Origin of the sequence: Pseudoalteromonas 'SMAR' (assembly GCF_048515945.1) — a bacterium.
Taxonomy (GTDB): Bacteria; Pseudomonadota; Gammaproteobacteria; order Enterobacterales; family Alteromonadaceae; genus Pseudoalteromonas.
Genome location: NZ_JBLWMW010000027.1, coordinates 1 through 57,671, shown reverse-complemented (window position 1 = coordinate 57,671; position 57,671 = coordinate 1). Strand labels below are relative to the sequence as shown.

The following is a 57,671-nucleotide window of genomic DNA, read 5'->3' as shown; positions in this document are numbered from 1 at the left end:
ACCCAAAAACCCATGCTGCCTGAGTTGATTTTCTCTGATCCGGATTATGATTTCGATGGCCGCATTCTTTACTCGGCAAAAGATGGTCGCGCCATCGGCTTTAGCCACTCAAACTTAGATAATTCCAGAGTATATTGGGATGAAGATCACCAATTGCTGCAACGCTCTTTAAAAGCCGCACTGCCAGAGTATGATCTGGTGGTCATTGATATGAGCCGCGATGGTCAAAAATATATCGCTTACGGCGACTCTAATGCTGACTCAGGAACTTACTTACTCGGTGATCGTGAAAATAAATCATTAGTTGGTTTTGGCCGCTTATACCCTGACATCATCGGTGAAAAGCTGTTAGGTAAAACCAAGCTAAACTTCCAAGCGCGTGACGGCCTTGAAATTGAAGCCTATTTAACGCTACCAAGTGATTTTAATGCCGCCTCCCCGGCGATTATTCTTCCCCATGGTGGCCCTCATGCCAGAGATTACAGTGGCTTTGACTATTGGTCTGAGCTTTTTGCCAGCCGCGGCTATGTAGTATTGCAGCCTAATTTTCGCGGCTCTTTTGGTTATGGCTTTGACTTCCTTCGTGAAGGTGAAAGGGGTTGGGGAGGTAAAATGCAAGACGATTTACAAGATGCGGCAAGCTACCTAATTAAAAATGACTACGCCTTAGCAGATAAAATCTGTATTGCCGGCGGCAGTTATGGTGGCTACTCGGCGTTAATGGCCGTGGTTAAACACCCAGAGACTTTCCAGTGTGCAGCCAGTTTTGCCGGGGTCACCGATCTGGAAGACATTGTTCAGCGTGCTCGCTATTTTACCAATAAAGAGCTTATTCGTGATCAATTTGGAGAGGACTACGATAAGCTAGAACAGCAATCTCCGGTTAACTTTGCGAAAAAGATAACCCGTCCTGTACTTTTAGTGCATGGCGACGATGATAAGACAGTCGATGTTTCCCACAGTCGCAAAATGGCCGATGAGCTTGAAGATCACGACAAGTCTGTGACTTATATCGAACTGGAAGACGGTAATCACCATCTTAGTTATCAAGGTCATCGCATTGAAACCATGGAAGCGTTTTTAGCATTTTTTGAAAAGCACCTGATGTGATCAACTTGCCAACGGCTATAGTTAATACAGCCGTTGGCGTCACTATCATGTAAAACTCAGCTGCTAAAGTGGGCGCTATGTTATAAAAAGGTGGTCTTCTATGTTTATTGTGTTGTTGTTCTCTTTGTTGGGGCTTAGCTTTGCTACTCAGGCGCAGTCGTTTAGCTTTCTGGCTTATGGTGACATGCCCTACTTTGCTGCTGATAGCGCCTTACTGCAACAAGGTGGTAAATTACAGCAAGCAGCCAGCAACACAGAGCATCAGTTTGTGGTACACGTTGGCGACCTTAAATCGGGATCAGAACCCTGCACTAACGCCCTTTTACAACGCAATTACCGCTTGATTTCATCCTTAACCAAGCAGCCATTTATTTATACCCCTGGCGATAACGACTGGACCGACTGTGACCGCAAAAAACTGACTCCTCGCTATGATGAGTTAGAGCGCTTAGCTTATGTGCGCCAAAGCTTTGCCAGTAAACCAGTCGCGCTTAGCGACTTTGCCAGACAAGCTGAGCAGCCCGAGAATCAACGTTGGCTAGAGGGTAATACGCTGTTTTTAACGCTGCATATTGCTGGTACCAATAACGGCCGCCGTCAAATATTGCTTTCTGATAAGCAAACGGCACTGTCTGCTGCAACAGTTCGCGATCACAACAACCTAACTTGGTTAAGCCAAAACCTAAACGACAAGTTCCAGGCCGCAGTGATATTTTTTCAAGCCGATATTTACCAGCAAAGTAAACACACTAGTGCTTGCACGGCCAACACCACAAGTCAGTGCGACGGCTTTAAACATTATCGTGAGCAGTTTTCCCGGCTCGCCGAACAATCAGATTTTCCAATATTATTGGTCCATGGCGATACTGGGCCTTATTGCGTTAACTCACCAAGTAACAACCTATGGCGGTTAAATGCCCCTGGTGACTATCAGCATCTTGATATTGCCAAAATTACCGTGGACGTTACGGCTAACCAGCCATTCGCCATTGAAGGGTTACTAGCCAAACAGCCACCAGAGGTTTGCCAATAGCTCTATCTTGTTAGGGTGATAGCAATGTGGTTTTGCTGACGAGTTTGAATAACATTTTGTTGTGTTTTAAATCATGGTTTTGCCCTATTGGCCACACGCTATTGCTGTGGCCAATTTGCATACAGCAACAATTTAATTGTTTGCCATCAGCTCACGGCTAACATTATGACTGTCGAACTGCTCACTGGTAACGGTATCAACAAAGTGCCACTGACTATCCACTTTTTCTCGAGTAAAGTTCAGAGTTAAGTATCCGCGCTGATGGATATTGGCGTAATCTAGATCATCCACCAACACTTTCAGGGCTTCAGCAAATTGCATTGCTTGCTCATCAGGTAAGCCTAAGTACGATTCAAGACCAGGTGAGCTCACAGACGCGGTGGCGTATTCATAACCGCATACTTCACCATTGGCGCTGCACAACTTACCCGACCACGCATTGTGGGTATCTCCGGCCACTACCACGAGGTTTTTATTCATTGCTTTTGCCGTTTGCAAAATCACCTCACGCTCCACTGGGTAGCCATCCCACGCATCGAGATTATAAGGTGCAGTCATGGTAACCCGCGCCTTTTCTTGCTCGGTTAAGGTTTCATCCGCTGCTTGCATTCGCGCTTTAATGTTCGCCAATTCCGCCACTTGTGAAGACATTTCTGCGCTTGGTGCAGCGAGAGTTTGTAGCAGCTCTGCCGGAATATTCATCTTGGTCATTAGCACTTGCTGACCAAGTACCTGCCACTTGGCATTAGACGTTTTAATGTTATCTGTGAGCCAAGTTAACTGCTTAACACCAAGTAACTGTTGCGATGGCGCGGTTAAATCAGCTTGAAAGCGGTTGAAGTCAAGCATGCCTGACACTGGATCCATGTAATCTTGGTAAGCCAGTGGTTTAGCCCGGCTCTCATTGCGAGTGTCCAACATATACAAAGACAGCAAATCACCAAACTCAAACTTGCGATATAAACTTTCGAGCTTGTCTTTTACCAGCGGTCGAATGGGCATCCACTCGTAATATGCTTGCAGCGCTGCAAGCTTTCTTTGACTAAAGTCGCCTTCGCCTTGGTTATGGTTCTCAGCACCATCAACGTAACTGTCATTACATATTTCGTGGTCATCCCACACGGCGATAAATGGCGTATTGGCATGTAAGGCTTGTAGCCCAAGGTCGGTGCGATATTTAGCGTAACGTTTACGATAATCTTCTAGGGTAATGGTTTCTTGGTTATTGTCTGGGTCTAGCTCTCTGCCCATAGCGGTGGCTTGCTCTGTGGCATAACCGCCCATACCATACTCGTAAATGTAATCGCCTAAATGCAGTACCGCATCTAAGTCGCTGCGTTTAGCCGCTTCGGCATAGACATGAAAATGCCCAGCAGGATAGTTAGCACAGGACATAACCGCCAATTTAACTTGTGTTACGTCATTGGCTGGTAGCGTTTTGCAGCGACCAATACTGGAATGAGTGTCTTTGGTGACAAAACGATAATAATACTGGCTATTTGGGCTAAGGCCAGTTAAATCCACTTTGGCAGTGTAGTCATTTTTAGCCAACGCCGACACGGTTTGGCTTTGCAAGAGCACACCAAAGTCCTCGCTATCAGACACCTGTAAGGTAAGGTCAACACTCGAGGGACTGCCTTGTGGGGTTACCCGAGTCCACAAAATAACGCTGTCTTGCAGTGGATCGCCACTGGCCACACCATGGTTAAACGCCACAGCAAAGTCATTTTCTGCGACACTTTCTCCACTGCTACTACCACAACCTACGATGGAGACAGAAATGGTAGCGGCTCCCAACCCCATAATAGAACGTTTTATAAATTCGCGACGAGAGATAGATGACATTTTCTTATTCCTTAACGACAACATGCGCCCTCTTAGACGCATCTTAATTACTGCTTTAAGGAATTAGATTAGTGAGGGATTATGACAGCAATACTACTGGTCTAATCACTGTAATATAAAAATAACACAACTGTCACCTGCGCTATTGGCAGTCTGGATTAACTCGGTTTTTACCTTCTGCTTTTGCTCTTTGTAAACGGCTATCGGCACTATTAAGGATCTCCTCAATAGTTAAACCATCCACGCCCACTTCTGCCACACCAAAAGATGCCGTAATATCAACTTCCTGACCAACAATTGCCGCAAAAGAAGTCCGCTCAATGAGCTTACGCTCTCGCTCTGCCACAAACACAGCCCCTTCAAGATTGGTATTGGGTAAAATGAGCGCAAACTCATCGCCACTGAGTCTTGCAATAAGATCCGTATCACGTAGCTTGTCGGTCAACATCGCAGCGCAGTTCGCCAGCACTAAGTCAGCAATTTCATGGCCAAAATCGTTATTTAGGTTACGAAAGTTATCAAGCCCCATTAACACCATACTGGCAGGCTCTTTGTAGCGGTCATATAAGCGTATTTGCTGTTGTAGCTTTTCACTGAATAAGCGGCGGTTACCCACCCCCGTTAATGGATCGGTTTGGGTGATAAATTCAACCTCTTTAGTGAGGTGAGCAATTTCACTTTTGAGAGAGTTAAGTTCGGTAATGTTTTTACCACATACAAGGTATTCACCGGTAGAGAGCTGAACCGCATTGAGCTTAAAAAACTGCTCTTCTAATGAGTCGATAACAAAAGAATCCACATTCCCTGCGTGCTCCACTACCCCTAACAGCCATTGTGACAGCTCTTCTGGGTCTAGCCTGTCACCGTTGTAATCCTCTACAAAAAGCGAGTTAATGGTTTTACCCACTACTTCAGCTTTACTTTCTCCCAAAATGCTCGCCATGGCGTCATTGCAAAAAGTAAAGGTGGCCTTGGCGTCTAAAATAGCAATGGCATTTGAGGTTTTTTCAATGACCTCAAGCAATAAAGCGGTGTTGGGGCTGGTTTGCGTCATACTTCTAAGCACCTTTGGCAAAAATAGTTACCCTTCATTTATAGGGTAATTTATTAAAAAATAACACTTCTTTTTGTAAAAAGTCTGCTTAAGTATAACCCATGTTATTCACCTAGGCTTCAGGCAATGAGGTTAAATTTAACTATATTATTGAGCTTAATTTAGAGGGGCTTATGTTGCACACCATTAAATTGCTGACGTTATTCTTGTTACTCTCGTTGTCTGCCTGTAGCGAATTGCAACCGTCTGCTACTGACAATGCAGACTCAACGCAACATTACCTATGTGATAAAAACAAAACCCTGACGGTGACTCATAACTCAGCGAAAGAGGTAACCCTTGAATACCTTAACCAAGCTCACCGTTTAACTTTGATGAAAGCAGCAAGCGGCGAAAAGTATCAAAATGAGCAATACATCTGGTGGGCCAAAGGGCAAAAAGGATTACTTCTGTTGCAACAACCAAACCAAACTGATCGTATCGAGCTTAGGTGCAAAAGAGTTCAACAGAGTCACCAGTGAGTGAGTTAAATGGCTTGTTGTTGTAACTCTTCAAGATGGGCGTTAATGAATTGACAGGCAGAATCAACATCATCAAATAGAACGGACTCTAAAGGCTCTTCAAATCCCAGTTCCACTCGCATTTTCTCGATTTGCCGTTTAGCGATTGGGTTACCTAAAATATATGCCCCACAAGCGCAGCCACGTTCAATACAAAAGCGCGCAATATCTAAAAACTGTTGATAGGCGTCAGGCGTTGCCGCAATCGCTCCTTTAGAGTGGCTGATGTAACCCCAGTGGCCTTCAACTTGCTCTAAACAGTGTTCTAATGCTCGGCGAAAGTAGTTGGTGATGGATGCATTAATGTTGCCATCGAAGCTTGCGATAACAATATTTCCTCGCACTTCTAATGCGACCTTGCCAAAGTTACTCTGGTAACTGTAATTGCTCATATCACCACTCATGCTTTTGTGTTGCGTTATTATAACGCAATCTCACCTAGTGCTGGCAAGTTTTGTTATTCATATCGAAACAAATAAAACAGCATATCCTGCTACTGAGCGCGAATAAAGTAAGCTCATTCCTTACTGTGCATTTTAGGATGGGAGTTTAATTAAGAGTGGGCGAGAAAACAAAAAGCCCCATAAGGGGCTTTTTTAAATAGAGCAACTGCTTACCAAATGGTAATTAGTTTACTGTGTCTTTTAGGCCTTTACCGGCTTTGAACGTAGGAATGTTCGCCGCTGGGATTTGGATTTCCGCACCGGTTTGAGGGTTACGGCCAGTACGTGCAGAGCGCTCTTTTACAGAGAAAGTACCAAAACCAACTAAAGCAACTGAACCGCCGTCTTTAAGAGTATTTGTTACTGCGCCGGTGAATGCTTCTAAAGCGCGAGATGCCGCTGCTTTTGAAATTTCTGCGTCTGCCGCCATCTTTTCAACTAGTTGAGCTTTATTCATTATTAGATTCCTATAACTTTATAATTTGCCTAAGCAAAACCTATGTTTAAGCATTTTGCGTTGTTGTGCAACCCCCAAAACGCGAAATTAGACGAAATATTTATTATTTTCGTTCGATACGCCCCGTTGTTTGTGGGTTTGTAATTAAAAGCTACCAATTTGCATTGGCCTGTGCAAGCTTTGTACCCTTTAACGCATTATTGATTTTAACAATCAGTAAGAAGCCTGCACTCCATATGGCGCCAAAACTGAGCCAAAATTGCCACCAAGGCAATTGCAACTCAATTACGCCGACTTTAGCCGCCGCCAAATAACTCGGTGGTGCACAAAGCCAGAAGATAATAAACAACAGTAATGGTTTTAGGCTCAATAAGCGCGATAACGCTTGGTTTATGGTTAAGACCAAGGCCAACCACAATACGACCAACCACACGGGAATAATGTTTGCATCTTGATAACTATAGAGACCAGCTTGTATGGCTAAATATTCAGAGGCTATACCCACACCAGCGCCACTGATTGCCAATATCAGGTTTAAGCGCTTGTGGGTGTGACCGGCCAACATCAAAGCGCAGCCGAGTATCATCCAAGGCAACGCTTGATATTGATAAAAAAACGCTAAAAACCAAACGCTTTGAAAAGCGATGGCATTAGTAATCCAGTGTTTTAATACAATCACGAGATTGATACCTTGGTTTGCGAGCAACGAGGTGCACAGCACTGATGGCTCTGCGTTTAAACGCCCCTTCGCAATAACACAAATAAAATTGCCACAAACGATAAAATTGCTCATCAAAGCGTTTTGAGTCAAGGCTTGGCCAAGCTTGCTCAAATCGTACACGCCAGTCGTACAAAGTACGGGCATAATGTAGGCCAATGTCATGCAGCTCATGCACTACCATGTCGGTTGAGCGCAAAATCTGTTGTGTAATTTCAGACACCGAGGGCAAACACCCACCTGGGAAAATATACTGTTGAATAAAGTCGGATTGTTTTAAATAATGCGAGTAACGCTGGCAAGCAATGGTAATGGCCTGTATCAACATGGCACCATCTGGTTTAAGCAGCTCACTGCACTTTGTGAAAAAACCTGGTAGATAGTCGTGCCCCACCGCTTCAATCATCTCTATCGACACTAGTTTGTCGTACTGCCCGGTAAGATCGCGATAATCTTCCTTGAGCAAGGTGATTTTATCTTGCAGTGACTCTCGCTTAATCAGCTCAGCAACATGGGCGTGCTGCTCTTCAGAAATCGTCGTGGTGGTAACATGACAGCCATAGTGCTTAGCAGCATGAATCGCAAAAGCACCCCAGCCGGTGCCTATCTCCACTACTTGGTCTTGTGCTTTTAAATCTAAGCGCTGACAAATGGCTTCCAGCTTAGTGAACTGAGCTTGCTCTAAACTGGCGTCTTTACTTGGGTAAATGGCACTAGAGTAAAGCATTTCCTCGCTAAGGAAAGACTCATATAAGTCATTCCCTAAGTCGTAGTGGGCTGCAATATTACGCTTAGAGCCTTGTTTGGAATTGCGGTTATTAATATGTTTGAGTTTGTTTGCAATACCAGACAATATGGCAAACTTGTTTTCAAAGGCATCAAGCTGCGCTTGGTTTAGCACAAATATTTCAATTAAACCCGTTAAGTCACTGCAGCGCCAGTGTCCTAATATAAAGGATTCACCGGCACCCACACTGCCACCCAAAGCGAACAGTTTATACATTTGTGGGTCAACCACGGTTATCTCAACACTCAATTCGCTGCCAATGTCACCAAACTGATGTTTTTCATTACCTTCGATTAAGGTAATCTCACCGGACTCGAGCGAGTTAAGGGCTGCAAAAACCAGCTTGCGATACAGTTTGTCAAACCAAGATAATGAATTCGATGATGTATATGTTGTGGTATTTTCCATTTTAAACTCTTCCGGGATGTCCAACAAATGGGACTTTTTTTAGAAATAATTTCAGCGCCTGCCAATAAATACCTTTAGCAATGCTCCACGTCATTGCGGGAAATCGGCGCAATAACGCCGAGACATTGGCAGCACTTAACGCCTGCTGTTTCAGTGTCATGGTGGCATCAAAAAGCAACTCTTCACCACGACGGTTTTCGATATGCACCAGCGCACTACTGCCAGGTGGACGCACTTTCCAGTGGTAATGCATATCTAAATTCATAAATGGTGATACGTGAAATACTTTTTTAAGGTTCACTTCTTTATTCAGTTCTACTAAGTAATAATGACGCTCGTTCCACGGTGTGTTGCTCACTTCAGCCACCATATGACTAAAATGTGCCTCGCCCGGTTGACGATAAAAGTAAAAGTTAACTGGACTAAAATAGACGCCAAAACAGCGTAATTGCGCCATCATCATCACATTGGTATGCGGATCGAGCTCAAAACCCAACTCTGCACTTTTTGCCAGAGCGCGACTGTGCAAGTCACCGGGCAAACCTTTAATGTAATCGGACTGATTAAAAATGAGTGGTTTAATGCCCTCGGTACCGAGCCAAGGGGAAATGTCATTGAGCTTATCCAGTTCAGCTAAGTCAACCCACATCATGTACATGGGATAGCTAAACTGGTGAGAAGCATGGCTATAACGCCGATGCCTCACTTTGCCAACGAGCAAGGCGCTGTTCAAAACGCTACCCCGAGTTTTTCTGCCACATCCACAGCACTTTTAACCCCGTCTTCATGGAAACCATTAAACCAATAAGCGCCACAGAAATAGCTATTTTGCTCACCATCAAGCTCGTCTTTACGCTTTTGCGCGGCGATGCTGGTAGTATTGAATACGGGGTGATGATAAGTGAAGCGCTTAATTACTTTGTTCTCAGCTATCCCCTCATCGTGATTCAGAGTGACACAGTAATCATGTTTGGCGTTTAGGCCTTGCAAAATATTCATCTGATAGGTGACCACCGCTGCTTTATCGGTGGCCTCGTTAAGTAAATAATTCCAGCTCGCCCAAGCCAGCTTTCGTTTTGGCAATAAGCTGGTGTCAGTATGTAACACTACCGAGTTGGCGGTGTACGGGATGGCGCCTAGAATGTCTTGCTCTGCTTGAGAGGGCTCAGCTAACAGAGCTAAGGCTTGATCGCTATGACAAGCAAACACCACTTTATCAAAGCGTTGCTGCTCACCATTATCATGGCAAACCGTCACTCCGTCAGCATCACGGTTAACGTGTTTGATCTTGGCGTTGAGTACAATATTGTCTTTAAACTGTGCCACCAAAGGCGCAATGTACTCTCGCGAGCCCCCTGGGATCACATACCACTGCGGGCGATTGGTAACATCGAGCAAGCCATGATTATAAAAGAAGCGCACAAAGAACTTAGCTTCAAAGTCGCGCATCTCCTTAATACTGGTTGACCAAATTGCAGCTCCCATAGGCAAAATATAGTGCATCTTAAAGAAGTCATTAAATTGGTACTTATCCAGTAATGCACCTAGGGTTTCAACCCCTTGATAATCGTCGCTTTGATGTAACTCCTTGCAGACTTTGTTAAAGCGCACAATATCATTGAGCAAGCGCCAAAAGCGCGGACGAAATAGGTTACGCTTTTGCGCAAACAAAGTGCGTAACGAGTGGCCATTATATTCAAACTGAGTTGCGGTGTTGTGGACGCTGAAACTCATTTCTGTGGCTTGCCTATCGACACCGATTTCAGCCAATAGCTTTTCAAACTTAGGGTATGTTCTGTCGTTAAAGACAATAAAACCAGTATCAATGGCGAGTTGCTCACCTTGGTAATCAACGTCGATGGTGGCAGTATGACCGCCAATATAATCGTTTTTTTCAAAAACAGTGACTTGGTGTTTTTTACTTAATAAATAAGCAGCAGTCATGCCTGCAATGCCACTGCCAATAATTGCGATGTTAGCCACGTGCGATCCTTTTTGCGATAGGCGACCATAATGCAAATGGTAACAACCTAAATAGTTTTAAAATCCAAGTAAATCGTTTAGGAAAATGAACTTCTTTATCACGCTTTGCCACGCCATCAACAATGCGTTCTACGGCTTCATCGACAGACACTTTACATGGCATGGGAAAATCATTCTTGTCGGTTAGTGGGGTTTCAACAAAACCTGGGTGTACCACAGTGACGTCGATGTTTTTCAATGTCACAGACAAGGTTCTTGCTAAATAGCTTAACGCCGCTTTCGAGGCACCATAAGCTTCCGCCCTAGGTAAAGGTAAATAGGAGCTGCTAGAGCTGACAATGCAAAGTTGACCATGTGGTTTGATTTTCGGTAGCAATACCTCTAGGCAATGACCCACAGAGATAAGATTGATACGCATGATACGCTCGAATAATTTGCCATCAAATTCATTGGCATTATCAATGTATTCACAGCCTCCGGCGTTGAGGATAACGAGATCAAGCTCATCGACATCAGCGAAGTTACTTTTAATCGCTTCAGGGTCCGTTAAATCAAATGCCTTCGGGGTCATGGCAAAGTTACGTTGCAGATCAGACAAAATTTCTTGGTTTCGGCCACAAGCGATGACCTCATCACCGCTATTTGCATAATGCTTAGCCAGCCCTTCGCCAATGCCAGAGGTAGCGCCGGTGATCACAATTTTACTCATGCTGACATCCTTTTATCTAACAGTTTAATAAACCATCCTAGCACCGGGACCTGACGATATAGCATTTGTGCCGTGTCGAGGTAGTCTCTGTGATGGATGACCTTATCGCCCACAAAACTCAACCTGCTGTGACCGTCGACTAATGTTGGCTTACCCTTATTTAAACGGGGGTGAACAAAGGACATTTGCCAATATATAAAACTGACATCGCCTTTATCAAAGGACTTATTCACCTGAAACTCAATGTCTGAGACGTTTTCGTACAAGGTCTCAAAGTAACGAGTTAACGCCTTAAGCCCGGACAGTTCATGCATCGGATCTTTAAAATACACATCATCAGTATAGATTAGAGCCAGTTTTTCTAGGCTATCTTTATTTATCTCGTTGTAAATAGAGACAAACCTTTGCGTTCTCTGTTCCATATCACTTTATACCTTAAACGCGTCAAGTGCCCTCGCTCTTGCCGCTTTGTGCTCAACTAAAGGCGCCACATACTCACCGCCAAACGCTGCTAGGTAGTCATGAGGGAAGTGGATATGCTTCGCCGGAACATCTTTTAATTCAGGAACATATGTACGAATGAAAGTGCCGTCTGGATCAAACCTTTCACTTTGTGTTATGGGGTTAAATACGCGAAAATAAGGCTGAGCGTCGCAGCCAGTACTCGCCGCCCATTGCCAACCACCATTATTACTGGCCAAGTCGCCATCAATGAGCTTTGACATAAAGTAATGCTCACCTTTACGCCAATCGATCAGCAAGTGTTTGGTTAAAAAACTGGCCACAATCATGCGTAAACGGTTGTGCATCCAGCCAGTTTTATTCAGTTGTCGCATTGCCGCATCGACAATGGGGTAGCCCGTTTTACCCTGACACCACGCTTGAAACTGACTGTCGTCTTCTCGCCACGCCACAGCATCGTATTTGTCATTAAAGTTAAAACCCATACACAGCTTGGGGTAGGCGACAATAAGATGGCGATAAAACTCACGCCAAATAATTTCATTGACCCAACAAAACTCCGCTTTGCTAGGGTTTTCTAATACTTCTGGAAAGTGCAGCTGCACCTGAGCAAGCAATTGCTTGGCAGAGACAATTCCCAAAGCCAAATAAGGACTTAACCCTGAAGTGCCTTTGATAGCAGGAAAATCACGATATTCTTGGTAGTCTGCCAATTTGTCACTGATAAAGCGATTCACAACAGCAACAATGGCTTCATCATTCACCGGCCATTTATGCGATGACTCACTGATTGAGAAAAAATCAGGAGCAGTAAACGAGCGCGACTGCTGTTTATCTAAGGGCCACTGTTTAAAGGTAAAGTGTTGGTTACTATGTTGCTTTAGCCACGCCTTTTTAAACGGGGTAAACACCTTAAACATGTCACCAGAACCGGTTAATACGCTACCTGGTTTGGCAATTACGTCGCCATCAAATAATGTCAGCTGGAGACGTTCGCAACATGCAGCGTCGCGCTTGAGCTCATTGACTTCGTATTCTTTATTAGCAAACAATGCGCTGATATTGTGGTCGCTACAAAATTCGCTGAGTGTATCAGGAACTTGCTCAAAATCTTTGGCATCGATGATATGTAAGTTAATGCCAAATTCGCTTAGCATGGCACCTAACTCAACGACCCTGCGCTTTAACAGATCCAACTGGATTTCAGCGACACCATGTTGCTGCCATTGCTGCTCACAATACAAAAAAAGCGCATCACGTGCGCCTTGTTCAACGGCCGCTATCAGCGCCTCGTTACCGTAAACCCTAAGGTCTCGGCGAAACCAAAATGCTTTTTTCATACTAAATTCCAAATCTTAAGCGCAATTCATTGGGGTAAGGGTCAAAGTAGACTTGGCTTTGCAAATACTCTTTAGGGTGTACTTTTAAGTGGTGTTTTAACAGCGTTAACGGCACATACAAGGGCACAATGCCTTTGCGATACTCGTCAATGGCCTCACACATTTCTTGCTTTTCGACTTTGCTTAAGTCGTCTTTAAAATACCCCTGAAGGTGGGTCAAGGTGTTGGCTTGGTTCTTACGGTTAGCAGGCTTACTAAGCGCCGTCATTAAACCAGTAATGTATTTATCTTTGAGTTCATCAAGGGGGTACTGTTTACCATCACCAAGCAGACGACCTAGGTCTTTGTATGCTTGATAGTTATGACTCATTAATAAATATTTGTGCTTGGCATGAAAGGTGGTGAGCTCATGTAGGCCAACCTTGCTGCTGTGGTTAAGCTCTTGCCAGCTTTTGTAGACGTACACCCGCATGACGAAATTTTCGCGTAAATGAACATCGTTTAAGCGGCCATTTTCTTCGCAAGGAAGTAAAGGGTTATGCTTCATAATTTGCTCAGCAAACACACCAACGCCTTCCGATGTATTACCGGTGCCTGCTTCATTGTAGATTTTTACTCGTTCCATGCCACAACTTGGGCTTTTAGCACAAAACACAAACCCCGATAACGGCTCTGCATGTTGTGTGGCTATTTTTTCTCCGTATTCTTTGAGTTTAGGCGCAACGTCTTCCTCACCGTCAGGACGACTGACTTTAATGACATCGCCAACGCGAATTTGACGGATTGTTGGTCTAGGGATAGGAAGACCGATTGCAACCTCAGGACAATAACGAACGTATTCAACATGTTCGCTAAGTTCATCCATACAAAAATTTGAACGCTTGTGACCGGAGTCAAATCTAACTTTATCACCAGCCAAGCAAGCGCTAATGCCAATTTTTATTGGAGATGAAAAATTCATGTCCGATATAATTCCTTTAATATATTAAATTACCGATGGGATTCAATAATTTGCTGATACCTTTATTAAAGTGTAATGCACTACTAACAACTGTAAAGCACAAACAACCTGATTTTGTTCGAGGTGAATGATTATGTTGGCCATCTTGCCAAATAAAGTCGCCTGGCACGTACTCTCCAGCCTCATCTTCAAAGTCACCATCGAGTAATAAGGTAATTTCAAAACCGGTGTGGGTGTGTTCAGGGATCTCCCCTTCTGCTTCAATTTGCAACAAGCTTGAACGCAGTTCACCATCGTCTAAAAGTAAACGTGAACGCGACACCTTGCCAACCCCTGCAAAACCAGAGCGATCAACATTAGCAATTGCTCGAGGTAGCTGAACTTCTCTGTCTAGGTAGGTAAAACTTGGCTGAACGTATTCTTTCACCTCATCCACCGATGGATCCATAGTGATAAAATTCATCATCGCTTCTAAGTCAGAATCAACAATAACCTCTTCCTCTCCGCCAAGGTGAGTGTTGGCCTCTTGCGCCTCTAGTTTCTCAGTTTTCTGCTGGCAATGCGGACACATTTCAACGTGCGCTGCAACCGCTATGCTGATACTTGCAGGCAAATTACCCTCTACAAACTGAGATAATAGTGTGTCGTTAGGGTGATGCTTTATCATTCTCGCTCTCCCATTTCTGCGCGTAATTTCTGTAAAGCCAATCTCAATCGAGACTTAACCGTTCCCACCGGAATATCTAGATGATCCGCAAGCTGTTCTTGCGACATTTCCTGAAAGTAAACCCCTTTAACAATGTCCCGCTGGGCCGGTGGCAATTTATTAATGTACTTTTGGATTTGAGCTGTTTGTAGGTGGTCTTTATAAACCTCCTCCTCAGCTTGTGAGTCTTGGATAATAGGCCAAATGTCTTCACTGATGTGCTCTTCTTTATTGCTTTTCATTTTTCTCAAAGCATCAAAAGAAGCGTTTCTCATCACCGTGTAAATCCAAGTCGTTGCCGCCCCTTTATCGTTATGATAAAGGTGGGCCTTACGCCACACGGAGGTCATGGTGTCTTGCACTAACTCCATTGCTTGCGCGTCGTTGCCGAATTGCTTAACACCAAAACGACGGATCTTAGGCGCGAAATATTCAAACAAATAAGCAAATGCCTTTCTGTCTCTTTTTTCCGCCACTTTAATAAGCGCATCTGACAACGCTTGAGAAGGAGTTTCTTGCACTTTATTACGTGTTCCTGCTTGAACATGGCAATCATTTGACTGCTGTAGGCCTATCATAGCTCACCTTCCAATTTTCACTTATTACAGACATTACGTAATGGCGACGGCATCGGATCACTAATCTTCGTCCAATACAGTATGTAAGAAGTTTGCTACCTGTTCAAATGTTTGTGCTTGTTTTACCTTTTCTTTTTGCATCATAGGGATAGGTAGTAATTCCAACCATCGATATGCCACCCAAATAGGGTCAGAAAAATCTTTCTCACGATACAAGTCATCGAGCACTGGGTTGGCATAAAACACGTGCTCCAGTTTGTGCTGTAAGTTGTTATCAATCAGAGACAACCAGGCATCATGGCATTCCCAAGGCGGGCCATCGCGCTTTTCACACTCGCCGTAGCGTAATTGCTGGTTGTCGCAGTGAACGTCGTTGATGCTAACTCGAGACTCGCCAACCACATCAATTAATAACTGGCCATTAGGATCTTGGGAAAAGTCCACTATTTTCACTAATACCCCCTCATCGGGGACATTGTATTCAGCGTCTTCCACATAGTTGCAAAGCACAAAGCCTTGGCCCGTTTTACTGGCCTCTTTCACCATGTGTAAGTATCGTTGCTCGAATATCTTTAACCGCGTGTAGCCGCCAGGCAATAAAAATATTGGCAGTGGAAATAAAGCGAGTTTCATAATTCCCAGTTCATTGCTTAAAACTATCGATAATTACGACTTGCAAAAAAACTAAGATCAATTTATCGACACTTAATTCCACAGGTATTGCGATGGAATGAGGTTACGCGCAGAAAAAGTGACGCCTTCAGCCTCTAATTTTTGCTTCTGCTCAGCGAACTTTTGGCTTTCTTCAGGGAAAGAGATCCGTCGCTGACTGTTTACTACTCGATGCCATGGCAAGGTTGAGCCATCAGGAAGCTGGCGTAATAACTGCCCGACCTTTCGAGCATGGTTAGGGTAACCTGCTAAAGCAGCTATTTGACCATAAGAAGCCACTTTGCCATGGGGAATACTGCCGATTAGGGTATATACCCGTTCAGCGAGTTGTTGCATTGCGCTCATAGTGCTCACTTAATGTGGTTAATTGTTGCCAAAAGTAGCGTGCGACCGGCCCATGATGTGAAATGCGTAACCGGTATGCATGAATTTGGGCTTCAAATTCGTCTTTTCTATCCACCACCCGCACGCGTTGCAGCGCCCCTGACTGTAATTCTTCACGGCACAGATTGAGGCCAATTAAGCCATACCCGAGCCCTTGTAATAAGTAGCGCTTAATCGCCAAGGGATCATCCAACTTCATGACCTTGGTGCTATTTCGATAGGCTAAGCGTTCGCTGTCAAAATTAAACTTACTTTCCTTCATTGCTAATGACGGGTATTTGGCTAACTCATTAAAGTTCATCTCACTGGGCATATAACCGGCTTTCGCCACTAGGCCTAATTTCACTTTACCGATTGGCATGGACTCTAAGTCTCCGGTGGAATGAAATAAATCAAACCAAGGGCCTATCCCTAAATTCGCCAAACCTTGCGTCACTTGCTCAAGAGCAAAGAAACGCTTACCGCTGGAAATATTCATTTCCGTGGCAGGGAAATGGCTAAAACCATCGGCCAGTATCTGATCAATTTGGCTTTGATACACAATGGGTTCATAGCAAATATTAAAGCTTGGCTCATTCCCCGCGGCAAACTCATTGGCCAGCGACGACAAATCACGATGATGGTTAAGTAGCTTTTCTGCTTCAAAATAAAAGCGTCGTCCTTGTTCGGTTAACACATTACGATATTTTTCACGCTCAAACAGGGCAAAGCCAAGGGATTGTTCTAATCTCTTAATAGATTGTGACACAGCAGGTTGGGTTTTATGCAGTTGCTGAGCAGCATCCGTTAAGCTTGGTGCTTCAGCAACGGTGCAAAAGACCATAAGGTCAGAAATCTTCATAAATATTTTTTATAATGTAGAGAACTTTTTATAATTTTTATTTTATATCTATTTCCTATATTCTGCACGCAGAAAAATCGACGTTTTCATGGAGAACAAAATGCTAAGAGTGTTTTCTGGACTTGTACTGGCGCTCATATTAACTGGCTGCCAAGACCAAGCAGAGCAAGGTAAAAAAGAGTCACCTAATCGCCCGGTAAAAATCCACACAGTGTCTGATCCCAACAGCAACACCTTACGCAGCTTTCCTGCAGAAGTCGTTGCCAATCAGGGGTCTTATTTGGCATTTCGAGTCAACGGTGAACTTACCGAATTTCCGGTAAGAGCGGGTCAAGAAGTGCAAAAAGGCCAGCTTTTAGCAAAGTTAGACCCTGAAGACTTCAATCTGCAATACGAGCAGCGCAAAGCCCAGTTTGAATTAGCCAAAGCTCAGCTGTCACGGATAGAACCTCTGTATGATAAGGGCATTGCCACCAAAGCCGAATTCGATAAGGCCTTGGCCGATAAGCAAGTGGCGGAGTCCGCGTTCAAGATAGCCAAAACCAACCTTGAATACAGTGAACTGAGAGCCCCTTTCAGTGGCACAGTGGCCAAGGTATTTGTTAAAAACTATGAAAACATCCAAGCCAAACAAAATATTCTGCGTTTAGAAACGCGCGATAGAATGGACGTGGTGATTCAAGTGCCTGAAAAAATCGTCGCTCGTGTAGACAGAGACACAGACTATCAACCCACCGTTGTGTTTGACGGCTACCCCAGTAAGTCTTATCCGCTCACCATAAAAGAGTGGGATACTCAGGCAGACCCTGCCACACTCACTTATAAAGTGGTGTTTAGCTTACCTATCCCTGAAGATTTTAACTTATTCGCCGGGATGTCTGGGCATGTCTATATTGATCCCAGTAAAATCACCAGTCAGAAAAACACCGCCATTATTGTGCCGAATCAGGCGGTGTTCTCTGACAAGACGCAAACCCCAAGCAACAACAGTTACGTCTGGGTGTACGATGAAAGCAGCCAAACCGTGACTAAGCGTGAAGTCAGTGTTGGCCAATTAAACCACACAGGTATTGAAGTGCAGGCTGGGTTAAACCCTGGGGAAAAAATCGTCGCAGCGGGTGTGCACTATCTTAGTGAAGGCGCAAAAGTGAGACCATGGACGAAAGAAAGAGGCCTGTAATATGAGTTTAGCGAAATGGTCGATTGAAAATAAAGTCATAAGCTGGATGTTTGCCCTGCTGCTACTCATCGCCGGTGTGGTGTCGTATTTTGGCTTAGGACAACTGGAAGACCCTGAGTTTACTCTGAAAAAAGCCATGGTCGTGACCATGTACCCTGGCGCCTCGCCACAGCAGGTCGAAGAGGAAGTCACTTTTCCAATTGAAAACGCGATTCAATCCTTGCCCTACGTGGATTACGTCACCTCTATCTCGTCACCAGGCAAGTCACAAATTACGGTGGAGATGAAAAGCAGCTACCGTAAAAACGATTTAAAGCAGATTTGGGATGAGCTGCGTCGTAAAGTCAACGATTTGTCGCCAAAGCTACCACCGGGCGTGATGGCGCCGAGCGTTATTGATGACTTTGCCGATGTCTATGGCGAACTCTATGCCATTACTGGTGAGGGCTATTCTTACGACGAGCTAAAAGATTATGTCGACTTCCTCAAGCGTGAACTGGTGTTGGTGGATGGCGTTAGTAAAGTCACCGTTGCCGGAGAACAGCAGGCGCAAGTTATCGTTGAGATTTCAACACAAAAACTGTCGCAACTGGGCATTTCCCCAGACTATATTTTCTCTTTATTGCAATCGCAAAATACCGTTTCCAATGCTGGTAAAATTCGCGTTGGGGATGAGTCCATTCGACTCCACCCCACGGGTGAATTCAACGATGTCGCAGAGCTTGAAGGGCTTTTAATTTCACAACCAGGTGCCAATGAATTAATCTACTTAGGCGATGTTGCCACTGTCTCACGAGAATACGCCGAAGTACCTAAGCACATCACCCGCTATGACCAACAACGGGCATTATTAGTCGGGGTTTCATTTACCTCTGGCGTTAATGTAGTAGAGGTTGGCCAGCGTATTTCCGCCCATTTAGAGCAGCTTGAATATCAACGCCCGTATGGCATGACCATTAATACGGTGTATAACCAACCCAATGAAGTAGAAACCTCAGTGGATGGTTTTATCATTAGTCTACTTGAGGCCGTTGCCATTGTTATTGTGGTGCTGCTAATTTTTATGGGCGTGAAAAGCGGTATTTTAATTGGCGGGATCTTGCTGTTAACGGTGCTGGGCACCTTTATCTTTATGAAGATATTCGCCATCGATTTACAACGTATTTCTCTTGGCGCGTTGATCATCGCCCTAGGTATGCTCGTGGACAATGCCATCGTGGTCACCGAGGGCATTTTAATCAACATTAAGCGCGGGCAAACCAAGCTCAAAGCTGCCGTCAATATCGTCGAACAAACCAAATGGCCTCTGCTCGGTGCCACGATTATTGGTATCACTGCTTTTGCCCCCATTGGCTTAAGCTCAGATGCCAGTGGTGAATTTGCCGGCTCGTTATTCTGGGTATTGTTGATTTCGCTACTACTGAGTTGGGTTACGGCGATCACCTTAACGCCATTTTTTGCTCATCTGATGTTCCGTGAGACAAAAAGCAGTCAAGAGCAAAACGCATCACAGCAACAAGACCAAGATCCTTATCAAGGAGCAATTTTTACTGTTTATAAGTCGTTGTTATCGTTTTGCTTAAAGCACCGTGTGATGACGCTGATTTTTATGGCGCTATTATTGGTGGCCGCTGTGGTTGGCTTTAAGCAAGTGAAGCAGTCTTTCTTCCCCGCTTCTAATACGCCGATGTTTTATGTTGATTATTGGCATTATCAAGGGGCCGATATTCGCAGCACCGCACATAATATTGAAAAACTCGAAGCCTTCTTACTTGAAGACCCTTTAGTCAACGAAGTGACCACCACCATCGGTCAAGGTGCACCACGCTTTATGCTGACCTATTCACCGGAAAAACAATACGATGCCTATGGTCAGCTAATCGTTCGAGTGAAAGACCGTGAAGCGGTGGTTAACATGATTGCGAAGTTACGCGATTATGAGCGCAACAACGAGCTCGATGGTCAATTGAAAATTAAACGAATGGAAATTGGACCTTCCACCGATGCCAAAATCGAAGCGCGTTTCTCAGGCCCAGATCCAGTAGAGCTGCGGCGCCTGGCTGAGCAAGCAAAAGCCATCATTGCCAAGGATGACAAAGCCTTTAATATTCGCGATAACTGGCGTCAACGCACTAAAGTGATACGACCGCAGTTTAATGAACTTAAAGCGCGCCGCCTTGGGATCAGTAAGTCCGATCTTGACCAATTGCTGTTGACCTCGGTAAGTGGCAAAAAGGTAGGGTTATATCGCGATGGTACGCAATTGTTGCCTATCATTGCCCGTTCCCCTGAAGAAGAGCGCCTTAACGTCGAGAACTTAGGCGACCTACAGATATTTAGCCCAGTGCTTAATGTCTACGTACCAGTGTCGCAAATTGTCGATAATTTTACTGTCACTTGGGAAGACAGTTTGATCATGCGTCGCGACCGTAAACGCACCATTACCGTGATGGCAGACCATGATGTGATTGGTGACGAAACCCCAGCCAAGCTATTTAACCGCATTCGCGCTGACATTGAAGCCATAGAGCTCCCACAAGGCTATGAAATGCAGTGGGGTGGCGAGTATGAATCCTCAACTAAAGCCCAAAAAGCCATTTTTGGCTCATTGCCACTGGGTTATCTGGCGATGTTTATGATCACCGTATTGTTATTTAATTCAGTAAAAAAACCACTGGTAATTTGGTCTACGGTGCCACTGGCGATTATTGGTGTCACGGCTGGGTTAGTGCTCTTACAAGCGCCATTTAGCTTCATGGCGCTGCTGGGGTTATTGAGTCTGTCGGGGATGTTGATTAAAAATGGCATCGTATTGATGGATCAAATAAACATTGAGGCCGCTTCCGGTAAAACTCCCTATCAGGCAGTGTTTGATTCCGGTGTCAGTCGTGTACGACCAGTCTCTATGGCGGCGATCACCACCATTTTAGGCATGATCCCCTTATTATTTGATGTCTTCTTCCAGTCCATGGCGGTAACCATCATGTTTGGCTTAGGCTTTGCCACCATTTTGACCTTAATTGTTTTGCCGGTCTTACACTGTGTGTATTTTGGCATTAAACAACCGCAAGACTAGCAAACTTTGGCCCCTAGTATCTATTAGGGGCCATTCACTCGTCAGATAGAGTGTTACTTTTTAAGTGACAGCGTCCCTTTTACGCGCTTCGGCTTGTTATGCTTAGCGTTTGTTGTCGGTTTAGCATGACGGCCTCTGCCGCTATTATTTCTCGGCTTGGCATTGCGTTCGGATACGGCTTTTGCGGCTGATACAGCCTTAGCATCACTTTTAGGACTGCCTGCACCTGCGGATGCCTCTTGCGTTTTACTCGACGCTTCAGTGGCCTGATTAATCGCCCGCATTTCTTTATCTGATAGATGACGCCATTGCCCGGCAGCCAAGCCAGACAAATCAACGTTCATTATTCTAACTCGTTTTAGCTTGGTCACTTCATAACCAAAGTACTCACACATACGACGAATTTGGCGATTTAGACCCTGAGTTAACACTATGGTAAATGATTTCGCGCCGCGCTTTGTGACTTTACAGGGCTTAGTTACCGTGCCAAGAATTGGCACGCCAGCTGCCATACGCTTTACAAAGCGTTCATCAATGGGTTTATCCACCACCACTTCATATTCTTTTTCGTGATTATTGCCAGCACGAAGAATTTTATTCACCATATCGCCCTGATTGGTAAGAAAGATTAAGCCTTCTGAGGGACGGTCTAAGCGACCAATGGGGAAAATCCGCTCGGGGTAGTTGATAGCACTGACAATGTTGCTTTTAATTTTGCGCTCAGTAGTACAGGTAACGCCAACGGGTTTGTTGTAAGCAATAAATACCGCCTTGGGTTTGGCTTTTAATGGCTTATTATCAATAGCAACGGTGTCCGCATCTGACACTTTAAGTCCCATCTCGGCGACTTCGCCATTGACTTTAACGCGCCCTGAAGAGATTAAGGTATCTGCTTCACGACGGCTACAGAACCCAGTTTCGCTGATGTATTTATTTAGGCGCTTTTGCTCAGTCACGATACAACCACTTTGTGTAAAAAACCGCTATTGTAAAGCTTCTCGAGCCATTAGACTAATGAATTCAGTACTTTCATAAAGCAAAGTTACTGCCCAGCCTTTACTGATGGGATAGAGTTGGCCGCAAGCCATGCTAAAGAAAACTGATACGTCTGCTGCGGCTGAGTGACTAAGCTCATACTGGTATAATCAAGCCTTTGCCAAGTCACCTCGTCAGCAATCCATTGATATTGCGTAATGTTGTCTTTGGTAACCACGCTTAAATCAAAGGCTATTTCATCATGCTCCGACCAAAATGGATGGCCATGAAAGTGATCGTACGCGCTGATTAATGCCCACGCCCCCATCATAAAATGACCGCCAACGGAGGCGTTAAGTTTGCCACGATGAATTAATGCAAAACTATCTGAAAGCCAATCAAACCCATCTACCACCACCTGTTCTCTCAGGTTTGGCGCTGCAATCGCGCCCATGGCCATTAAATCTGATGCGCTCCAAATCAGGTTAGTGTCAGGGTAACGCTTAAGTAACTTAGTGGCTTTATCCATCGCCTGCTTTTTTGACCAGCCAGCATAAACCACTTGTTGGATAGCAATGTTTTGCTGCTTAAAAAAACGCTCAGCCCCCGCTTGGCGTAATTCTGACTCAGCGCCATAGTGGCCATTAATCAAAATTGGGTAAATCTGATTATGCCCTTTGTTTTTTGCCTGCTGATATAAAGCCTTGGCTAAATCAAATCCAGCTTGTTCATTATTATGATGAATTTCACCTAACCAGTATGGGAAACGCTGTTTTGGCTTACCCACAGCCTGTAATTCGGGGCCAGACAGAGTACGCTCCAATGTAATATGTTTGACCTTGTATTTGTCTAGTAAGGTGAGGGTTTGCTCAGCGCCACTGGGGTAATTAATAATACATAATCTGGTGTAGCGCGGTAAGCTAAGTACTTTTCTAACTGTTGTAGCTGGATAATGCGATTGCCTTCACCGTAAATGACCTCAAGCTCAACGCCAAGTTCCGTCGCAGCTGCTCGGGTAATGGCTTCAACCCGTTGCCAAAATGGTTCACCTGGCAGTGAAGGGTTAACAAACAGCATACTAATAGGCTGCTTAGCCAAAACTGGCTGTGAACATAGCAGAAACACAAAGGTGAGCAGCAGTCTAGTCATTTATTTTAGCACTTTTGATAATGGCTTTTTGCAGTAAGTATTCAAACGGCCCTTGCTGGAAAACACGGAAATAAGCCAGTGACAGTAATACCTGAATTATAGCTGCCACGACAAAAATGGCGAAATAGTCGATGCGATTGTAATAACTTACCGCCTCAGGCTGAATAAACATAAAAAAGCTGACAAAAACAATGGAGTGCAACAAATACCAGGTTAACGCCATACGGCCAACGTATTGTAGACCTTCAAGTTGGCTAATACCCCCTCGAATTAAAGACTTGATAACGACCAAATAAAACAAAGAAACCGGCACCGCACACAGCCAGTTTAATCCCGCAAAAAAGTCACTGGCGACTTTTTTCTCAATCACAAAACCAAGCAGTGCAACAATCAACGCGGTAATGGTGAGCAACATTATTTTGTGGATAGGCTCTTGCCGCTCCAGCGATAACCAGCCACGACGATAGATAATCATGCCAAGCAGCATAAGGCCTGCTGTGTACCAAAGCGTAATGATGGGTAACAGCAGGCTCATAATGGCAAAATAAAAAGCATTCTTTTGTACTAAAGACGAGTAATTATTGGGAAGGTTTTGTAACCAGTGAGCAAACTGTATGGACTGTCTATTAATCGCTACATGCGGCTCTACCATCGACAATAAACTCAATAACACCGCGGGTAGTATAATGAACGCACTAGCATAGCGCTTAAGTGTGCTGATATTACTGTGGGCTAATCTCAATGCAACCAAGCCGGATAACGCATAATTTAAGAGAATATCACCAGGCCATATCATCACACCATGGCATAGACCAATGACCATCAACCAGCGTAATCGCAATACGGTGCGGTGCTGATCAGGGTATTTTTTTAGTTGGATTAATAATGCGGCGCCAAATAACATGGCAAATAAAGAACGAAAACGGCCATCAAAAAATAGCGCGTTCACGGTAGCAAACAAGGGATCGAGAATGTGCTTTGGTGCATCGGCGACATAGCCATACTCGAAATTAGCCATATGCACTAGGTTCATGGATAAAAGACCAAGCACTGCTAGGCCTCGAAGAGCATCCATGAGAGTATTTCTATTCATTAATATACGCGGTTCTTATACATATCGGCCCAATTAATGGCGGCGGCATGAAAGTCTGGCAAATTCTCATCTTGATAGTTTAGAAAGCTACACGCTTCTTGTAATTGCCACCAGCTACCCGACTCATAGGCCTTAACAATATTTAGAATATAAAACAAAGTATTGGGTTTGCCAATCAAGGCATCGTGAAGTTGTTCTGGGAAAGGCAGCTTGTTGACCACCTGCTCCATCGGCCGGTCTAAAATGGCGTCAAGCAGAGAAAATAACCCCGTCATAAAGCTCATATTGATAAGACCAGGTGCGATTTGTTGGGCGATAAGCTCACAAAAGCGCGACCGCACAATAGATAAACGGGTTAATTCCGTTGGCTTTCCTTCGGCCACATGAGCGGTCATGATTAGATTAACAAACTTTTTCACCCGCTCGTTGCCAAGATACACCAAGGCTTGTTTCAGCGATTCGATCCGGCTTTTAATTGGGAAAACGCCGGAATTAATCAGTCTTAAAAGCTTGTACGCCAAGGCAGTATCCTGAGCAAATAGCTCCGCGATGCGATTAATGCTCATGTTCGGTTTCAGCGCTTCTTCATAAATGAGCATCACAATGACATAGTTAATTTCGATGTCTTTTTGTGAAATCATTTTTGGTTTCGCGAAGAAATAACCTTGGAAGAATTGAAACCCCATTTTTTTGGCTTGCTCAAACTCTTCTTCGGTCTCAACTTTTTCGGCTAAAAACTTGATGTTTTTTCGTGCCTTCATCATCTCGACCACTGGTCCTAGGGTATCGAGCGGGTTCTGCATCACATCAAATTTAATCAGTCGAATAAGCTTTAAAAAAGGGTCCCATTCTTTGGAATATTGAAAATCATCTAACGCGAGACGAAAGTTGCTGTGAAATAGCGTTCTTATTTTTTCGTAATTTTCTTTACTGGGAGGAATGGTTTCAAGCAGTTCTAAAATGACATCATTAGACGGCAAAAACTGACACAGGTCCTGATCGAGAGAATCCGGCCCTATATTGATTAATGCTTTTTTTCCTGATGTCAGATACCGCGTGCCTAGGTTTAATTGATTATTCATGATCAACTTGGCCGTGGCAGCATCGTCTGCAATGTTAGGAAAGCTATTTTTTACACCATCGCGAAACAACAACTCGTATGCAACAACTTGTTTTTTACGATTAAATATGGCTTGGCGAGCCACATAAACCTTCAAACAATAACTCCTTTATAGCCAAAACACCTAGATAAGACTTTTAGGTTAGCAATTTTCTTATTTTAACCCTTTGTGATGAGTAAGAAAATCAAACTAAGCTATTAAGAATTGAAATAACAGCCTAAAAGATAATGCAAATCCACAAAAAAGAAAGCCCAACCAGTGCAATTAGCACTTCTCAGATGTTAACTGCTGAAGTTTTGTTCTTTATACAGAATAAAGTAGTATGCTTAACCCCTAGTTATTGATACAGCTTTTGCAGGTACTGCTGTGCCGAGCTATGCCAATCAAAACGTTGATTGCGAGCGGCATCACTGAGGCGCTGATACTCTTCATTATTATTGCATAAATCATTAAGCGCCCCTTGAAATGTTACAATTAATTCACTTCCCTGCTCAGCCAAGCTCTCGCCACTAAAACAATAACCAGTTTGCTTGTCCTTAACGGTATCTGCCAAGCCGCCTACCTGATGCACAATACATGGCTGCCCTTCGCGCATCGCGAGCATTTGACTGATACCACAAGGCTCAAATGAACTGGGCATCAAAAACAGATCGCCTAGTTGATACAATTGCTCGCCAAGTGCCTGCCCATAACCATTTAGAAACAATAGGTTGTCATGGCGCGACATCACTTCGGTAAAAAGCTGCTCCAATTGTTCATCACCAGAACCCACTAAGATCAATCTAGCTTGCTTTTCTGCCGCCAACATAGCTAGGTCATCAAGTACTACACCCGTTTTTGTCGGTTGTCGTAAAATCAAGGCTTTTTGCTCAGTTAAACGACCCACGCTGGTAATTAAGTGGCCAGTAAACGGTTGTTGTTGCCAGGCCAAAATGCGACGGTGGGCAATATAAAACTTTGACAACAGCTGTTTTGATTTCGCCATCCACTGCAAAACATGCTGCTCTGCCAGGTTTAAATAGTCAGTGAAGCTTGGTTTTACTGTTGGGGTGTCATCACTTGGATAAACACAGCCATTGAGAATACCCACTAATCGCCCCTCATGGGCGGCGTGTTGCATATCCGATTCTAATCCTTCGCCACCAAAGAAGCCCAATTCCGGGTGGCTGGTCATCATCACTTCCTTAGCGTAATTCGGCGACACCACATGGACCTTGTCGCTTAAATTGACCGCCGCACGCATCGGATTAAAACAATGGGGGTGATGGGGATCGCAAATAGGTAAACCGTCGTAGGTTAAGGTTGGGAACCAGGCTTCGAGGCTGGAGTGGTCGCCTTTAAATGGTCTAACCCCTTGCAAGGCTAGGTTGTGCACAGTGTAAACCGTTCTCATTGTTTTCAGGCGCTTAAAACGCGGACTAAAGCGTCGTAATACACTTATCACCGCGGCATGCCAATCATGCAAATGAACCACATCTATATCAGCAATCACTTGGTGCTCAATCACCTCAGCCACTGCTGCTGCAAAAAATGCAAAACGACTAGCGTCGGTTGCAAAAGGCTGATGCTGGTCGTTACAGTAAATTGCACCGCCATGTTCACTAAACAAAGAATGCGACAGCACATATTGCGTCACCGCTGGTGATTGCCCTACCCGCCATAAGGTTGCCGTTTCTAAATGCTGTCGAAATGGCACAGCAATATCCGCAATGAATTCTCGCTCTAATGCCGCTTGGCCATAATCAGGGGTGATCACCGACACCCTTAAGCCTAGTTCAGCCAGTGCGTCAGGCACGTCACGAATGACATCCGCCACGCCCCCGACTTTACAATTTGGCAGCGCGTCATTTTCCGCTGCCACTAACATTACATGCATACTTGCCCTATCAACCGAGTTATTAGCGTTCTTTTTTTGAGGTACCCGTGAGCATATCCCGAGTCACTAACACTATGCCTTTATTTGATACCCTAAAGCCATTTTGTTGGTCTTGTTCATGGTCGTAGCCAATGGTCATGCCCTCGGGAATAATACAACTTCTGTCGATGATTGCATTCTTAATTCGACAGTTACGGCCAATTTTAACCCCAGGCAATACCACCGCCCCCTCTATCTCGCAATAAGAGTGCACATGGACATTGGAAAACAGTAGTGACTTTTTCACTTTAGAGCCAGAAATAATACAGCCACCCGACACCGTTGAGTCAACCGCCATGCCGCGTCTGTCCTCATCATCAAAGATGAACTTAGCAGGTGGCAGTTGTTCTTGGTAGGTCCAAATAGGCCATTGGGGATCGTACAAATCAAGCTGTGGCTCAGGCGACACCAGCTCCATATTGGCTTCCCAAAACGAATCCAGGGTACCCACATCCCGCCAATAAGGTTGGCCAGTATGAGAAGGCTCACTGAATGGATAGGCAAACACATTATGCTCTTCGATAATGGCGGGAATAATGTCATGACCGAAGTCGCGGCCTGAACCTTCACGTTCAGCGTCTTTCTTTAATTGCTCAAACAAAAACTCGGTATTAAATACGTAATTGCCCATCGAGGCCAAACAAGTACCAGGCTTACTGGGAATGGAGGATGGATCCGCTGGTTTTTCGTCAAACCGACGCACCCGATTGCTTTCATCCACGGTCATAACCCCAAAGGTATTTGCCGCCTCTTCACAACCCACTTCAATACAGCACACCGTCATATCAGCGCCGTTTTCTAAGTGTTTTGCCAGCAAGCCACCATAGTCCATGCGATAAACATGATCTCCAGATAACACCATCACGTATTTTGGCAGCTCATGGCGGATAATATCCATATTTTGAAATACCGCATCGGCCGTACCACAATACCACTCATCGCCATAACGTTGCGAGGCGGGAAGGATCTCCACCGACTCGCCCAGTTCCTTTTTAAAATGTCCCCAGGCACGGTTTACATGGCGGATTAGTGAGTGTGACTTATATTGGGTCGCGATCCCAACCCGTCTGATGCCAGAATTAATGCAGTTAGACAGTGGGAAGTCGATAATGCGATGTTTACCCCCAAAATACACTGCCGGTTTTGCTCGCCAGTCGGTTAACTCATGTAAGCGTGAGCCACGACCACCAGCAAGGATCAGTGCATATGTTTCTCGCGTCAGGGTACTAATATAACGATTCGCATAATTAGGCATTATTTTTTCTCTCCATAACAAGGTTGCGCTGATCACTGCATTGGGCTGAGGCGCCAAATATCATCGCTGTAATTTTGTATTGTTCTATCACTTGAAAACTGACCACTGGCTGCGGTATTTAAAATACTCATACGCAGCCAATGTTGCTTATCTCGGTATGCTTGCGCCGCTTGCTCCTGAGCTTCGACATAAGATGGAAAATCCTGCGCCACCAACCACGGATCATTACTGCTTTTAATTGCAGCAATCACGTCATCAAAAATAGCCGGTTCGAACAGATTAAAATGACCGCTTTCTAACAGTGCTAATACTCGCTTTAAGTCATCGCAGCCGTCGATTATTTTCAACGGTTGATAGTGTTCACGCACTGCTTGTGCTTGTTCCGCGGTTACGCCGAATAAAAAGAAATTATCATCACCTACGCTGTCACGAATTTCGATATTGGCACCATCCAAGGTTCCAATGGTGATGGCGCCGTTCATCATAAATTTCATATTCCCCGTCCCCGATGCTTCCTTTCCGGCCGTGGATATTTGCTCTGATAAGTCCGTTGCGGGGCAAATGACTTCCATTTTAGAGACGTTGTAATTAGGCAAAAACGCCACTCGCAAGAACGGTGCAGCAGCACTGTCCTGGTTAATCACATTAGCGACGTTATTAATAAGCTTGATGATTTTTTTCGCCATGTAGTAACCAGGTGCAGCCTTGCCACCAAACAGCACGCAACGTGGGACCAGTCCCTCGGTATCGCCACGGCAAATGCGGTCGTATAAATGGATCACATGAAGCACGTTCAATAGCTGGCGTTTGTATTCATGGATCCGTTTAACTTGGACGTCAAACATCATGGTGGCATCAAACTCAACATCACACTCTTGTTGCACCAAACTTGCTAAGCGCTGTTTGTTGTTTTGTTTTACTTGCAACCAACGCTGCTGTAATTCATGGTTGTCGTAACAGCGACGAAGTTCAGCAATGTGAGCAAAATCACTTTGCCACTTGTCACCGACGTGTTCGCTGATCAGAGCTGCCAGCTCAGGATTGCAATGCATTAACCAGCGTCTTGGTGTCACGCCATTGGTTTTATTATTAAATTTTTGCGGTGACAGCTGATAAAAGTGATTGAATAACCCCGCTTTTAACAGTTCAGTATGCAACTTGGCCACGCCATTCACTGAGTAGCTGCCAACAATGGCCAAATACGCCATCCGTATTTGTGGTTCATCCGACTCCTCAATCAATGACATAGCACGCTGCTTGGCAACATCACCGGGCCACTTCAGCGCCACTTCACTCAAAAAGCGGGCATTGATTTCATAGATGATCTCTAGCAGGCGTGGTAATAGCCGTTGAAACAAGCTCACCGACCACTTTTCTAATGCTTCAGGTAACAGCGTATGATTGGTGTAGGCCATGGTGGACGTGGTTATCTGCCAAGCCTGATCCCACTCCAGTTCGTAGTCATCTAATAAAATTCGCATTAACTCAGCCACGGCAATGCTGGGGTGTGTGTCATTGAGCTGGAACACATGATAATCAGCAAAGTCAGAAAAGCTGGCGCCATGTTGCTCAACCCAAGTAGCAATCACGTCTTGCAAGCTGGCACTGGATAGAAAATATTGTTGCTTGAGCCTGAGCTCTTTGCCATTTTCGCTGGCGTCATTGGGGTAAAGCACCATGGTGATTTGCTCAGCGGCGTTTTTTCTTGCTACGGCTTCGGAGTAACTGCCTGCATTAAATTCGTTGAGGTCAAACTCATCGGTGGCCTCAGATTTCCACAGCCGTAACGTGTTCACCACGTCATTGTGGTAGCCGGGTACGGGGACATCATAAGGCACAGCTAAGACATCTTGAGTGTCGAGCCACTCACGATGTTGCCGCCCTTGTCTGTCGGTATGCACCTCAACATGACCATAAAACTTCACTCTTTTTGCTTGCTCAGGCGCCGCCAGTTCCCAAGGGTGTCCCTCTCGTAACCAATTATCTGGCTGCTCCACTTGATGACCTTGCTCACAGCTTTGATTAAACATGCCAAACTCATAACGCAGGCCATAGCCTACAACCGGTAACGCCAATGAAGCACAGCTATCGAGGAAACAAGCCGCTAACCGGCCTAAGCCGCCATTGCCTAACCCAGCATCATGTTCAGCCTGCGCCACCGTTTCCAGCTCGGTGCAGTAGTCTTTTAAAGCCGCTTCTACTTGTGGTTCAAGGTCAAGGTTAAGTACTGCATTGGACAGTGCCCGGCCCATTAAAAACTCTAAAGACAAGTAAGCCGCTTTGCGCGTTTTGTTTGCTCTCATGTGCTCTTTGGTGGCCCGACAACGGGCAACTAGGCGATCGCGAATGGTCAATGCCAGGGCATGATAAAGATAGAGTTGTGACTCTCCGACCTTATCTCGGCCTAAGGTGTAATAAAAGTGACGGGTTAAGTCATCACTTAATGTACTTTCGTCTATCTTAGGTGCATCTTGCCAATGTTTTGCCACGCAGACTGGCGCACTTTTATTAGCCATGCTTTTCGTCCCCTTTGATTGATGTGTAGACCCAAGCCGTTTTGGCCGGGACCTGAAGCTGTTCACTGTTGTGTTCGCTATTGACTGTGCTGGCGGTTGTTAGCGCCAACTGCCAATGCGAAGAAAAAGCACTACTTGGTAAGGTCATTGCAACAACACTGTCGCTGGCGTTAAAAATGATCAGTAAACTTTGCCCAAGTTGTTGATCGGTAATGGAGTAACTGAGCCATTTTCTTTTCGGCTCACGCCACTGCTGTGGTGACAGCGACTCCGCGTGCTCATCAAACCAGCTCACAGCAAAGCGACTATCGCGATCATGGACGTAAAAAGGGTGATTGAACGCCGCAAATTGCTTACGCAGTGACAGTACATCTTGAATAAAGAACGCCAAGGGATGGTGTTGCTGATGATTTTTCCACGCTAACCAGCTGGTGAAGTTGTCTTGGCAATACGCATTATTATTGCCGTTTTGACTGTGGGCCATTTCAGTGCCGGCACAAATCATCGGCACTCCTTTGGACAACAATAAAGTCAGTAACGCGTTTTTTTGCATCTGCAAACGCAATTGCGTTATTTCACTATCGCTTGTAAAACCTTCCACCCCACAATTGAAAGAATAGTTTTCACTGTGACCATCGCGATTGCCTTCACCATTGGCGAGGTTGTGTTTTTGCTCAAATGCGGTCCAGTCGAATAACGAAAAGCCATCATGACTGGTAATAAAGTTAATGGAGTGCAATGGGCCGCGCTGGTTGTGCTCAAATAAATCACTGGAGCCATGGATCCGCCTTGCCAGCTCGGGGAGCACCCCTAAGTCACCGCGCCAAAATCGTCTCACGGTATCGCGATAGCGGTCATTCCATTCCCGCCAAGGCGCAGGAAAACGCCCTAACTGATAGCCTCCGGGGCCTATATCCCAGGGCTCAGCAATGAGTTTTACTTGCTGTAACACTGGGTCTTGGTGCAGCGCTTGCAAAAACGTATGATGAGGCGAAAAGCCCTCAGCTTGGCGAGCTAAGATGGGCGCTAAATCAAATCGAAAGCCATCCACGCCCATGTACTCAACCCAATAACGCAAGCTGTCTAGTACCAACCGTAATGCTATTGGGTTCGAGATATTGAGGGTATTGCCGCAACCAGTATCGTTAATGTAGACACTGGGTTTGTTCGCAGGTGTGCTGTAGTAACTGAGATTATCAAACCCTTTAAAGCTGATACTTGGCCCATCTATGCCCCCTTCTGCGGTATGGTTAAACACCACATCTAAAATCACCTCAATACCAGCGTCATGGAAGCGCTCAACCATTTGCTTAAATTCATTGATATCGCCATTCACTAAATAGTCTTTGTGTGGGGTAAAAAAGCTTAGGGTGTTATAGCCCCAGTAATTTTGCAGCCCTTTGGTGGTGAGAAACTGCTCGCTGATAAAGGCATGCACTGGTAATAACTCAATCGCCGTGACCCCTAAGTGCTTTAAATGATCAATGAATACGGTTTCGGCAAGCCCTAAAAAAGTGCCTTTTAATTTATCAGGTATGTCGGGGTGTCTGGCGGTGGCGCCTTTAACATGACATTCATAAATTAAGGTTTTGTGCCACGGTGTATTGGGCTTTTTCCCTTGGTATTTGCTAACCTGAGTGACCTTACTTTTGGGCATATCACAGGCGTTGTCATTGCTATTGAGAAAGCCCACTGGCATATGACAAAAATGCCGTTCACTCCAGACAAACTCGCCGAAAAAATCTCGGCAATATGGGTCGAGCAACAGTTTATGTGGATTGTAAAGGTGGCCCTTATCCGGGTTATAGGTGCCATCCACTCTAAAGCCATATAAATCGTCTTGTTGCGCTCCATCTATAAATAGACTCCAATAACCGCCTTCGTGCTTAAACATCGCGAGACGCTTGACTTCCGTGTGGCCACTTTTATCAAATAAACACAAATACACCTGCTTCGCCGACCCTGCGAACACCGCAAAGTTAACGCCTTTGTCGGTCACCGTTGAGCCCAAAGGGTGAATAGAGCCGCGGTAGCTAGTTAACATGACACACCACATATCAATTGCATGTATACCGTACTGAGCGGTGGCACCGTGATTTCAATACTGTTTTCCATGCCATGACTGGGCTCGGTTTTACTTTCAATTAACTGCTGTGGATGGGCCACCACTTGCACTCCACTGCCCCAGTAATCATGGTCATCGCTATTGAATATCACCTCGTAGACCCCCTGCTCTGGCACCCCAAGGCGAAATTGATGATGACTCATTGGAGTAAAATTGGCCACCACCAGCAATGGCCGTTTGGCGTCTTTGCCATAGCGTACAAAGCTAAAAATACTTTGTTCGGCATTACCGCCATCTATCCAACGAAAACCGGCTGGAGAATTATCGCACTGATATAACTGAGGAATGTTTTGATAAGTATGATTGAGTGCTTTAAGGCATTGAAATACTCCTTGGTGCGCTTCGCTATCGAGTAATTGCCAATTGAGTTGGCCGTTGTGATCCCACTCTTCACGTGGTGCAAGCTCTGCGCCCATAAAGAGAAGCTTTTTTCCGGGGTGAGCATACATAAAGGCATAATAGGCTCTCAGGTTGGCGAATTGCTGCCAGTCATCACCAGGCATTTTGCTCAGCAGCGAGCCCTTACCGTGCACCACTTCGTCATGACTTAACGGTAAAATGTAATTCTCGGAATAGGCATAAACCATAGAAAAGGTCATGTCATGATGATGGTGACGGCGATGAATGGGGTCTTTAGTCATATAGTTAAGGGTGTCGTTCATCCAGCCCATATTCCACTTATAGCCAAAGCCAAGGCCATCGTGTTCAACGCTGCGCGTGACCCCAGGCCAAGCGGTTGACTCCTCAGCCACCATCATGATGCTGTCATCACTGCCATAACAGCGCGTGTTGACACTTTTTAAACAGTCAATTGCCCCGAGGTTTTCACGGCCACCATATTGATTGGCCACCCACTCACCTTGTTTTCTGCTGTAATCCAAATACAGCATCGACGCCACGGCATCCACTCTAAGGCCGTCAATGGCAAACTCCTTGATCCAATACATGGCATTAGAAAGCAAAAAGCTTTTTACTTCGGCGCGGTCGTAATTATAAATATAGGTATTCCAATCGGGGTGAAAGCCCTGACGACGGTCAGCATGTTCGAACAAGTGCGTGCCATCGAACTTATGTAGGCCATGGGGATCCGAGGGGAAATGCCCTGGTACCCAGTCAATCAGCAAGCCTATTTCAAGCTGCTGGCATTTCGCCACAAAGTAGGCGAAGTCTTCAACACCACCAAAACGACTGGTTGGCGCAAATAAGCCCACCGGTTGATAACCCCATGAGCCATCAAAGGGATATTCGCTGATGGGCATCAGTTGTATATGAGTGAAGCCCAGCGCTTTAACATAAGGAATAAGGTCATCCGCCAACTCACGATAGGTTAAATAGCGGTTGTCTTCTTGCTCACGGCGCTTCCACGAGCCTAAATGCACTTCGTATATGCTGATAGGGGCATCAATGCGGTTGCGCTTTTGCTTATGAGTATGCGCCTGTTGTGTCAGCGCTACTCCTGGCGGTTTTGCCTGAGTAATGCTGGCGGTGCCCGGCGCTTGTTCCATTTTAAAAGCAAATGGGTCGGCTTTTTCGATGCGCTCACCGTCAAATGTGGTGATGGCAAACTTATAGCAAGTATCCACTTCCACCGCGGGAATAAAAATCTCCCAAACCCCACTGCCTGGGTGTAATCGCATGGGGTGTTGCTGAGCCTGCCAACAATTGAACGGCGCAATCACCGACACTGCCAAGGCATTGGGCGCCCATACCGCAAAGCGAAAGCCCGCAACGCCATCTAATGCCATTTGATGAGCCCCCAAATGCAAATACGCTTGCGCTTGTGTGCCTTCATTAAACAAATATAACGCCTCATCCGCTAGGCTACTATTGAAAGAATAAATATCGCGCTGTGTAACTGTGGTGTCTTGGTAGGTCACGGCAACTAAGTAATCTGCAGGGCTGATGGGTTTATTCAACCAACACTGAAATAAGTCCGATTGTTGATAGCGCGTCATCGCCAATACCTCATCGCCAATAATCACATTGGCGGCGGTGGCTCCGGGTAAAAAGCAGCGCACCACCTGAGAGTGACCATCCACGGAATGTAGTCCTAAAAAGGCAAAAGGGTCACGACATTGCCCTGCAGCCAACGCGGATACCTGTTGTTGTAATTGTTGTTGGTTATTTACTGTCGTTTCTGAATTCATTTAGACTTTCCTGCTAGTCGCTGCAGCATCGAGAATGGCCGCTGAGCGCGCGATAATTTCTGTGCATGAGGCACTGAGCTTGCGACGCCAATTAGGGTATTCGGTGTCGGTGCCGGGGATATTCACCGGCAGGTGCTGGCAATCTAAATCGTCCAACTGCAGCGTGAATAGTTTTGCTTTAGAGCCAGCCAATGCCGTCACTAATGCTGTGTAGACATCCTCTGTAGGACTGTCCATGGTGACAGTTTGCTGGCTATGCCACTGTAACCACTGACACAACTTCTCACGCTCTTCGCACCGCGCTTGCTGTTGTTGCTGATACTGTTGTGGCGGCAATAACTGTAATCGCTGTTTCAACTCCAAATCGGCGTGTTGCCACCAGCCATAAAATGGCGGTACGTCATGATTGGCTATCATTAACAGCGCTTGCTGGCGATAATGCTCAGGTGCTAAAAACTGCCCTTGATGATCCTTTTCAAAGTAAAACAAAATATTACTGTAAATGTGCGATTCGGCCATGGCGGCCTTGACCTCAACCGGCACCACCCCTAAGTCTTCACCAATGACCATGACTTGGTTGAGTACCGACTCAATTTTTAAAATCGCTAACAGGTACTCAAACGGATAATAGACATAACAGCCACGCTGTTGCTGTTCGACCATAAAGCACCACCATAAGCGCCTTAGCCCCATAACGTGGTCGATACGAAGACCACCCACGCCACTAAAATTGGCCTGAATGAGCTGCTTAAAAAACGCAAACTGTTGCGCCTTTAGTTTCACCGGATCCAGCGCCGGTAAGCCCCAGTTTTGCCCGGTTTCCGCCCATGGGTCGGGTGGCGCGCCGACCTTAGCGGTTTGGCTATAAAGTGCTTTATTAGTGAGGTATTCGTTGGAGTCTTCGGCGCAGCCAACCGCTAAATCATTCACCAGTCCCACAGACATTCCTGCAGCTTTGGCACTGTGCTGACACTGCGCCAATTGTGCAAACGCTTGCCACTGCATAAAGCACTGAAATGGGTCGTCTTGCAGTGTTTGTAGCTGTTGCTGTTTCTCCTGACAAAAGCGCTGATAGTCACTTTGCCACAGCTCAGACTTTTGCTGCAGTTGCTGCCAAACCTCACGTAAGCGCGATAGTTTCTGCTCTATCGCCGCGGTCATATCAAGGTAATCACCATCTTGTTTTGGCGCTTCAGCAAAATCATACTCAAGGTCGTAACGCTCACAAATAAGCTCCACCGAAACGTATAAAGGGTGAAGTAAACGTCTGTCGTTGGGGCTGTAGGGGCTGGCTCTTTCGGGCTGTGATAAAAACAATAAATGCAGTGGGTTTAATAAGATGTAATCCACTTGCCGTGTCGCCGCGGCTTCAATGAGCTGCCGCAACTCGTAAAAATCGGCACAGGCTTTATTACCACTCGGTTGTAGGGTGTAGAGTTGCACAGACAACCCCAGCAAGCGGGCGTTTGGCTCGAGTGGATCAAAACACTGAGCGGGGCTTACCCACAACTCGGTACTATGGCTTTCACCTGCCGCGATAACCTCTGCTTGATAATAGCCAATAGGCAAATCCGCAATTGGAACGTCTAATTGCAGGTAGTCGCACCCTTCATAGTGGTAGTGACCAGTGATGGCGGCATCCTTGATTTGCCCTTGGTAATGGTACTGTAATGCCGCAACCTGCAACTCAATGTGTTGCAACCTTGAGTCAGCAGGTAAGCGAATGGTCAGGCAAGGCGAAATTTGAGAGACTATGGTTACGCTTTCAACTAGCTGCTGCCATTTGGCAATATCCAGTTGATAATTAAGCTCGGTTAAGACGTTTTCATCTTGCCAGTTAATCCCGCATTCGCTCAGCACCTGTTGGCGAGTTTGCTGCTCAAAGGTATGGTGGTGGCCATTGTAATCCTGAAACTCATAGCCCACTCCATATAGGTATAGCAATTGCGCCAGTTTATCCATTGCGTCAGTTACCCTCGCATGGTTGAAACAACACTGTTGTCTTCACCAAAGCCATTAGGTACGTAATCATCCGCTTGATGGTCATTATCCCAAATTTGACCATCTATTAAATAACGAAAGTGAAATTGTTTGTCTGTCTCAAGGCGGTGTTTCAGTTTAAACACACTGTCTTTTTTTACAAACTTCATGCTTTGCGGCTGCCAATCAGTAAAGTCGCCAACCAGCTCTACTTTCTTCGCCTTGGGATGAGAAAATGAAAAGGTTACTTCCGCTTCGTTTTTGGTTTTAAAAAATCGTTTGGTGAGCATAATAACTCCCGTCTACCCTATGTGGATCCAAGTTTCACAGTGCCATCCGCTAAACTGCAAACGTGGGCTACCTGTGCACGATTTTCGGTAACTGTTACTCTCGTCACAGACATTGCGTTCTGAGCGTTTTAGTCTGCGCTGAAAAAGTGAACACCACCTAGTACAACAAACAATTATTGAAATTGTATTACAGTGCTACTTTGGTGCATTGCTGCACTGCTTTGGCGCAAGAGAAATAGGAAAATCAGCCGTTTCAGCTTGCTATGTATTCCTTGCAATCACTGAGCCAATCAAATCAAAGAAGATAGGAAAAAAATTAGTTGAGAAGTGTTCTCATGTAAAGTGAATTTAACTAAAGATTGATCTAGTGCAGATTTTGGCTATCGAGGCCTAGAAATAGCCGCAATTTGATTGTTGCAAAGCACGCTAACAACCCTTGAAACCGAGCATTAACAGTTTTAGTGTGTTTGCTAGTATGCGGTTGCCAGATTTGATAACTACTATAAATCAAACCTGACAGGATAAGTTCTGGCATGGTCGCATTAAAGCCGGTTTATTTAATAAAGTAGCCCACCGGGTGCCAGCCATCGGGCTGTTTAGCCAGCGTTAGCATTTCGGTGGCATCTTGCTTATTTTTAAACTCAGTTTGATATTGAATAATAAGGTAATCGCCATCTGGCACACCGGGTAATTGAGAGTGCTTTTCAACACGGGTTTGCTGGCGTTTGATGGCTTCGCCTAAAGGCATACGCACACTGTTTAATGCTTGCTGCCATTGCGATTTACTCACTTGGGATTGAAACAAGGTGCCGCTTTGTTGCCAACTTTGGCCGTAATTACCCGCATCCACGACGCTCAACCATTGCTCAGCCACTTGCTCACCAGACTCATTCGCCGCGCTTGCCGTCAGGGCAACACACCATAGTAAAGAGGCTAATAACTTTTTCATTTTATCTCCCTGAGTATAGGTTGGCGCACAACATAATCACCAAGTTAACAGACAGTCTTACAGTATTGCTTAGCGCGCAAGTTAACAACAATGAAGTGCTGTTTTTTTAGCCTGCTTTGCCAGTATTAACGAATAGACATTCAGGGGCGAGCTGTTAACGCGTAAACTTGGTTTCCAAAATCACCGATGACTTAGTCCGTTCAATCCCCTCTAGGTTGCCAATTTCATCCAGCAGATGACTCAGTTGTTCGAGGTTTTGTGCCTCCACAATGGCAATGAGGTCATACTCGCCGCTAATGGCGTACAGCGCCGAAACATTGGGCAACTGTTGCAAGGCAATGTTGGCTTTGGCAGTGAGCTTTTGCTTCACCTTTATCGACACATGCGCAGAAACCAAGTTGTCCATATATTGCTCGGCAAACTCGACCCGGTAGCCTTTAATAATGCCATTTTGTTCCAGTTTGGTGATGCGGTTTTGTACCGTGGTTCGCGAAACATTGAGCTTTCTGGCCAGCTCAGAAATACTCTCACGGGCGTTATTACGTAGCAGCGCTATCAACTTTTCATCTTGAGAACTTAACACTTTGCACTTTTATTTAGTTAATTTGACATAAATACTAGCAAATATGTGAAATATTGCACTGCAAATTTACTTAAAACCACGCAATAATGGCTACATAATAAGTTGATTAAAGCGCGTAAAAGCAAGTCTTACTGTTTTGGTAAGGGCAATTGCGAGCTGAAAAAGAATTAGGAGATGCGTCATGCAAGTCAATCGCGAACTATTTAATGAAGTCATGGTTCCCAACTATAATCCATCTGCAGTGATCCCAGTGAAGGGTCAAGGCTCTCGAGTTTGGGATCAAAATGGTAAAGAGTTTATCGATTTTGCCGGTGGTATTGCCGTGAACTGTTTGGGTCATTGCCACCCTGCTCTCGTTGGCGCATTAAAAGAACAAGGTGAAAAGCTGTGGCACTTGTCGAACGTGATGACCAATGAGCCGGCGTTGCGTTTAGCAAAAAAATTAACTGACGCCACCTTTGCAGAGAAAGTCTATTTTGCTAACTCTGGTGCCGAAGCTAACGAAGCGGCACTAAAGCTAGCTCGTCGCTGGGCGCTGGATAAATTCGGGGCAGAAAAAACTGAAATCATTGCGTTTAACAAAGGCTTCCATGGTCGTACTTTCTTCACTGTAACCGTGGGCGGCCAAGCGGCGTACTCTGATGGTTTTGGTCCAAAACCTGCGGATGTTACTCACCTTGACTACAATGACTTAGCAGCATTTGAACAAGCCATTTCAGATAAAACCTGCGCGGTAATGATGGAACCACTGCAAGGTGAAGGCGGTATTATTTCACCACAAGGTGAGTTTGTTCAGGCCGTGCGCGAGCTGTGTGACAAACACAATGCCCTATTGATTTTTGATGAAGTACAAACCGGTGTTGGCCGTACAGGCGAGCTTTATGCTTATCAAGGTTTAGGTGTTACACCTGATATTATGACCAGTGCCAAAGCCCTAGGTGGCGGCTTCCCTATCGGCGCCATGCTGACTACCACAGAAATTGCACAACACCTAAAAGTGGGCACCCATGGTTCAACTTACGGTGGTAACCCACTGGCGTGTGCGGTAGCCGAAGCGGCTTTCGATACTGTTAACACTGAGTCAGTATTAGCGGGTGTAAAAGCCAAAGAGCAGTTATTCCGCGACGGCTTAAACGCCATCAACGACAAATACCAAGTCTTCGCAGAAGTGCGTGGTAAAGGCCTATTGCTAGGCGCAGTACTCAACGAAAAATTTGCCGGTCGTGCCCGCGACTTCTTGGTAGCCAGCACCGAACACGGCTTAATGTCGTTGGTAGCAGGTGCCGATGTAGTGCGCTTTACTCCGTCTTTGGTGATCACCGATGAAGAGATCCAAGAAGGCCTAGCACGCTTTGAAAAAGCAGTGGCTGCGGTAGTCAACGGTTAAGGAGTGAGGAGCTTGCTCCTCTCAAGCACATGCTAGTATTAAGACCAATTCAAGAAACTGATTTTGCAGCACTCAAAGCCATCGCCATTGAGTCAGGCCACGGCTTTACTTCATTGCCGGTTGACGATGAACTGTTGTCAAATAAAATCAGTCGCTCAGTAGACAGCTTCAATAAAGCGGTAAAGCAACCTTTTGACGAAGGCTATTTGTTTGTCCTTGAGGACAGCACCAGCGGAGAAATCGTTGGCACTACCGGCATTGAAGCAGCCGTCGGTATGTCGGTGCCACTGTACCACTACCATATGGGTAAAACAGTGCACCACTCAAGTACGCTTGGGGTATACAACACGGTCGATATTCTATCGATGTGTAATGATTACACCGGTTGCTCTGAAATCTGCACCTTGTTTTTACGTGAAGGACACCGCCAAGGCTTCGCTGGCCGCTTTTTATCACGCAGTCGTTTTTTATTTATGGCTGAGCATGCTGAACGCTTTAGTGAAACCGTGATTGCTGAAATGCGTGGCGTCAGTGACGAACACGGTCACTCGCCATTTTGGCAATGGTTGCAAGAGCACTTTTTCAGTATTGAGTTTCCGCAAGCAGATCACTTAGTTGGCCTCGGGGACAAAGTATTTATTTGTGAACTTATGCCCAAGTATCCCATCTATGCAAACTTACTAAGTCCTGAAGCACAAGCCGTAATTGGCCATGTGCACGAAAAAACTAAGCCTGCTTTGCGTTTATTGCAAAAAGAAGGGTTTGAACACCGCGGTTATGTCGATTTGTTCGATGCCGGCCCCACGGTGGAAGCCAGACTCGACAACATTCGCACCGTCCGAGAATCGTTCAAAGGCGAGGTGGAAATTGTCGATAGCGTACCTGAAGGTTTGCCAAGCCTAGCCATTTCCAATGGTCGGTTACAAGCGTTTCGAGCAACCTTTACCTCTCAGGCCTACCTGTGTGAGGCGGAAGAGAAAATTCAATTAACCACTGAGACCGCAGCCGCATTAGAAGTAGCTGCAGGCGATCTTATCAGTGCGTTTAAACTTTAAATTCAATGTCGTGCTAACATTTAACAAACTGTCGCCAAGACAACTAATTAGGAAACCATTATGCACAACAACGTAGATACACTATTTCAACACCTTTGGGACAACTATCTAGAGGTAACGCCGTCGGCGGTGAAAGTTCATGAGCTGTTAGGTTCAACGCAAAAAGACGATATCATTAACGACCATATCGCATTGCGTACTTTCAATATCGAAAAAGTGGGATTAGAGAAACTGGCTGCGCACTTTAAAGCCGTTGGCTATAAAGAGTGTGGAGAGTATCACTTTGAAGCCAAAAAACTCTACGCTAAGCACTTTGAGCACCAAGATCCAACTAAGCCTAAGGTATTTATTTCGGAATTATTGGTCGACCAATTCTCAGAAGAATTGCAAGCCATTGTCAAAGACATGGTGGATCAAATCGACGAGTCAGCCATCACTGCCGAAAACTTCTTGTATTCAGGTACTCACTGGCAAGTGTCTCATGAGACCTATAAAAAACTGCTTGCTGAAAGTGAGTATGCAGCTTGGATGTCGGCGTGGGGTTACCGTGCTAACCACTTCACAGTGAGCATCAATTACCTGAAAAAGTTCGAGACCATCGAAGCCGTTAACCAAGCATTAAAAGAGAATGGCTTTGAACTAAATAGTTCTGGTGGCGAAATCAAAGGCTCTCCAGAGGTGCTATTAGAGCAGTCTTCGACTCTTGCTGATCACCAAAAAGTGAACTTCACTGACGGTGAGTTTAGCATTCCAAGCTGTTTCTATGAGTTTGCATTACGCTATAACAAACCTGACGGTGAAGTGTACACCGGCTTTGTTGCAGCTTCTGCCGACAAGATTTTTGAAAGTACCAATGCCAGATAATGTATTGGCATTCCCCTTGTGCGTTATCTAATACCAATTCGCTTAATTAAGTGGTCTATTTGAGGCGAGAAAGTTCTGTCGATAACAAGGCAAAAATTTTGCTATTTAGTTGTTCTAAATAAGAAATTTTTAACGCAGTTAGCGTCGAATTTGCTCCCTCAAATTGAGCAAGTATTAATGTGGATTGGTATCAGCACTTTGCCCAAATTGTAAAGCAGCCTTAGGCTGCTTTTTTTATTCCGCCAAGTTGCTATTGCAGCCGGATCTGCTGACAAATTTCAGGCAATGTCTCGGCATTCAAACCGGGCATATAATGTTTTAGCTTAGCTAGGCTATGCGCTCTGGTTGTAGATTCCGCTGGGTTCATCACCTTATTAATCCAGGGCACAAAATAAGACACACGAGAATACACTTCACGGCTTTGATACTTTTCCGATGGCCCACCGCCATAGCGTGAGCTTACCCCTAACAGCCAAAAGTCATCATCGCGGGTAATAAACGCAGGGCCACCACTGTCACCGCCCCCGGAGATCCCCTCCAGTTCTAGCGCTTGATCGCCGCTATCAAAGCGAAACCAAAGCAGCGGCCCATCAGCTCGGTCGACCTGGTTTTGCGCCTTTCTAAGCACCCCTTTATTGGCATAGTTATCGGTGGTAATGCCGGTTTTACCATTGCCAGTGCCCCCTCTTCCGATAAGCGTGGCAATTAAGCCCGTTTCACTTTGTTCTTGGAAGAGCTTAGCGGGTTTTATATCGGTGATCGGGGACTGTAATTCAACTAAAGCAATATCGTGACTGACACCCGGCGTGTGTCCCGGATGAATATATAGCTGCTTCACCGCAACACGCTGCTCTCCTACGGCAATCCTAATTCCGGGTTCTAAACAAAAGGTAGTGTGAGCTGCCGTTAACAACCACCTTGGCGAAATTAACACACCATGGGCACCATCGACATAGAACGTCGCTAGCGCAGGAAATTCATCCAGGCTTGCAAGGTAACGCTCTGGTGCAACGTCGTGGCGGATTATAATGCCATGGCTGTTATGGCTAATTACCAGTAATAACAGCGCAACAAGTGATTTTAATTGCATGGTTTTAGTTAGCATTGCCAAGGCTTGAATGACTGACATAAGGCGTTTATTCCTTTGAATTTATTTCCTAGCTTATGAAGGAGCATTGAGGCGCTCCTCAGTAAATTGATATGATAGGTTTTTATCCTAAGATGGCAAACATTGATAATGCGCAAAACTGACAAAAAAACCGATAAACAACTGCGCCAAGCCCTGACTCAAGTGTGTGACATGGCACTTGAGCATGTGTCTGGTTTTCAATGGTTAACCCATCAAGTGACCTACCCACGGGTCGACGACACCTTAAAAGTAACCTGTGTGTTTGACACCAACGAACAGTTGCAAACCTACCTTAACTCAGAGCAAGCGAGTTTTCTAGCTAATGCAATACAGTTTGAACTGAGCAGCATTGGCGTGAAGATAAAGGCCAAGCACGGTATCCATTACGACAGTGAAGAAGAGTGCAACAAACACCACAATGGCAATTGGGCAAAACGCCTAAGCTAATTGCACCATCATTGCTTTGCTCGCAGACAAGGGTAATTTGCTGTGCTAGGTTAAAACAAATAAATAAAACTGACATATGGATGTCAAGGTTTAGCCCTAGAGTGTAGTTTGGGCTCACTCAAAAGCATTCAGCGTCTATGATTTGCTAGCGCGTTTAGTTTAGGCAAGCGCTCTAACGCCATTAAAGGAGTTATCATGACTGCTCACGTTTCACCTATTGCGCCATTACAACGGCAGTTAAGTGTTAAGCCACCCATGCAACACCCAGCCATGGACTCAAAAAAGCACTACAAGCAAGAACTAAAATATTGGCAAACTCAGCTGTTGCACACTCAGCAAGCCTACTACCATCAAGGCCGCAGAGCCATCATCGTATTTGAAGGCTGGGATGCCAGTGGTAAAGGCGGTGCCATTCGCCGCATGACGGAAAAACTCGACCCTCGAGGCTTTACCGTTTACCCCATTGCCGCCCCCGACCCTATAGAGCAAGGGCGCCACTACCTTTACCGCTTTCAAACCAAGCTACCCGCGCCTGGCACCATGACCATTTTCGACCGCTCATACTATGGCCGCGTCTTAGTTGAGCGTGTAGAAGGCTTTGCCAGCGAGAGCCAATGGCAACGAGCCTATCAAGAAATTAATGAGTTTGAGCGTTTGCTGGTGGATGACGATGTGAAAATCATCAAGCTGTTTATGCACATTTCCGATCAAGAGCAGCTAAAACGCTTTTCTGAACGATTGAATAACCCCTATAAGCGCTGGAAGCTCACCGAAGAAGATATACGTAACCGCGGCAAGCGAGAACAGTATGAGCAAGCTATTGATGATATGTTTGCGCAAACCGACACCCACCTTGCCCCATGGCACTTAGTGCTCGCTGAGCATAAATGGTATGCCCGAGTGGAGGTTTTGAAAACCGTGGTAAACGCGCTCAGCGAAGGGGTCAATACGGCCCCGCCGGCAATTGACCAAGATTTAGTGACACTTGCCAAGTCGCAACTTGGTATCGTTCATAAGGAGGACTAAGCAATGACCCGACAACAGCAGCTCGAGAACTATTTTAATGAACGCGAAGGCTTGGCTGCAGCAAGCCAAAGTACCAAGTTTGATAAAATGCGCCTCAGCCCTTTTCGGTTTTTCCGAGGCAGCGCCGCACTCATGTACCAAGACTTAGCTGATAACACCCTAGTGTTGCCTGAGCCACTTACCGAACTGCCACTCACCTACATTATGGGCGATTGCCACACGGGTAATTTTGGCTTTCATAGCGAAGAAGGAAGCCATGGCGACAGCCTCATTTTTGAGCCCAATGATTTTGATGATGCTTGTGTCGGTCACGCCGTGTGGGATTTATTTCGCTACTTGGTGAGCCTCCCTCTCACGCAACTTGAAGGGGCCAGACTGCAAGAATCCGCCACCGACGTTAAAGACAAAAGCAAGCCTTTGGTGAGCAAAGAGCAAGTGTCGCAAGCGCAGTTTGATTTTGTCAATCACTACCTCAGAGCTTGCCAACAATCACTAGACTACCAAGTCGACAGCAACACTGGATTATTAAGCTTTGATGATAACCATATTCTCCATAAGCGCTGGCAAAAAGGCTTGCAACGTATGGCTGGCGGCGCAGCTTTTACCATTAAAAGCACCTTGGCGAAAGAAATTGATTTAAGCCAAAAACCACTGCGCTTTCGTGAAGACAAATTAAAATTTAAGCGCCTTGACCCCGATGTGGAAGAAAACTTAATTCATCATTTTGCACCCTATGTTGATGATGCCATTTTAGATTGTGTCGAGCGCGTTGATCAGGGCACCGGATCGCTGCATCTAAACCGCTACTATCTGTTAGTGGGGCCTGCGCAACAAAAACCCACCAAGGATATTTTGCCGCTGTGTCATATCGTTGAGATCAAGCAACAACAGTTGGCTTCGCCGCTGGCGTTTTTTTCTGATCTTAGCCCCATTAATCGCCTCGACCCGGCTCACTTAACGGTGAACAGCCAACGCAAAATGCAGCGTCGTCCTGATCTGATCCTCGACAACGCCCTGTGGCAAGGTGCACATTGGTTGGTGCGTTCCCGTCATCATGCGCGCGTGGGCATAGATCCTGAGGACATTACCACGGGTAAACGAGCAGCGAAAAAATCTGGCTTTAGTCAATATGCTCAAGCTTGCGGTGAAGCCCTAGCGTTGTCACACATGCGCGCAGACAGGCGCTCGCTGCATTTTCAAGCGAGCTGTGTTGAAACCCTGCCAAATTTAACCGATGAGTTGGTCAAGCTTGCTCAGAGTTACAGTGACCAAGTGATTGCCGATTGGCAGTGGTTTTGTCAGCAGCAACCTGAGCAGCCAGCCTAGAGGATGAACTGAGCAGGGTTATGTTGCTGATCGCTGCTCATCTTCCTCGCTTTGTTTCACTTTCGCAATGTCATAAATGGCGCCATCTTCGGCAATTATTAACTCACCGCTGTAGTGACTTTTTGCTTCTGCAATTAAGGGTTGTAAGCTACCTGGGCCATGATAGCGAACACTGAAATGGGTTAACGCCAATCGCGGGATACGTGTGTGCTCGGCAAATTGCGCCACTCTTTTGGCATCACTGTGGCCGGTGTGAAAGCCCACCTGATGCAAGTCGGCGGTTGTGAAGGTGGCCTCATGGACCAGCAAGTCGATGTTATCAACGTGGTTGCTCAGCAGCGCTGGCTTTTCGTTGTCGCCACAAATAATCACCACTCGGGGGCGCCAGCTATAAAAAGTGTATTGCTGTGCATACAGCCGTTGACCTTGATACTCAACATCATGGCCTTTTTGCAACGCATTAAAGTGACTGCCACTGGCTATGCCTTGTTGTTTGAGCTTTGCAAGACGCAGCTTTCTGGGAATATTACGCTCGGTAAACTTAAAACCAACACTGGCCACACGGTGTTTCAGGACGATCATCTCTACTTTAGCAACGCTTAACTCAATGTCATCAGAGAGGTGTTCAAGGGCCTCTGTGATTAAATCAAAACCCAGTTTCACTTGCGTCAAACTAAAACAGTGCATGACAAACGCAATCACCGCTTGTGGTGCAATTAACCTCAGGGGCTGGGTTCTGCCGTTCATCGCCATCGACGACAACAGCCCAGGTAAACCATAGCAATGGTCGCCATGTAAGTGACTAATACAAATGGCTTCAAGGTGATGTAATGACAAATTACTGTGCAAAAGCGCATGTTGTGTGCCCTCGGCACAATCCACCAACAGCCAGGCTTTAGTGGTATCAAAGCTTACCGCCGTAGCCGACATGTTTCTTTGTTTGGATGGACTACCAGAAGAAGTGCCTAAGAAATGTACTTTCACTGCAAAACCATTTACATTCATATTATCTCACTGAATTGTAGCGAATAACGCCAATGTATGTGAACTACTCAATGCGCTATCTAGCGAATAGTATGGCCATCAAAGGAGCCGATGATGAATATTAAACAGTCCGAAAGCCAAGTATTAGTTGTCGATATTCAAGAAAAATTCCGACCCCATATTGCAGCGTTTCACGATGTTGAGGAGCGCGTTAAGATTTTACTTCAAGCGGCCACTACCCTTGCTATCCCCGCCGTGATATTTGAGCAGTATCCGCAAGGCTTAGGTCACACTGCCACCAGCCTGTTGTCTTTTGACTTGCCCGTGGTTGAAAAAACCGTATTTAGTGCCTATGAAAGTAGTGAGTGCCGCGAAGCAGTGCAACGCTCAGAGCGAGACACTGTGATAGTGGTAGGACTAGAAAGCCACATTTGTGTGCAGCAGACCGTGAACGATTTATTGGCAGATAATTTTAATGTAGTACTGGTAGCAGATGGCATTTGTGCTCGAAATTCAAAACACAGTGACTGGGCACTGTCGCAAATGCAAGCCGATGGCGCACGGGTGCTTAGTGTCGAGTCCATTTTATTTCAGTGGCTAAAATCCGCTAAGCATGAAGACTTTAAGGCGATTTCCGCATTGATTAAGTGATCCTGTGTTACTTGATTGGCGTAAAGCAATAACGAGGTGAACAATGAAAAACGAATTAGACAGCAAGTTTCTATTGGCCGTGTTCGAGCATATTCAAAACCATGGCGAAGTGACTGAAGAAGGCAAAATGTACCAAGGCGTAACGGCGTATGCCGACCCCGACGGTTACACCATTTATCTGCAAGGCAGCGGCGTGTTGCTGCGCTCGGGGTTTCATAATACCTATCACTTGGATTATGAACACGACAACTTAAAAGACAGCTTTATTAAAAAGCTTGAGTTTATTTACAAAGAGGCGAATGAGTAGTTTATATCCTAGAACCTCCGTTGGTCGTCGTCCGCGGCGACCTCGAGCTGAATCGAAACAAACACGCCATTACATTGACCGCGTCATCACAGAGCTACTGCAGCAGCCGCATAAACTGTCTATCATCAAAGCCAACTGCGAATATTACCGCCAGCAAAGCTACTTAAAACGTGGCTTTTTGTTGGCCATAGAGCGCTTTGATTGGGTTTTTGCGGTAGACGATGACGTTGAACGCATCTGCCAGCAAATTTTAGCCGATGATTACATTGGCAAGCGCTTGCGCCGCTACCCACTGTTGTACAAAGGGGTGTTAGATGATTAACTTGGTCTGGCTTAAGCGAGATCTTAGAGTGAGCGACCATCGTCCACTTTATGAAGCCAGCCGAAATGGTCTACCTACCCTAGTATTGTATGTGATTGAACCGCCCTATTGGCAGCTAGCCGACAGCAGTGCACGGCAATTTCAATTTATTGCCAGCTCTTTGTTGTGCCTTGCCAAGCAGTTACAGGCATTAAGTGGCACCCTCACGGTACGCCAAGGCGATGTTGTGGAGGTTTTCAATAAAATTCACCAGCACATTGCCGTGGCACATGTTTTTTGCCATCAAGAAACCGGCAATACTTGGACCTATGAGCGCGATAAAAAAGTGCTTAAGTGGTGTCGTGAGCAGAATGTTGCTTATCATGAGTATCGCCAACAAGCGGTGTTTCGCGGCTCGGTTGACCGCGACCAATGGCAGCAACTCGCCGATAGGTGGCTGTTTAGCGAGCCTTACCCTAGCCCACGGATAAGCCCCTTACTGTCGCAGCACAGTGGCTTAGAGTTACTAGAGCACTACCCAGGTAATGATGACTGCTGGGCCAAAAGCCCTCAGCGTGGCGGGTTGGATGCTGCCGAACACACCCTTAACAGCTTTTTTGAGCAACGTATTAACCAGTATTTATTCGGTATTTCCAGTCCGGTAAAGTCGCCTAGCGCAAGCTCGCGATTAAGTCCGTATTTGGCCTATGGAGTACTGAGTTTACGCCAAGTGATACAACAAGCGGCGGCGCTTGAATGCGACAACAAACGCAACAAGAGCGGGTTTTTATCGCGGCTTTTTTGGCATAGCCATTTTGTACAAAAACTTGAAACGGAGCCGGCGTATTGCGAACACGCGGTGCACTCCTCACTGTTACAAATGCGCGCCGCAGAGTTTGATGAAGACAAATTCCAGCGCTGGAGTACAGGCACCACTGGCGTGCCCTTTGTCGATGCCTGTATTCGCATGCTGATTAACAGCGGCTGGATAAACTTTCGTATGCGTGCCATGTTAATGGCCTACGCCAGCTATCATTTGTGGTTAGATTGGCCTAAACCCGCCGCTCGCTTAGCGGCTTTGTTTGTTGATTATGAACCGGGGATCCACTATCCCCAAGTGCAAATGCAATCGGGCACCACGGGTATAAACCCATTTCGTATTTACAATCCGGTGAGCCAAGGTGAAAAATACGACCCCGATGGCGCGTTTATTCGCCGCTATGTTCCTGAACTAGATCATGTGCCCGATCATTACATCCATACTCCTTGGTTGTACCCAGGCTTAAAAGAAGACCGCTACTACTTGTTACCCACGCCGCCGGAAGAAGCCGCTAGAGAGGCAAAACAGCGTATTGGCGATTTCTACAAACAGCATGTCGACCAGTCCGAAACCAAGCGCGTGGTGAAGGTGCATGCCTCACGTAAACGTCGCCCCCGCAACAAGAAAACCTCTAACAAGCGCGATGATAAACAACTGAACCTGTTTTAACTTTGCCTTTATTGGCATATGTTACTTGCCCTAAAAACAGGACAAATAGCCGCTTTAACATGATCTCTTAGGCAAAAAGTGGTAAGGTTTCGGCATTTTTTGGAACTGAGAAAAAAGCTATGTCAAATGCTGTAGAGACGCAAGCTGATAATCAGGAGCCGCAGCAGCCAAAAGGTGGATTATTTAACCGCTTTTTAGCTACTGTTGAGTTTCTTGGGAACATGCTTCCCCACCCTATCACCTTATTTGCAATGTTTTGTATTGCCATTGTGGTATTCAGTGGCATTGCCGACTGGATGGGCCTGTCGGCCATCGACCCTCGCCCTGAGGGAGCCGCTGGACGCGACCCTGATGGTGTCATTGAAGTTGTAAGCCTGTTAAGTGCAGAGGGCCTACAACGCATTGTAACCGGTTTGGTTACTAACTTTACTGGCTTTGCGCCGCTTGGCACCGTATTGGTTGCCTTGCTGGGTGTGAGCGTTGCCGAGCATTCTGGCCTACTCTCTGCGGCCATGCGTGGCATGGTGATGGGCGCTTCTAAGCGTTTGGTTACCTTTATGGTGGTGTTTGCTGCTATTTTATCTAATACCGCCTCAGAGTTAGGTTACGTGGTGCTGATCCCGCTTGCGGCGATGATTTTCCATAGCCTAGGAAGACACCCACTGGCTGGTCTTGCCGCCGCGTTTGCCGGTGTTTCTGGTGGTTACAGTGCCAACTTGCTGTTAGGCACCATTGACCCGCTATTAGCCGGTATCACCACACCTGCAGCGCAAATGATCGACCCCACTTATCAGGTAGGCCCAGAAGCAAACTGGTACTTCATGATGATCTCGGTGTTTTTAATTGCCACAGTAGGTACCCTTGTTACTGAGAAAATTGTTGAGCCACGCCTTGGCAAATACAACCCAGATGAAGCCAGCATTGATCTTAACGACAACAACATTGAAAAACTTACCGCCACAGAAAAGTCTGGTCTAAAATGGGCCGGTGTGGCCTTGCTGGTTATGTGTGCCATCTTAGCCTACACCATAGTGCCAGAAGACGGTATTTTGCGTCATCCAGAAACCGGTGAAGTAGCCGGCTCGCCGTTCCTTAAAGGCATTGTGGTATTTATTTTTGTGACCTTTGCCATCCCAGGCTTTGTTTATGGCCGCGTTGTTGGCACCATGAAAAACGACCGCGATGTCATTGATGCCATGAGTAAAAGCATGGGCTCGATGGGCATGTACATTGTGCTGGTCTTCTTTGCGGCGCAGTTTGTAGCCTTCTTTAAGTGGACCAACCTAGGTACTATTTTAGCCATTAATGGCGCAGCATTACTGCAAGCGCTGAACTTAACGGGCCCAGAAGTATTTGTGCTGTTTATTTTAATGTGCGCCATGGTGAACTTAAGCTTAGGCTCTTCATCAGCGCAATGGGCGGTTACCGCACCAATTTTTGTGCCTATGCTAATGTTGATTGGCTATGCCCCAGAAACCATTCAAGCGGCGTACAGAATTGGCGACTCAGTCACCAACCTCATTACCCCCATGATGAGTTACTTCGGCTTGATACTGGCGGTGGCCACCAAGTACAAAAAAGACATGGGCATAGGGACGCTTGTTGCTACTATGCTGCCGTATAGCATGTTCTTCTTTATTGGCTGGGTATTGCTGTTTTATGTTTGGGTGTTTGGTTTAGGCTTACCTGTAGGACCTAACTCGCCAATTTATTACAACCCATAGCCTGACTATGAAATTATCTAAATGCCAGCTTTTGCTGGCATTTTTTATTTGAGAAATCCGCCACTGTCACCTAAGGTTGAATAGGACACAGCAAAGAAGGAGCCTACTTTCAGCCATTTCACACTACCGCCGCTCTTTTTTAACTGTTTTCCTTGTGGTAGTTGTGACCTAACATTAGGTGAACTATGTATACACTCTTTTATTATCCCGACAGCGCAAGCCTAGCCCCGCACATACTCCTTGAAATGATTGGAGCGCCTTATCAACTGGAACTGGTGGATATCGCCAAAAACGTTCATCGCAGCAGTCAATATTTACAACTCAGTCCGGCTGGACAGGTCCCCGCTCTGGTGGATAATGACTTTACCCTCTTTGACAGTGCCGCCATTTCACAATACCTCTGTGAAAAGCACCCAGATAAACAACTGCTTCCCGCTGAAAAGCAGCAGCGAGCCCAGAGCATTCAGTGGCTTCATTTTATGAATGCCACAATTCAAAGTGACTTGTTGATGTACATGTATCCCGAGCGCCACACCCAAAGTGCCCTAATGTACGATGACCTGATCCGCTCACAACAAACTCGCCTAGAAGAAGCCTTTTTGGTCATTAATAAGCACCTTGGTGACAACCACTACTTCTTCGCCGAACAATTTACCCTCTGCGACAGCTACTTATATATGCTGATCACACGCGCCAAAGCATTAATTGATAAAACCCCATCATTAAAAAACTTAAAACGCTATTCACGGCAGTTATCCGCCATGCCAGCCATTGGAAAGGTGCTAGAAATGGCTGAAGCCTAGCAACATGGCGTTGAAAACAGGTTAGTAATGAAATAACTGCTCTGCGCTATGCTGTTAAGCCCTATCACATAAGTGTGTTTGTACGCCTTGCAAGCACACCTAACTGCTTTGCTACTACCTCCATTTGCACTAGCTTTATGATAACATTGACGTTTGTACCAGCAGCCAAACCAAGTTATGTCCATTCTAAGTCGTTACCAAGATGAGCTTGCCAATAAAAATTTAACCCCAGATCCTGCTCAACGTGAGGCCATTCTGGCCTTAGATGCGCTGTCTCTTGCTTTGGCCAAAGGCCAACACAGTAAAGGCATTTACTTTTATGGGCCTGTTGGTCGCGGTAAAACCATGCTCATGGACTGGTTTTATCAATCGACGCCAGTGACAACCAAGAAACGGTTGCACTTTCATCACTTTATGCAGCAGGTGCACAAGGAATTAAATCAAATTCAAGGGGTGAGAGATCCGCTAAATCTGGTTGCCAAAAATTGGGCAGAAACCACCTCACTGCTGTGTTTTGACGAGTTTTTTGTCACCGATATTGGTGACGCCATTATCATGGCACGGCTATTCGACGCCTTGTTTGCCCAAAGGGTAACCTTGGTTGCCACGTCAAATTGTCATCCAACTGAGTTATACAAAGACGGCCTACACCGAGACCGCTTTGAACCCACCATCGAGCTATTAATGCAGTATTGCCAAATAATAAGTGTAAGTGGTGAGACCGACCATAGGTTGCATAAGGCCAGTGGCGCTAAGCATTACTACATCGACCAGCAACAGGCCTTTTGGCATGCTTTTGCTCAGGCAGGTGGCGAGATAAAAACCACCACCCTTAACATTAATAATCGCCCTATTACCGCCCTGGGTGGCAACGACAATATTATTTGTTTTGACTTTATGACGCTGTGCTCAAGCCCACGAGCAACCGCAGACTACATTGAACTGGCACAGCATTACCAAGCGATATTTCTCGCCAATGTGCCCACCCTAGGTGTGCTTGACGATAGTAAATCCCTGGCTCAAGGCACAGAAGAAGGCTATATCCGCCCGGATGACCCAAGTTTAAACAAAATAGGCGATGACGAAGCAAGACGCCTAATCGCACTCATCGATGAGTGTTATGAAGCTAAAGTATTAGTGGTGTTCCTAGCAGAAGCCGCAATCACAGACATTTACCAAGGCGAGCAATTAGAGTTCGCTTTTGCTCGCTGTATTAGCCGCGTGACTGAAATGCAAAGCTGGGTTCTTTAAAGCGGGTGGTGTTTAGCTCTATATGTTAGCCTAGTGCTTATCTGCTGCATATGAGCTGCCAGTCGAGTTTGTGCCATAAGCAGCCATTAATAATGCCAAAATAATCGACACATAATAGCTGGTGAAACTGAGCGAACAAGGAACGTGAGACCAAGGTTAGAGCTCCACCTTGATAGACTTTTAGTTACCGGCTACACCTACAGTTGAAATATAAATCAACAAGATACCAAATAGAAAAGAACCGAAGCCCGCAGGCCTGAATGTACTTTTAAATTTGTGAGCAGACCAAATAGCAAATTTTCTGTGTTTGGCTGAGCCTGTAATAATAAGCCCTAACCCAATGGTGATAAGTAAACACCCAATTCCAAATACTAGCTGTGGATACAGTGTCGAATTGCTAAAAAGGACAAACCCAAACCCTGCAATTAGGCGAGATATAACCTCAAACCAGTGGAAATATGGCTTTTTACTGAATTCAATTATGCCATTTGACCAGTAATTTGGACTAACGATCATAATTAAACTTAAACACATCATTAGTATGCCAAACGCCGCTATGAAATACATCGAAATCTCCTTGGCAACTAATGCCCTTTTAAGCGGCAAATTACAGTTGGCTAAAATAAGTGAGGGCACGAACGAAAAGCCAACTGTAATTTGCCGACTTGAAAACTTTTTTATGTTACTGTATCAACCATTTTTTTATTTGATATTTTTAATGCTGAAACAACAATGCAGCCTGTAATTACTACAGCAATTAAATCCAACCAATCAAAGACACCTGTTCCTAAAATTGGCTGAATTACCTCGTATATTACACAACCAACCACTACCCAAAATGCTGAGGTCGGTGCTTTTTTGAAAGACTCTTTTGATAACCCGATTAAAAGAAAAATCGTAGTAATAGTTCCTGTAATACTTGGCAAATAGTTAGCTAAGCCAAAATCAGCAATTTGATTGGAGTAAACCCAATCACGATAATATGTATCACCGAGATGTGTTAAAACTAGAAAAGCAACTCCAGTTATAATAAATACTATTCGAATATTACTCATACTTTCCTTAGCAAAAAATAACGTTTTAGTATAAATACGGACGCAGTACGCCTAATCGCTTGTTGAACTGGGCTGCTACCTACACGCCGTATCCGGCTGGTGTGGTTTATGCTATGGTGGTTTGCTTTTGAGAGTGACTGTTAACTTGAAACATTTATGCTACTAAACGCCACAACCTGACTCTATCCCTGCCTGAACAACGTTATTTATGAGTTCCATTAAACCTATTTTTTCACGCTTTGGCAAGGTTCTAAGACTTTGGCACAGCCGAACTTGCTCTACCTTTCAACACTCTTTGGCACAGTGGCATTAATCGCTTTACTCTGGCAACCACATCGGGTTGCTATCTCGTTCGTACAACCTCTCCTTCTGGTTCATTAATTTACGCTCGTTGAGCGCTTCTGACAGCTTGACCGCTGCTCCACATTGACTGCGTATCATCGTCAGCTTTTTTGCCCTGCATGCATTTGCCAAGAGCCCATAATGCCGTATTCTCACAAACCCTCTGGGCTGCACATGGGACAGGTTGCGCCCGATAAACGCTTCATGACTCGTCGACATGACCCGCTGGCGGTTACCATTCGTTGGATCTCGGTAAGCAAAGCGTACCAGGCCACCACTTATATTAATCAGCCGAGAGTCATGCACATGCCTTTGTTTGTATACCGACCAAGGTAACTGACCAGCTTCTCGCTGTATTTAAGACATGGTTTGCTATTCACCCACCACTTTTTAGCAAGTTCAGTGTCTTGCCATTAACTACACGCTTCACCAATGGTCGTGTTGCTAAAATGCAAGCTGGTCTCTTTGAAGTAGATGGCCTTAAGGTATGTGTTTTAGCTAAGTACTAATCTGCTGCATATCATCTGACAATCCGCTATCTGCCAAAAACTGACGTTCAGCTTTAACTCGTTTATGACCAGAGATGAAGATTACCGCTTGTCTTGATAAGTAATAAACCCAGCAAACCATTTTAATTGGGTGTCAACAGTCCGCAAAAAGCATTTTTTGGTTAGCATATAATCTTCGATAGAGTTTAAAAATGGAGAGCATGTTTACATCATCATAGCTTGAATCTTGAGCTGTATATATACAGTTTGGTTGCATTGCCTATATAGTCAAGAAAACGAGCAAATGGGTCGTTTTCTACTTTTTTAAAAAGGTGATATTGCTAAAAATAATTATTTAGCAATAGGTTAAGATATATGATAAAACTGGTTTAATCAGATAAACGACCCAGCCAATGGTAAGAAAAACGACCCGTTGGGTCGATATTAAATTGTTATGGGGCTTAAATTCAAAACAACATTATAATAAGGTGGCTAGGTGAGATTACACGAAATCAAGATCGACAATTTTAGAAAATTAAAAGGTTGTACGATTGGCTTTAGAGACTCGACTTTTCTAATTGGTGCAAATAATGCTGGTAAATCTAGTGTGTTTTCAGCAATTCAACTTCTACATAGTGCTAAGAATGCGCTTAGAGAAGATTATTCGAAAACATACAATGAAGAAGAAGATTTGTATGAATATTCCGAAGAAATTGAAATGGTTGCGGAATACCACAATTTACCAGAAGAGGCTAAAGAGTGGGTTGGTTTTAAAGGAAGAATTATTAGGGCTGAAGCCCCTTTAGCAGATGAAACCGAGAACAGTATAGTTTACAAAAAGGTTTGGTCTATCAAACAGTCAAAACCAAAAGTTTACATGCTTGAATACCCCAAAGCGCCTAAAGACCAGTTTGTTGGTGCAACACAAGTATCTGAGTTGGTGGGCGATAGCTTCACTGAAGAGTTTTTGAAAGAATTCTTCGGTGACGGTAACTTTACAAAAAAGCTAACCATTAAAGCAGTTAAAGAAAAACTTGAAGATTTAACTGAATACTGGGAAGTCCAAGAAGATCAAGAACCCGAATGGGTTGAAAATCCAGGAGGTATTCCTGGTAACGTACTTTCTAAATTACCTCGTATAGTTGTTGTACCAGCTGAATCATGCGTATCTGAATTGACATCAAGCAACGGAGCATTGCATTCTCTTTTGGGCGATTTATTTGAACAAGTGCGGTCTCACTCAGAAAACTATGAACAAGCACAACGTTTTCTAAACGAATTAGCATCCGAGTTAAATCCAAGTGATACTGACACTGACTTTGGTAAGTTAATCCAAGAACTAAATGGTATGGTTCACAACTTGTTCCCAGATTCGTCTGTCCATGTTTCCGCTGCATTAGATAAACCAGAGAAAACTATTAAACCTCAGTTTTCAGTTGAACTGGAAAGCAATGTAAAGACAGAAGTTTCATACCAAGGTCACGGCATGATCAGAGCAACAGCTTTCCAATTACTAAGATTTGTACAGGAATTTGTAAATAAAAATGCAAATAACCCTAGAAGTACAATTTTCTGCTTTGAGGGTAGTGTTTAGAAATCTGTGTCATTTCACTAGAATATACAAAAGAGGAATGATA

General features: G+C 45.3%; 54 protein-coding genes and 1 pseudogene (1 of these 55 running past the window's edge). 19 read left to right on the top strand and 36 right to left on the bottom strand.

Annotated elements, in window-relative coordinates:
• Positions 1-1,110, top strand: partial view of an alpha/beta hydrolase family protein gene (locus ACNKW2_RS12400; protein WP_419148862.1) — the 3' portion only. It extends 786 nt beyond the left edge of the window; only the last 1,110 of its 1,896 coding nucleotides appear in the window; the start codon falls outside the window, past its left edge; it ends in the stop codon at positions 1,108-1,110.
• Between the two features lie 100 nt (positions 1,111-1,210).
• Positions 1,211-2,143 (top strand): hypothetical protein, encoded by a 933-nt coding sequence (locus ACNKW2_RS12395; RefSeq protein ID WP_419148861.1) that lies wholly within the window; start codon positions 1,211-1,213, stop codon positions 2,141-2,143.
• 132 nt (positions 2,144-2,275) lie between these two features.
• Here ACNKW2_RS12395 and ACNKW2_RS12390 read toward each other — a convergent pair whose 3' ends face one another.
• Both ACNKW2_RS12390 and ACNKW2_RS12385 read right to left on the bottom strand, forming a co-directional pair.
• On the bottom strand, positions 2,276-3,988 hold the full coding sequence (locus ACNKW2_RS12390) for an alkaline phosphatase D family protein (RefSeq protein ID WP_419148860.1): 1,713 nt from the start codon (positions 3,986-3,988) through the stop codon (positions 2,276-2,278).
• 142 nt (positions 3,989-4,130) lie between these two features.
• A complete protein-coding gene (locus ACNKW2_RS12385) occupies positions 4,131-5,042 on the bottom strand; it encodes a sensor domain-containing diguanylate cyclase (RefSeq protein ID WP_419148859.1) in 912 nt (303 codons plus the stop codon).
• Positions 5,043-5,215: 173 nt separating this feature from the next.
• Here ACNKW2_RS12385 and ACNKW2_RS12380 point away from each other — a divergent pair, with 173 nt between their 5' ends.
• Positions 5,216-5,563 (top strand): MliC family protein, encoded by a 348-nt coding sequence (locus tag ACNKW2_RS12380; RefSeq protein WP_419148858.1) that lies wholly within the window; start codon positions 5,216-5,218, stop codon positions 5,561-5,563.
• Positions 5,564-5,568: 5 nt separating this feature from the next.
• Here the strand turns inward: ACNKW2_RS12380 and ACNKW2_RS12375 are convergent, their stop codons facing one another.
• From ACNKW2_RS12375 to ACNKW2_RS12305, 15 genes are all read right to left on the bottom strand, one after another.
• The gene (locus ACNKW2_RS12375; protein WP_419148857.1) at positions 5,569-5,994 is read right to left on the bottom strand and encodes a hypothetical protein; all 426 of its coding nucleotides are present in this window, start codon (positions 5,992-5,994) and stop codon (positions 5,569-5,571) included.
• Positions 5,995-6,229: 235 nt separating this feature from the next.
• Positions 6,230-6,502 (bottom strand): HU family DNA-binding protein, encoded by a 273-nt coding sequence (locus ACNKW2_RS12370; RefSeq protein WP_336565578.1) that lies wholly within the window; start codon positions 6,500-6,502, stop codon positions 6,230-6,232.
• Between the two features lie 151 nt (positions 6,503-6,653).
• Entirely contained in the window at positions 6,654-7,181 is a 528-nt protein-coding gene (locus ACNKW2_RS12365) for a DUF2878 family protein (protein WP_419148856.1), read from the bottom strand.
• The gene (locus ACNKW2_RS12360) at positions 7,153-8,415 is read right to left on the bottom strand and encodes a class I SAM-dependent methyltransferase (protein WP_419148855.1); all 1,263 of its coding nucleotides are present in this window, start codon (positions 8,413-8,415) and stop codon (positions 7,153-7,155) included. Before ACNKW2_RS12360 ends, ACNKW2_RS12365 begins: the two co-directional genes overlap by 29 nt.
• Position 8,416: 1 nt before the next feature.
• Positions 8,417-9,148, bottom strand: coding sequence for a DUF1365 domain-containing protein (locus ACNKW2_RS12355; protein ID WP_419148854.1), 732 nt, complete (start codon positions 9,146-9,148; stop codon positions 8,417-8,419).
• Complete coding sequence (locus tag ACNKW2_RS12350; protein WP_419148853.1) at positions 9,145-10,398, bottom strand: NAD(P)/FAD-dependent oxidoreductase; 1,254 nt, start codon at positions 10,396-10,398, stop codon at positions 9,145-9,147. The genes ACNKW2_RS12355 and ACNKW2_RS12350 overlap by 4 nt, the downstream gene beginning before the upstream one ends.
• Complete coding sequence (locus ACNKW2_RS12345; RefSeq protein WP_419148852.1) at positions 10,391-11,107, bottom strand: SDR family NAD(P)-dependent oxidoreductase; 717 nt, start codon at positions 11,105-11,107, stop codon at positions 10,391-10,393. The genes ACNKW2_RS12350 and ACNKW2_RS12345 overlap by 8 nt, the downstream gene beginning before the upstream one ends.
• Positions 11,104-11,529, bottom strand: coding sequence for a nuclear transport factor 2 family protein (locus ACNKW2_RS12340; protein ID WP_419148851.1), 426 nt, complete (start codon positions 11,527-11,529; stop codon positions 11,104-11,106). Before ACNKW2_RS12340 ends, ACNKW2_RS12345 begins: the two co-directional genes overlap by 4 nt.
• Positions 11,530-11,535: 6 nt before the next feature.
• On the bottom strand, positions 11,536-12,909 hold the full coding sequence (gene phrB / locus ACNKW2_RS12335) for a deoxyribodipyrimidine photo-lyase (RefSeq protein ID WP_419148850.1): 1,374 nt from the start codon (positions 12,907-12,909) through the stop codon (positions 11,536-11,538).
• A 1-nt stretch (position 12,910) separates the two neighbouring features.
• Positions 12,911-13,870 (bottom strand): YbgA family protein, encoded by a 960-nt coding sequence (locus tag ACNKW2_RS12330; protein ID WP_419148849.1) that lies wholly within the window; start codon positions 13,868-13,870, stop codon positions 12,911-12,913.
• 16 nt (positions 13,871-13,886) lie between these two features.
• Positions 13,887-14,537, bottom strand: coding sequence for a ChrR family anti-sigma-E factor (locus tag ACNKW2_RS12325; protein WP_419148848.1), 651 nt, complete (start codon positions 14,535-14,537; stop codon positions 13,887-13,889).
• Positions 14,534-15,154 (bottom strand): sigma-70 family RNA polymerase sigma factor, encoded by a 621-nt coding sequence (locus ACNKW2_RS12320; RefSeq protein WP_419148847.1) that lies wholly within the window; start codon positions 15,152-15,154, stop codon positions 14,534-14,536. The genes ACNKW2_RS12325 and ACNKW2_RS12320 overlap by 4 nt, the downstream gene beginning before the upstream one ends.
• A 60-nt stretch (positions 15,155-15,214) precedes the next feature.
• Positions 15,215-15,787, bottom strand: coding sequence for an LON peptidase substrate-binding domain-containing protein (locus ACNKW2_RS12315; RefSeq protein ID WP_419148846.1), 573 nt, complete (start codon positions 15,785-15,787; stop codon positions 15,215-15,217).
• A 72-nt stretch (positions 15,788-15,859) separates the two neighbouring features.
• Positions 15,860-16,162 (bottom strand): MGMT family protein, encoded by a 303-nt coding sequence (locus ACNKW2_RS12310; RefSeq protein WP_419148845.1) that lies wholly within the window; start codon positions 16,160-16,162, stop codon positions 15,860-15,862.
• Positions 16,146-17,051 carry a LysR family transcriptional regulator gene (locus ACNKW2_RS12305; RefSeq protein ID WP_419148844.1) on the bottom strand — a complete coding sequence of 302 codons (906 nt, stop codon included), beginning with the start codon at positions 17,049-17,051 and terminating at the stop codon, positions 16,146-16,148. The genes ACNKW2_RS12310 and ACNKW2_RS12305 overlap by 17 nt, the downstream gene beginning before the upstream one ends.
• A 100-nt stretch (positions 17,052-17,151) precedes the next feature.
• Here ACNKW2_RS12305 and ACNKW2_RS12300 point away from each other — a divergent pair, with 100 nt between their 5' ends.
• The gene (locus tag ACNKW2_RS12300) at positions 17,152-18,231 is read left to right on the top strand and encodes an efflux RND transporter periplasmic adaptor subunit (protein WP_419148843.1); all 1,080 of its coding nucleotides are present in this window, start codon (positions 17,152-17,154) and stop codon (positions 18,229-18,231) included.
• Position 18,232: 1 nt separating this feature from the next.
• Positions 18,233-21,307, top strand: coding sequence for an efflux RND transporter permease subunit (locus ACNKW2_RS12295; RefSeq protein ID WP_419148842.1), 3,075 nt, complete (start codon positions 18,233-18,235; stop codon positions 21,305-21,307).
• A 53-nt stretch (positions 21,308-21,360) separates the two neighbouring features.
• Here ACNKW2_RS12295 and rluF read toward each other — a convergent pair whose 3' ends face one another.
• From rluF to ACNKW2_RS12225, 14 genes are all read right to left on the bottom strand, one after another.
• Positions 21,361-22,263: a 23S rRNA pseudouridine(2604) synthase RluF gene (gene rluF / locus ACNKW2_RS12290; protein ID WP_419148841.1), complete on the bottom strand. Its 903-nt coding sequence runs from the start codon at positions 22,261-22,263 to the stop codon at positions 21,361-21,363.
• Positions 22,264-22,349: 86 nt separating this feature from the next.
• Entirely contained in the window at positions 22,350-23,105 is a 756-nt protein-coding gene (locus ACNKW2_RS12285; protein ID WP_419148840.1) for a substrate-binding domain-containing protein, read from the bottom strand.
• A gap of 26 nt (positions 23,106-23,131) precedes the next feature.
• Positions 23,132-23,431, bottom strand: a complete 300-nt coding sequence (locus ACNKW2_RS12280; protein WP_419148839.1) for a hypothetical protein — start codon at positions 23,429-23,431, stop codon at positions 23,132-23,134.
• The gene (locus ACNKW2_RS12275) at positions 23,424-24,506 is read right to left on the bottom strand and encodes a DUF418 domain-containing protein (RefSeq protein WP_419148838.1); all 1,083 of its coding nucleotides are present in this window, start codon (positions 24,504-24,506) and stop codon (positions 23,424-23,426) included. The genes ACNKW2_RS12280 and ACNKW2_RS12275 overlap by 8 nt, the downstream gene beginning before the upstream one ends.
• A gap of 17 nt (positions 24,507-24,523) precedes the next feature.
• A complete protein-coding gene (locus ACNKW2_RS12270) occupies positions 24,524-25,741 on the bottom strand; it encodes an EAL and HDOD domain-containing protein (RefSeq protein ID WP_419148837.1) in 1,218 nt (405 codons plus the stop codon).
• Positions 25,742-25,982: 241 nt separating this feature from the next.
• A complete protein-coding gene (locus tag ACNKW2_RS12265; protein WP_419148836.1) occupies positions 25,983-27,521 on the bottom strand; it encodes a glycogen synthase in 1,539 nt (512 codons plus the stop codon).
• A 22-nt stretch (positions 27,522-27,543) separates the two neighbouring features.
• Positions 27,544-28,815 (bottom strand): glucose-1-phosphate adenylyltransferase, encoded by a 1,272-nt coding sequence (gene glgC / locus ACNKW2_RS12260; protein ID WP_419148835.1) that lies wholly within the window; start codon positions 28,813-28,815, stop codon positions 27,544-27,546.
• Positions 28,816-28,847: 32 nt separating this feature from the next.
• A complete protein-coding gene (locus ACNKW2_RS12255; protein WP_419148834.1) occupies positions 28,848-31,331 on the bottom strand; it encodes a glycogen/starch/alpha-glucan phosphorylase in 2,484 nt (827 codons plus the stop codon).
• On the bottom strand, positions 31,324-33,375 hold the full coding sequence (glgX, locus tag ACNKW2_RS12250) for a glycogen debranching protein GlgX (RefSeq protein ID WP_419148833.1): 2,052 nt from the start codon (positions 33,373-33,375) through the stop codon (positions 31,324-31,326). The genes ACNKW2_RS12255 and glgX overlap by 8 nt, the downstream gene beginning before the upstream one ends.
• Positions 33,369-35,603: a 1,4-alpha-glucan branching protein GlgB gene (glgB, locus tag ACNKW2_RS12245; RefSeq protein WP_419148832.1), complete on the bottom strand. Its 2,235-nt coding sequence runs from the start codon at positions 35,601-35,603 to the stop codon at positions 33,369-33,371. The genes glgX and glgB overlap by 7 nt, the downstream gene beginning before the upstream one ends.
• On the bottom strand, positions 35,604-37,565 hold the full coding sequence (gene malQ / locus ACNKW2_RS12240; RefSeq protein ID WP_419148831.1) for a 4-alpha-glucanotransferase: 1,962 nt from the start codon (positions 37,563-37,565) through the stop codon (positions 35,604-35,606).
• Positions 37,566-37,573: 8 nt separating this feature from the next.
• Positions 37,574-37,873, bottom strand: coding sequence for an isoamylase early set domain-containing protein (locus ACNKW2_RS12235; protein ID WP_336564963.1), 300 nt, complete (start codon positions 37,871-37,873; stop codon positions 37,574-37,576).
• Between the two features lie 553 nt (positions 37,874-38,426).
• The gene (locus ACNKW2_RS12230; protein ID WP_419148830.1) at positions 38,427-38,822 is read right to left on the bottom strand and encodes a DUF4019 domain-containing protein; all 396 of its coding nucleotides are present in this window, start codon (positions 38,820-38,822) and stop codon (positions 38,427-38,429) included.
• Positions 38,823-38,976: 154 nt separating this feature from the next.
• Positions 38,977-39,405, bottom strand: a complete 429-nt coding sequence (locus ACNKW2_RS12225; protein ID WP_336564966.1) for an Lrp/AsnC family transcriptional regulator — start codon at positions 39,403-39,405, stop codon at positions 38,977-38,979.
• 181 nt (positions 39,406-39,586) lie between these two features.
• On the opposite strand from ACNKW2_RS12225, the gene ACNKW2_RS12220 reads away from it, so the two are divergent.
• The 3 genes from ACNKW2_RS12220 to ACNKW2_RS12210 are packed head-to-tail and all read left to right on the top strand — an operon-like array spanning position 39,587 to position 42,711.
• Complete coding sequence (locus ACNKW2_RS12220) at positions 39,587-40,792, top strand: aspartate aminotransferase family protein (protein WP_419148829.1); 1,206 nt, start codon at positions 39,587-39,589, stop codon at positions 40,790-40,792.
• Positions 40,793-40,821: 29 nt separating this feature from the next.
• Complete coding sequence (gene astA / locus ACNKW2_RS12215) at positions 40,822-41,847, top strand: arginine N-succinyltransferase (RefSeq protein ID WP_419148828.1); 1,026 nt, start codon at positions 40,822-40,824, stop codon at positions 41,845-41,847.
• Positions 41,848-41,907: 60 nt separating this feature from the next.
• Positions 41,908-42,711 (top strand): DUF1338 domain-containing protein, encoded by an 804-nt coding sequence (locus tag ACNKW2_RS12210; RefSeq protein WP_419148827.1) that lies wholly within the window; start codon positions 41,908-41,910, stop codon positions 42,709-42,711.
• A 250-nt stretch (positions 42,712-42,961) separates the two neighbouring features.
• On the opposite strand, the gene ACNKW2_RS12205 is transcribed toward ACNKW2_RS12210, so the two are convergent.
• A complete protein-coding gene (locus ACNKW2_RS12205; protein WP_419148826.1) occupies positions 42,962-43,840 on the bottom strand; it encodes a S1 family peptidase in 879 nt (292 codons plus the stop codon).
• A gap of 108 nt (positions 43,841-43,948) precedes the next feature.
• Here ACNKW2_RS12205 and ACNKW2_RS12200 point away from each other — a divergent pair, with 108 nt between their 5' ends.
• From ACNKW2_RS12200 to ACNKW2_RS12190, 3 genes are all read left to right on the top strand, one after another.
• The gene (locus ACNKW2_RS12200; protein WP_419148825.1) at positions 43,949-44,287 is read left to right on the top strand and encodes a Fis family transcriptional regulator; all 339 of its coding nucleotides are present in this window, start codon (positions 43,949-43,951) and stop codon (positions 44,285-44,287) included.
• 195 nt (positions 44,288-44,482) lie between these two features.
• Positions 44,483-45,313: a polyphosphate kinase 2 family protein gene (locus ACNKW2_RS12195; protein ID WP_419148824.1), complete on the top strand. Its 831-nt coding sequence runs from the start codon at positions 44,483-44,485 to the stop codon at positions 45,311-45,313.
• A gap of 3 nt (positions 45,314-45,316) precedes the next feature.
• Positions 45,317-46,639: a DUF2252 family protein gene (locus tag ACNKW2_RS12190; RefSeq protein ID WP_419148823.1), complete on the top strand. Its 1,323-nt coding sequence runs from the start codon at positions 45,317-45,319 to the stop codon at positions 46,637-46,639.
• A gap of 18 nt (positions 46,640-46,657) precedes the next feature.
• On the opposite strand, the gene ACNKW2_RS12185 is transcribed toward ACNKW2_RS12190, so the two are convergent.
• Positions 46,658-47,644: a ribonuclease Z gene (locus ACNKW2_RS12185; protein WP_419148822.1), complete on the bottom strand. Its 987-nt coding sequence runs from the start codon at positions 47,642-47,644 to the stop codon at positions 46,658-46,660.
• Between the two features lie 90 nt (positions 47,645-47,734).
• On the opposite strand from ACNKW2_RS12185, the gene ACNKW2_RS12180 reads away from it, so the two are divergent.
• From ACNKW2_RS12180 to zapE, 7 genes are all read left to right on the top strand, one after another.
• On the top strand, positions 47,735-48,274 hold the full coding sequence (locus tag ACNKW2_RS12180; protein ID WP_419148821.1) for an isochorismatase family protein: 540 nt from the start codon (positions 47,735-47,737) through the stop codon (positions 48,272-48,274).
• A gap of 43 nt (positions 48,275-48,317) precedes the next feature.
• The gene (locus ACNKW2_RS12175; protein WP_419148820.1) at positions 48,318-48,581 is read left to right on the top strand and encodes a DUF3081 domain-containing protein; all 264 of its coding nucleotides are present in this window, start codon (positions 48,318-48,320) and stop codon (positions 48,579-48,581) included.
• Positions 48,574-48,903, top strand: coding sequence for a hypothetical protein (locus tag ACNKW2_RS12170; protein WP_419148819.1), 330 nt, complete (start codon positions 48,574-48,576; stop codon positions 48,901-48,903). Before ACNKW2_RS12175 ends, ACNKW2_RS12170 begins: the two co-directional genes overlap by 8 nt.
• Positions 48,896-50,371, top strand: a complete 1,476-nt coding sequence (locus tag ACNKW2_RS12165) for an FAD-binding domain-containing protein (RefSeq protein ID WP_419148818.1) — start codon at positions 48,896-48,898, stop codon at positions 50,369-50,371. The genes ACNKW2_RS12170 and ACNKW2_RS12165 overlap by 8 nt, the downstream gene beginning before the upstream one ends.
• 119 nt (positions 50,372-50,490) lie before the next feature.
• Positions 50,491-52,095, top strand: coding sequence for an AbgT family transporter (locus ACNKW2_RS12160; protein WP_419148817.1), 1,605 nt, complete (start codon positions 50,491-50,493; stop codon positions 52,093-52,095).
• A 185-nt stretch (positions 52,096-52,280) separates the two neighbouring features.
• Positions 52,281-52,898 carry a glutathione S-transferase family protein gene (locus tag ACNKW2_RS12155; RefSeq protein WP_419148816.1) on the top strand — a complete coding sequence of 206 codons (618 nt, stop codon included), beginning with the start codon at positions 52,281-52,283 and terminating at the stop codon, positions 52,896-52,898.
• 177 nt (positions 52,899-53,075) lie between these two features.
• The gene (gene zapE, locus ACNKW2_RS12150) at positions 53,076-54,149 is read left to right on the top strand and encodes a cell division protein ZapE (protein WP_419148815.1); all 1,074 of its coding nucleotides are present in this window, start codon (positions 53,076-53,078) and stop codon (positions 54,147-54,149) included.
• Between the two features lie 180 nt (positions 54,150-54,329).
• On the opposite strand, the gene ACNKW2_RS12145 is transcribed toward zapE, so the two are convergent.
• The 3 genes and pseudogenes from ACNKW2_RS12145 to ACNKW2_RS12135 all read right to left on the bottom strand — a co-directional run.
• A complete protein-coding gene (locus tag ACNKW2_RS12145; RefSeq protein WP_419148814.1) occupies positions 54,330-54,716 on the bottom strand; it encodes a hypothetical protein in 387 nt (128 codons plus the stop codon).
• A 110-nt stretch (positions 54,717-54,826) separates the two neighbouring features.
• The gene (locus ACNKW2_RS12140) at positions 54,827-55,204 is read right to left on the bottom strand and encodes a hypothetical protein (protein WP_419148813.1); all 378 of its coding nucleotides are present in this window, start codon (positions 55,202-55,204) and stop codon (positions 54,827-54,829) included.
• Between the two features lie 318 nt (positions 55,205-55,522).
• Positions 55,523-55,938 (bottom strand): annotated as a pseudogene (locus tag ACNKW2_RS12135) (transposase); the annotation flags it as partial.
• Positions 55,939-56,530: 592 nt separating this feature from the next.
• On the opposite strand from ACNKW2_RS12135, the gene ACNKW2_RS12130 reads away from it, so the two are divergent.
• Positions 56,531-57,628 (top strand): AAA family ATPase, encoded by a 1,098-nt coding sequence (locus ACNKW2_RS12130; protein ID WP_419148811.1) that lies wholly within the window; start codon positions 56,531-56,533, stop codon positions 57,626-57,628.
• Positions 57,629-57,671 lie beyond the last annotated feature (43 nt).

Coding starts and splice junctions, on each gene's coding strand:
- ACNKW2_RS12395 (WP_419148861.1), top strand. CDS start 1,211: ATGTTTATTGTGTTGTTGTTCTCTTTGTTGGGGCTTAGCTTTGCTACT.
- ACNKW2_RS12390 (WP_419148860.1), bottom strand. CDS start 3,988: ATGTCATCTATCTCTCGTCGCGAATTTATAAAACGTTCTATTATGGGG.
- ACNKW2_RS12385 (WP_419148859.1), bottom strand. CDS start 5,042: ATGACGCAAACCAGCCCCAACACCGCTTTATTGCTTGAGGTCATTGAA.
- ACNKW2_RS12380 (WP_419148858.1), top strand. CDS start 5,216: ATGTTGCACACCATTAAATTGCTGACGTTATTCTTGTTACTCTCGTTG.
- ACNKW2_RS12375 (WP_419148857.1), bottom strand. CDS start 5,994: ATGAGCAATTACAGTTACCAGAGTAACTTTGGCAAGGTCGCATTAGAA.
- ACNKW2_RS12370 (WP_336565578.1), bottom strand. CDS start 6,502: ATGAATAAAGCTCAACTAGTTGAAAAGATGGCGGCAGACGCAGAAATT.
- ACNKW2_RS12360 (WP_419148855.1), bottom strand. CDS start 8,415: ATGGAAAATACCACAACATATACATCATCGAATTCATTATCTTGGTTT.
- ACNKW2_RS12345 (WP_419148852.1), bottom strand. CDS start 11,107: ATGAGTAAAATTGTGATCACCGGCGCTACCTCTGGCATTGGCGAAGGG.
- ACNKW2_RS12340 (WP_419148851.1), bottom strand. CDS start 11,529: ATGGAACAGAGAACGCAAAGGTTTGTCTCTATTTACAACGAGATAAAT.
- phrB (WP_419148850.1), bottom strand. CDS start 12,909: ATGAAAAAAGCATTTTGGTTTCGCCGAGACCTTAGGGTTTACGGTAAC.
- ACNKW2_RS12330 (WP_419148849.1), bottom strand. CDS start 13,870: ATGAATTTTTCATCTCCAATAAAAATTGGCATTAGCGCTTGCTTGGCT.
- ACNKW2_RS12325 (WP_419148848.1), bottom strand. CDS start 14,537: ATGATAAAGCATCACCCTAACGACACACTATTATCTCAGTTTGTAGAG.
- ACNKW2_RS12320 (WP_419148847.1), bottom strand. CDS start 15,154: ATGATAGGCCTACAGCAGTCAAATGATTGCCATGTTCAAGCAGGAACA.
- ACNKW2_RS12315 (WP_419148846.1), bottom strand. CDS start 15,787: ATGAAACTCGCTTTATTTCCACTGCCAATATTTTTATTGCCTGGCGGC.
- ACNKW2_RS12310 (WP_419148845.1), bottom strand. CDS start 16,162: ATGCAACAACTCGCTGAACGGGTATATACCCTAATCGGCAGTATTCCC.
- ACNKW2_RS12305 (WP_419148844.1), bottom strand. CDS start 17,051: ATGAAGATTTCTGACCTTATGGTCTTTTGCACCGTTGCTGAAGCACCA.
- ACNKW2_RS12300 (WP_419148843.1), top strand. CDS start 17,152: ATGCTAAGAGTGTTTTCTGGACTTGTACTGGCGCTCATATTAACTGGC.
- ACNKW2_RS12295 (WP_419148842.1), top strand. CDS start 18,233: ATGAGTTTAGCGAAATGGTCGATTGAAAATAAAGTCATAAGCTGGATG.
- ACNKW2_RS12280 (WP_419148839.1), bottom strand. CDS start 23,431: ATGACTAGACTGCTGCTCACCTTTGTGTTTCTGCTATGTTCACAGCCA.
- ACNKW2_RS12275 (WP_419148838.1), bottom strand. CDS start 24,506: ATGGATGCTCTTCGAGGCCTAGCAGTGCTTGGTCTTTTATCCATGAAC.
- ACNKW2_RS12265 (WP_419148836.1), bottom strand. CDS start 27,521: ATGCATGTAATGTTAGTGGCAGCGGAAAATGACGCGCTGCCAAATTGT.
- glgC (WP_419148835.1), bottom strand. CDS start 28,815: ATGCCTAATTATGCGAATCGTTATATTAGTACCCTGACGCGAGAAACA.
- ACNKW2_RS12255 (WP_419148834.1), bottom strand. CDS start 31,331: ATGGCTAATAAAAGTGCGCCAGTCTGCGTGGCAAAACATTGGCAAGAT.
- glgX (WP_419148833.1), bottom strand. CDS start 33,375: ATGTTAACTAGCTACCGCGGCTCTATTCACCCTTTGGGCTCAACGGTG.
- glgB (WP_419148832.1), bottom strand. CDS start 35,603: ATGAATTCAGAAACGACAGTAAATAACCAACAACAATTACAACAACAG.
- malQ (WP_419148831.1), bottom strand. CDS start 37,565: ATGGATAAACTGGCGCAATTGCTATACCTATATGGAGTGGGCTATGAG.
- ACNKW2_RS12235 (WP_336564963.1), bottom strand. CDS start 37,873: ATGCTCACCAAACGATTTTTTAAAACCAAAAACGAAGCGGAAGTAACC.
- ACNKW2_RS12230 (WP_419148830.1), bottom strand. CDS start 38,822: ATGAAAAAGTTATTAGCCTCTTTACTATGGTGTGTTGCCCTGACGGCA.
- ACNKW2_RS12220 (WP_419148829.1), top strand. CDS start 39,587: ATGCAAGTCAATCGCGAACTATTTAATGAAGTCATGGTTCCCAACTAT.
- astA (WP_419148828.1), top strand. CDS start 40,822: ATGCTAGTATTAAGACCAATTCAAGAAACTGATTTTGCAGCACTCAAA.
- ACNKW2_RS12210 (WP_419148827.1), top strand. CDS start 41,908: ATGCACAACAACGTAGATACACTATTTCAACACCTTTGGGACAACTAT.
- ACNKW2_RS12205 (WP_419148826.1), bottom strand. CDS start 43,840: ATGTCAGTCATTCAAGCCTTGGCAATGCTAACTAAAACCATGCAATTA.
- ACNKW2_RS12200 (WP_419148825.1), top strand. CDS start 43,949: ATGCGCAAAACTGACAAAAAAACCGATAAACAACTGCGCCAAGCCCTG.
- ACNKW2_RS12195 (WP_419148824.1), top strand. CDS start 44,483: ATGACTGCTCACGTTTCACCTATTGCGCCATTACAACGGCAGTTAAGT.
- ACNKW2_RS12190 (WP_419148823.1), top strand. CDS start 45,317: ATGACCCGACAACAGCAGCTCGAGAACTATTTTAATGAACGCGAAGGC.
- ACNKW2_RS12185 (WP_419148822.1), bottom strand. CDS start 47,644: ATGAATGTAAATGGTTTTGCAGTGAAAGTACATTTCTTAGGCACTTCT.
- ACNKW2_RS12180 (WP_419148821.1), top strand. CDS start 47,735: ATGATGAATATTAAACAGTCCGAAAGCCAAGTATTAGTTGTCGATATT.
- ACNKW2_RS12175 (WP_419148820.1), top strand. CDS start 48,318: ATGAAAAACGAATTAGACAGCAAGTTTCTATTGGCCGTGTTCGAGCAT.
- ACNKW2_RS12170 (WP_419148819.1), top strand. CDS start 48,574: ATGAGTAGTTTATATCCTAGAACCTCCGTTGGTCGTCGTCCGCGGCGA.
- ACNKW2_RS12165 (WP_419148818.1), top strand. CDS start 48,896: ATGATTAACTTGGTCTGGCTTAAGCGAGATCTTAGAGTGAGCGACCAT.
- ACNKW2_RS12160 (WP_419148817.1), top strand. CDS start 50,491: ATGTCAAATGCTGTAGAGACGCAAGCTGATAATCAGGAGCCGCAGCAG.
- ACNKW2_RS12155 (WP_419148816.1), top strand. CDS start 52,281: ATGTATACACTCTTTTATTATCCCGACAGCGCAAGCCTAGCCCCGCAC.
- zapE (WP_419148815.1), top strand. CDS start 53,076: ATGTCCATTCTAAGTCGTTACCAAGATGAGCTTGCCAATAAAAATTTA.
- ACNKW2_RS12145 (WP_419148814.1), bottom strand. CDS start 54,716: ATGTATTTCATAGCGGCGTTTGGCATACTAATGATGTGTTTAAGTTTA.
- ACNKW2_RS12140 (WP_419148813.1), bottom strand. CDS start 55,204: ATGAGTAATATTCGAATAGTATTTATTATAACTGGAGTTGCTTTTCTA.